Annotated in this window: 48 protein-coding genes, 6 pseudogenes and 1 other annotated feature; of the genes and pseudogenes, 27 read left to right on the plus strand and 27 right to left on the minus strand. The window is 61.9% G+C overall.

All coding sequences use genetic code 11. From position 1 onward, the window contains the following. Positions 1-76: 76 nt before the first annotated feature. Positions 77-195: a sequence feature (AL1L pseudoknot), on the minus strand. Further along, a pseudogene (locus GGR38_RS19915) lies at positions 97-476 on the minus strand (transposase); the annotation flags it as partial. Its footprint overlaps the feature before it by 99 nt. Before the next feature lie 112 nt (positions 477-588). Continuing rightward, a pseudogene (locus tag GGR38_RS19920) lies at positions 589-981 on the minus strand (IS110 family transposase); the annotation flags it as partial. Between the two features lie 282 nt (positions 982-1,263). Between GGR38_RS19920 and GGR38_RS19925 the strand changes: the two are divergent. Then, positions 1,264-1,488: pseudogene (locus GGR38_RS19925) on the plus strand (transposase); the annotation flags it as partial. A 52-nt stretch (positions 1,489-1,540) separates the two neighbouring features. Here GGR38_RS19925 and GGR38_RS19930 read toward each other — a convergent pair. Beyond that, a complete protein-coding gene (locus GGR38_RS19930) occupies positions 1,541-2,227 on the minus strand; it encodes a phytanoyl-CoA dioxygenase family protein (RefSeq protein WP_183628041.1) in 687 nt (228 codons plus the stop codon). Next, entirely contained in the window at positions 2,215-2,760 is a 546-nt protein-coding gene (locus tag GGR38_RS19935) for an HD domain-containing protein (protein WP_183628043.1), read from the minus strand. The genes GGR38_RS19930 and GGR38_RS19935 overlap by 13 nt, the downstream gene beginning before the upstream one ends. A 419-nt stretch (positions 2,761-3,179) precedes the next feature. Here GGR38_RS19935 and GGR38_RS19940 point away from each other — a divergent pair, with 419 nt between their 5' ends. Further along, positions 3,180-5,144 (plus strand): AAA family ATPase, encoded by a 1,965-nt coding sequence (locus tag GGR38_RS19940; protein ID WP_183628045.1) that lies wholly within the window; start codon positions 3,180-3,182, stop codon positions 5,142-5,144. Between the two features lie 213 nt (positions 5,145-5,357). Next, a complete protein-coding gene (locus GGR38_RS19945) occupies positions 5,358-5,594 on the plus strand; it encodes a hypothetical protein (RefSeq protein ID WP_183628047.1) in 237 nt (78 codons plus the stop codon). Here the strand turns inward: GGR38_RS19945 and GGR38_RS19950 are convergent. From GGR38_RS19950 to GGR38_RS19960, 3 genes are all read right to left on the minus strand, one after another. Beyond that, the gene (locus tag GGR38_RS19950; protein WP_183628049.1) at positions 5,544-7,592 is read right to left on the minus strand and encodes a ParB/RepB/Spo0J family partition protein; all 2,049 of its coding nucleotides are present in this window, start codon (positions 7,590-7,592) and stop codon (positions 5,544-5,546) included. The two genes, GGR38_RS19945 and GGR38_RS19950, sit on opposite strands and share 51 nt — an antisense overlap. Before the next feature lie 3 nt (positions 7,593-7,595). Then, entirely contained in the window at positions 7,596-8,471 is an 876-nt protein-coding gene (locus tag GGR38_RS19955) for a DUF7146 domain-containing protein (RefSeq protein ID WP_246405084.1), read from the minus strand. Positions 8,472-8,547: 76 nt separating this feature from the next. After that, positions 8,548-8,940, minus strand: coding sequence for a hypothetical protein (locus tag GGR38_RS19960; RefSeq protein ID WP_183628053.1), 393 nt, complete (start codon positions 8,938-8,940; stop codon positions 8,548-8,550). 357 nt (positions 8,941-9,297) lie between these two features. On the opposite strand from GGR38_RS19960, the gene GGR38_RS19965 reads away from it, so the two are divergent. The 11 genes from GGR38_RS19965 to GGR38_RS20015 all read left to right on the plus strand — a co-directional run bounded on the left by GGR38_RS19965 (position 9,298) and on the right by GGR38_RS20015 (position 22,867). Continuing rightward, a complete protein-coding gene (locus GGR38_RS19965) occupies positions 9,298-9,879 on the plus strand; it encodes a LuxR C-terminal-related transcriptional regulator (protein WP_183628055.1) in 582 nt (193 codons plus the stop codon). Positions 9,880-9,937: 58 nt separating this feature from the next. Then, on the plus strand, positions 9,938-10,282 hold the full coding sequence (locus tag GGR38_RS19970) for a hypothetical protein (protein ID WP_183628057.1): 345 nt from the start codon (positions 9,938-9,940) through the stop codon (positions 10,280-10,282). Positions 10,283-10,335: 53 nt separating this feature from the next. Then, positions 10,336-10,782, plus strand: a complete 447-nt coding sequence (locus GGR38_RS19975) for a hypothetical protein (RefSeq protein WP_183628059.1) — start codon at positions 10,336-10,338, stop codon at positions 10,780-10,782. 145 nt (positions 10,783-10,927) lie between these two features. Then, complete coding sequence (locus GGR38_RS24005; RefSeq protein ID WP_221227173.1) at positions 10,928-11,581, plus strand: AbrB/MazE/SpoVT family DNA-binding domain-containing protein; 654 nt, start codon at positions 10,928-10,930, stop codon at positions 11,579-11,581. After that, positions 11,571-11,972: a PIN domain-containing protein gene (locus GGR38_RS19985; RefSeq protein ID WP_183628061.1), complete on the plus strand. Its 402-nt coding sequence runs from the start codon at positions 11,571-11,573 to the stop codon at positions 11,970-11,972. The genes GGR38_RS24005 and GGR38_RS19985 overlap by 11 nt, the downstream gene beginning before the upstream one ends. Positions 11,973-12,012: 40 nt before the next feature. Beyond that, positions 12,013-12,180, plus strand: coding sequence for a hypothetical protein (locus GGR38_RS19990; RefSeq protein WP_183628063.1), 168 nt, complete (start codon positions 12,013-12,015; stop codon positions 12,178-12,180). Between the two features lie 520 nt (positions 12,181-12,700). Continuing rightward, a complete protein-coding gene (locus GGR38_RS19995) occupies positions 12,701-16,036 on the plus strand; it encodes a DEAD/DEAH box helicase (RefSeq protein WP_183628065.1) in 3,336 nt (1,111 codons plus the stop codon). 288 nt (positions 16,037-16,324) lie between these two features. Then, entirely contained in the window at positions 16,325-16,927 is a 603-nt protein-coding gene (locus tag GGR38_RS20000; protein WP_183628067.1) for an RNA polymerase sigma factor, read from the plus strand. Further along, complete coding sequence (locus tag GGR38_RS20005; RefSeq protein ID WP_183628069.1) at positions 16,924-17,940, plus strand: FecR family protein; 1,017 nt, start codon at positions 16,924-16,926, stop codon at positions 17,938-17,940. The genes GGR38_RS20000 and GGR38_RS20005 overlap by 4 nt, the downstream gene beginning before the upstream one ends. Before the next feature lie 104 nt (positions 17,941-18,044). Beyond that, positions 18,045-20,600, plus strand: a complete 2,556-nt coding sequence (locus GGR38_RS20010) for a TonB-dependent receptor (protein WP_183628071.1) — start codon at positions 18,045-18,047, stop codon at positions 20,598-20,600. A 71-nt stretch (positions 20,601-20,671) separates the two neighbouring features. Beyond that, positions 20,672-22,867, plus strand: coding sequence for an Atxe2 family lasso peptide isopeptidase (locus GGR38_RS20015; RefSeq protein WP_183628079.1), 2,196 nt, complete (start codon positions 20,672-20,674; stop codon positions 22,865-22,867). On the opposite strand, the gene GGR38_RS20020 is transcribed toward GGR38_RS20015, so the two are convergent. The 5 genes from GGR38_RS20020 to GGR38_RS20040 all read right to left on the minus strand — a co-directional run bounded on the left by GGR38_RS20020 (position 22,757) and on the right by GGR38_RS20040 (position 26,586). Further along, positions 22,757-24,529, minus strand: a complete 1,773-nt coding sequence (locus GGR38_RS20020; protein WP_183628080.1) for an asparagine synthase-related protein — start codon at positions 24,527-24,529, stop codon at positions 22,757-22,759. The two genes, GGR38_RS20015 and GGR38_RS20020, sit on opposite strands and share 111 nt — an antisense overlap. After that, positions 24,526-25,188, minus strand: coding sequence for a lasso peptide biosynthesis B2 protein (locus tag GGR38_RS20025; RefSeq protein WP_183628082.1), 663 nt, complete (start codon positions 25,186-25,188; stop codon positions 24,526-24,528). The genes GGR38_RS20020 and GGR38_RS20025 overlap by 4 nt, the downstream gene beginning before the upstream one ends. Positions 25,189-25,247: 59 nt before the next feature. Further along, positions 25,248-25,379, minus strand: coding sequence for a benenodin family lasso peptide (locus tag GGR38_RS20030; RefSeq protein ID WP_183628084.1), 132 nt, complete (start codon positions 25,377-25,379; stop codon positions 25,248-25,250). A 165-nt stretch (positions 25,380-25,544) separates the two neighbouring features. Then, the gene (locus GGR38_RS20035; RefSeq protein ID WP_183628086.1) at positions 25,545-26,168 is read right to left on the minus strand and encodes a GntR family transcriptional regulator; all 624 of its coding nucleotides are present in this window, start codon (positions 26,166-26,168) and stop codon (positions 25,545-25,547) included. A gap of 10 nt (positions 26,169-26,178) precedes the next feature. After that, a complete protein-coding gene (locus tag GGR38_RS20040; protein ID WP_183628088.1) occupies positions 26,179-26,586 on the minus strand; it encodes a transcriptional regulator in 408 nt (135 codons plus the stop codon). 405 nt (positions 26,587-26,991) lie between these two features. On the opposite strand from GGR38_RS20040, the gene GGR38_RS20045 reads away from it, so the two are divergent. After that, positions 26,992-27,378: a helix-turn-helix domain-containing protein gene (locus tag GGR38_RS20045; protein ID WP_246405086.1), complete on the plus strand. Its 387-nt coding sequence runs from the start codon at positions 26,992-26,994 to the stop codon at positions 27,376-27,378. 394 nt (positions 27,379-27,772) lie between these two features. Here GGR38_RS20045 and GGR38_RS20050 read toward each other — a convergent pair whose 3' ends face one another. From GGR38_RS20050 to GGR38_RS20070, 5 genes are all read right to left on the minus strand, one after another. Beyond that, positions 27,773-28,087 carry a hypothetical protein gene (locus GGR38_RS20050; RefSeq protein WP_183628090.1) on the minus strand — a complete coding sequence of 105 codons (315 nt, stop codon included), beginning with the start codon at positions 28,085-28,087 and terminating at the stop codon, positions 27,773-27,775. A gap of 529 nt (positions 28,088-28,616) precedes the next feature. Further along, positions 28,617-29,783: an acyltransferase family protein gene (locus tag GGR38_RS20055; RefSeq protein WP_183628092.1), complete on the minus strand. Its 1,167-nt coding sequence runs from the start codon at positions 29,781-29,783 to the stop codon at positions 28,617-28,619. A gap of 283 nt (positions 29,784-30,066) precedes the next feature. Continuing rightward, positions 30,067-30,228: a hypothetical protein gene (locus GGR38_RS20060; RefSeq protein ID WP_183628094.1), complete on the minus strand. Its 162-nt coding sequence runs from the start codon at positions 30,226-30,228 to the stop codon at positions 30,067-30,069. 651 nt (positions 30,229-30,879) lie between these two features. Beyond that, positions 30,880-31,371: a hypothetical protein gene (locus tag GGR38_RS20065; RefSeq protein WP_183628095.1), complete on the minus strand. Its 492-nt coding sequence runs from the start codon at positions 31,369-31,371 to the stop codon at positions 30,880-30,882. Between the two features lie 160 nt (positions 31,372-31,531). Beyond that, positions 31,532-32,011, minus strand: coding sequence for an Lrp/AsnC family transcriptional regulator (locus GGR38_RS20070; protein ID WP_183628097.1), 480 nt, complete (start codon positions 32,009-32,011; stop codon positions 31,532-31,534). A 126-nt stretch (positions 32,012-32,137) separates the two neighbouring features. On the opposite strand from GGR38_RS20070, the gene alr reads away from it, so the two are divergent. Genes alr through GGR38_RS20090 form a run of 4 tightly spaced genes read left to right on the plus strand, consistent with a single transcriptional unit; the run spans position 32,138 to position 35,471 of the window. Next, the gene (gene alr / locus GGR38_RS20075) at positions 32,138-33,241 is read left to right on the plus strand and encodes an alanine racemase (protein ID WP_183628099.1); all 1,104 of its coding nucleotides are present in this window, start codon (positions 32,138-32,140) and stop codon (positions 33,239-33,241) included. Further along, the gene (locus tag GGR38_RS20080; protein ID WP_183628101.1) at positions 33,238-34,488 is read left to right on the plus strand and encodes a D-amino acid dehydrogenase; all 1,251 of its coding nucleotides are present in this window, start codon (positions 33,238-33,240) and stop codon (positions 34,486-34,488) included. Before alr ends, GGR38_RS20080 begins: the two co-directional genes overlap by 4 nt. 14 nt (positions 34,489-34,502) lie before the next feature. Further along, entirely contained in the window at positions 34,503-34,847 is a 345-nt protein-coding gene (locus GGR38_RS20085) for a RidA family protein (protein WP_183628103.1), read from the plus strand. A gap of 60 nt (positions 34,848-34,907) precedes the next feature. Next, a complete protein-coding gene (locus GGR38_RS20090; protein ID WP_183628105.1) occupies positions 34,908-35,471 on the plus strand; it encodes a DsrE family protein in 564 nt (187 codons plus the stop codon). Between the two features lie 6 nt (positions 35,472-35,477). On the opposite strand, the gene GGR38_RS20095 is transcribed toward GGR38_RS20090, so the two are convergent. Continuing rightward, entirely contained in the window at positions 35,478-36,632 is a 1,155-nt protein-coding gene (locus GGR38_RS20095; protein ID WP_183628107.1) for an AI-2E family transporter, read from the minus strand. Between the two features lie 46 nt (positions 36,633-36,678). Next, positions 36,679-37,281, minus strand: a complete 603-nt coding sequence (locus tag GGR38_RS20100) for a GlcG/HbpS family heme-binding protein (RefSeq protein WP_183628109.1) — start codon at positions 37,279-37,281, stop codon at positions 36,679-36,681. Positions 37,282-37,467: 186 nt separating this feature from the next. On the opposite strand from GGR38_RS20100, the gene GGR38_RS20105 reads away from it, so the two are divergent. Next, complete coding sequence (locus GGR38_RS20105; protein ID WP_183628111.1) at positions 37,468-39,168, plus strand: PQQ-dependent sugar dehydrogenase; 1,701 nt, start codon at positions 37,468-37,470, stop codon at positions 39,166-39,168. Continuing rightward, positions 39,165-39,584 carry a thioesterase family protein gene (locus GGR38_RS20110; protein WP_183628113.1) on the plus strand — a complete coding sequence of 140 codons (420 nt, stop codon included), beginning with the start codon at positions 39,165-39,167 and terminating at the stop codon, positions 39,582-39,584. The genes GGR38_RS20105 and GGR38_RS20110 overlap by 4 nt, the downstream gene beginning before the upstream one ends. On the opposite strand, the gene GGR38_RS20115 is transcribed toward GGR38_RS20110, so the two are convergent. Then, the gene (locus GGR38_RS20115; RefSeq protein ID WP_183628115.1) at positions 39,547-40,458 is read right to left on the minus strand and encodes a DMT family transporter; all 912 of its coding nucleotides are present in this window, start codon (positions 40,456-40,458) and stop codon (positions 39,547-39,549) included. The genes GGR38_RS20110 and GGR38_RS20115 overlap by 38 nt on opposite strands. Before the next feature lie 63 nt (positions 40,459-40,521). Here GGR38_RS20115 and GGR38_RS20120 point away from each other — a divergent pair, with 63 nt between their 5' ends. Continuing rightward, positions 40,522-41,052, plus strand: coding sequence for a helix-turn-helix domain-containing protein (locus GGR38_RS20120; RefSeq protein ID WP_221227175.1), 531 nt, complete (start codon positions 40,522-40,524; stop codon positions 41,050-41,052). A gap of 4 nt (positions 41,053-41,056) precedes the next feature. Here the strand turns inward: GGR38_RS20120 and GGR38_RS20125 are convergent, their stop codons facing one another. From GGR38_RS20125 to GGR38_RS24670, 3 genes and pseudogenes are all read right to left on the minus strand, one after another. Next, positions 41,057-43,966, minus strand: a complete 2,910-nt coding sequence (locus GGR38_RS20125; protein WP_425497076.1) for an amidohydrolase family protein — start codon at positions 43,964-43,966, stop codon at positions 41,057-41,059. Between the two features lie 133 nt (positions 43,967-44,099). Beyond that, a complete protein-coding gene (locus tag GGR38_RS20130; protein ID WP_183628121.1) occupies positions 44,100-46,550 on the minus strand; it encodes a TonB-dependent receptor plug domain-containing protein in 2,451 nt (816 codons plus the stop codon). Positions 46,551-47,293: 743 nt separating this feature from the next. Then, positions 47,294-47,454 (minus strand): annotated as a pseudogene (locus GGR38_RS24670) (IS21 family transposase); the annotation flags it as partial. Between the two features lie 244 nt (positions 47,455-47,698). Between GGR38_RS24670 and GGR38_RS20135 the strand changes: the two are divergent. Beyond that, on the plus strand, positions 47,699-49,405 hold the full coding sequence (locus tag GGR38_RS20135; protein WP_183628123.1) for an Hsp70 family protein: 1,707 nt from the start codon (positions 47,699-47,701) through the stop codon (positions 49,403-49,405). Beyond that, positions 49,402-51,066: a hypothetical protein gene (locus tag GGR38_RS20140; RefSeq protein ID WP_183628125.1), complete on the plus strand. Its 1,665-nt coding sequence runs from the start codon at positions 49,402-49,404 to the stop codon at positions 51,064-51,066. The genes GGR38_RS20135 and GGR38_RS20140 overlap by 4 nt, the downstream gene beginning before the upstream one ends. Before the next feature lie 19 nt (positions 51,067-51,085). On the opposite strand, the pseudogene GGR38_RS20145 reads toward GGR38_RS20140, so the two are convergent. After that, a pseudogene (locus GGR38_RS20145) lies at positions 51,086-51,745 on the minus strand (transposase family protein); the annotation flags it as partial. A 453-nt stretch (positions 51,746-52,198) separates the two neighbouring features. Here GGR38_RS20145 and GGR38_RS20150 point away from each other — a divergent pair. After that, positions 52,199-53,314 carry a Fic family protein gene (locus GGR38_RS20150; RefSeq protein ID WP_183628128.1) on the plus strand — a complete coding sequence of 372 codons (1,116 nt, stop codon included), beginning with the start codon at positions 52,199-52,201 and terminating at the stop codon, positions 53,312-53,314. Between the two features lie 325 nt (positions 53,315-53,639). Here GGR38_RS20150 and GGR38_RS20155 read toward each other — a convergent pair. From GGR38_RS20155 to GGR38_RS20160, 3 genes and pseudogenes are all read right to left on the minus strand, one after another. Then, a pseudogene (locus GGR38_RS20155) lies at positions 53,640-54,386 on the minus strand (IS110 family RNA-guided transposase); the annotation flags it as partial. Positions 54,387-54,403: 17 nt separating this feature from the next. Further along, complete coding sequence (locus GGR38_RS24010; RefSeq protein ID WP_221227176.1) at positions 54,404-54,715, minus strand: hypothetical protein; 312 nt, start codon at positions 54,713-54,715, stop codon at positions 54,404-54,406. A 256-nt stretch (positions 54,716-54,971) separates the two neighbouring features. Further along, complete coding sequence (locus GGR38_RS20160; protein ID WP_183628130.1) at positions 54,972-55,385, minus strand: hypothetical protein; 414 nt, start codon at positions 55,383-55,385, stop codon at positions 54,972-54,974. Positions 55,386-55,714: 329 nt separating this feature from the next. Here GGR38_RS20160 and GGR38_RS20165 point away from each other — a divergent pair, with 329 nt between their 5' ends. After that, positions 55,715-56,038, plus strand: coding sequence for a hypothetical protein (locus GGR38_RS20165; protein WP_183628132.1), 324 nt, complete (start codon positions 55,715-55,717; stop codon positions 56,036-56,038). 44 nt (positions 56,039-56,082) lie between these two features. Further along, positions 56,083-56,856 (plus strand): DsbC family protein, encoded by a 774-nt coding sequence (locus GGR38_RS20170; protein WP_183628199.1) that lies wholly within the window; start codon positions 56,083-56,085, stop codon positions 56,854-56,856. Positions 56,857-56,976 lie beyond the last annotated feature (120 nt).

Consider the following 56,976-nt stretch of genomic DNA (forward strand, 5'->3'; position numbering starts at 1 on the left):
GCTCAGTTCGCTGTTCTCTTCGGCGATCGTTTCGTTCGGGCCATGGCGGCCTGATGTTCAACCGCCGCCCCGTACACGGAATTCCTGACACTCCCTCCGGCAGATCAGCTCGACCCCATACTCACCACGATGATCATCAATAAAAGCAGTCACTTGCGGAATGGGCGGTCGAGCTCCGCCTGGGCGAAATATGCTGAGGCCTTGCGCAAGATCTCATTGGCTTGCCGCAGCTCACGGTTCTCCCGCTCCAGCGCCTTCAGCTTCGCCGCCATCTCGCTTGGCATGCCCGTACGCTGACCGCTCTCGACTTCCGCTTTCTTGACCCATTCATTGAGGGTGTGGGCCGAGCAGCCAATCTTCTCAGCCACCGACACCATCGCCGCCCAGCGGGAAACATGCTCCTTCTCACCCTCCAAAACCAGGCGCACAGCACGCTCGCGCACTTCAGGGGCAAATTTGTTCGTCGTCTTGCTCATAGACCTGTCCTCTCAGGAGTTCAGGTCTCCGGCAATCCCGGGGCGCATCAACACCCTGCCCAGTGATGATGCCAAGCTTATGCATGTGCGCCCGTACGGCGTTGGCAGTCTAGGTTTGTTGACGCACCAAAAGCTCGCGCGTCTTCATTACCATGGTAGCACCCTGTTGATCCGCCGTTTTGATTGGTACGAAACGCATCGTCTTACGAACGACCGCTTCACAAATACCCTCGGCATCGGCCGCATCGGTTTTGCCACGCTTGATGAAAGGCTTGGCGTAAGCCGGGGGAATTAACCGGACCTCATGCCCGAGTTCGGCAATTTTGCGGGCCCAGTAATGCGAACCTCCACACGCCTCCATGCCGACCAGGCAAGGCGAGAGCTTCTCAAAGAGCCCAAGAACTTCCGCCCGTCGAAGCTTGCGCTGTAGAAGTGGTGAGCCTTCTGCGTTAGCCCCATGAACCTGAAAGACATTTTTGGCCAAATCCAACCTGATTGTAGTAATCTTTTACATGGAACGGTCCCTTTGCTTTGTGGATGCGCGTTAACGACCACTTCTAGCACTCGATGCTGTCGGAAGCGGGGCCGTTCCACCACATCAACTACGGATCCGCGCTCGCAGCGCAACCGGGTGAGTCGCAGAGGCGGCCAGCTACTAACACGAGCTCGCAGCTCATCGTATAAGATCGGCCTGCCCGCACATTCGTGCTCCCGGTGCCTCTGTCCCGGATGGTCGCACCATACGCCACAACCCGTGAGTCGCAGCAGAAACTTCGGCACCGACATCATCATACCGGTTACGAATGCCATTGAAGCACTCAATTCCAAGCTGCGCCGGGCTGTTCGCGCCAGAGGGCATTTCCCCAGCGATGAGGCCGCCAGCAAGCTGCTCTATCTGATCCTGCACAGATCCGAGAAAGAATGGGTGATGCCAGCCCGCGAATGGACTATGGCAAAAGCTCAGTTCGCCGTCATCTTCGGCGATCGCTTCGTTCGGGCCATGGCGGCCTGATGTTCAACCGCCGCCCCGTACACGGAATTCAGGACACTCCCGCTAATGCTGGCTACACGCCAAGCCATTCCAGTTCACCCGGCAAGTCATCCGCGCTGAAATCCACCTGAAGCACCCGGCGGTGCTCAGGGCTGCTGGCCCCATCGGAAGCATGAAGGATAGGCGTGGCATAGGCCCAGACATCGCCCGCCTCGGCAAGGCAAGCTATTACGCCGCATTCCGCGACCACCTGAACGACCGAAGATTCCGGCACGCGCCCGCGCCTGTGCGATCCGGGCGCGATCAGCAGCGGGGCATTGGTGGCAGGCACATCATCGAAGTGCACCCGCAGCGTCACCATGCGTGATAGCAACGCGATGGGCGGAGCAACATGATGGAGGCCAGCCTTGATCGACCAAGGCCCAAATCCCGGCACTTCAATCCGCTCGCGCACGCAGATGGTTCGGTCCTGATGCCAACCCAGTGACCAATTGGTCGCCGCGCTCTTGTCAAACAGGATGGCGCGAACGGGCTTTGCCTCTGCGCCAATTGCCTTGCTGGCGACCATGCCGATGGAGCCAGATGGCGCCAGATAGCATTGCAAGGCCGCGACACCATGAAGGCGGATCCCGGCCTGATCTGGCGGCAGCCCAGCCATGGCCGCCGCCAATTCCGGCAAATCCGCCAAGGTTGCTCCTCGAAAGAGCTGAGCGCCATGTTCCGCCAAGCGCAGGTCGTCGAGCGCCGTCATGCCAGCCATTTGGCCTCACCTCGCGCCACTTCAGCCTTTGCCCGCCGCAACAGTTCGGGATGGCCCTCGCTCAGCACCTCCAGCAGAGCGGCAATCTCGCGCAGATAGACCCGCGCAAAGCCATCACCGTGATCAACGATCGAGCGCGTATTGGAGATAACGTCGGCCAGCTTCACCGTTTTCATGTCGGCAGGCGCCTGCGCCAGATGTTCGCGGTCCATAGCCTTGCGAACGGCGCGGTTGCCATCTTCCGGGCGGCTGACATCGGTCAGCCATGCCACGCCTTGGGCGATCTCTTTCCCAAACCGGGCTTGCACATCTTCAAGGCTCGCCTCGGTATCCTCGACCACATCATGCAGGAGAGCCGCCGCGATCATCGCCGGGGAGCCGCCTACTTCCGCCACGATCCGCGCCACCTCCAGGCAATGCAGCACATAGGGCTCGCCGGTATATTTGCGCTGCTGATTGCCATGCATGCGCGTGGCATAGGCGCAGGCGTCGAGCAGGATCGTAGTGTTGGTTTGAGACTGGGGGCATGACATGATCGCAGGCTAGGCGGGATCAGGCCAGCTTACAATGGGGCGACACCTTGAACATCTATTGCGTCGAAACCTCGAGCGGGAGCTATTAAAAAATAGAGTCTCGTCATGTATTTGTTCGATGCTTGCAAATAGAGCCGCTTACAGAAAATTCCATTCGAACCCATTGCCTTGGGTATTGAATGCGAAGTATATAGCGCCCGTTGACTGGGCAAGAAGTCCGTCTTCTCGGAGAAAAACCGTGTTTGAATACGGCTGCATATTGGGTTCTGCGCCCGTGCTGTTCCAGCCTTTCTCGTAAGCGTCCCAAAGGCGCTGCGGCAGGGCTGAGGGACAGCCCACCGCGCATTTTCTAGCCTTTGAAAGAACGGGCCGATGGCTACGCAGATTTGCGCGCGCCGTCGGCGTCAACGGGACGTATCATGGACGAATTTGCGATTGTCCGCAGCCTTGCGCTGCGGATCGGGCAGGGCATCCCTGCAAAAAGCGCGCTTGCGCTGGCTCTGGCCGAATGGGCGGGGCCGAACCTGCCGTGGCTGCTGGACAAAGCGGCAGAGGAGGCCCCGGACTGGGCCGAGATCTGCACCAAGCTCGGCGCCAGCGAAACGCGCGCCAGCGAGCCTTCGCATGGGTTGGCGACGGCCCAAGAACTGGCCGATCTTCTGGGCTTTGCCGAGTTCGACGCGCACCTCTTGCAACTGACGATTGCCGCCGAGCGCATTCCTCGCGTTCAGGCCTTGGTCCAGATCGCTGCGCGCCACGGGCATGACATGCCGGTGCTGTTGGGTGAGTTGGCCGGAGCAGAAACCGCCATCGCCGAGGGCGCGGTGCGCCGCAGTCCAGTGCTGCGCATGGGGCTAGCAGCATTCGAACTGGGCCGCGATGGAGTGCTGCGCCTCGATCTGCGCTGGCAATTGAACCGGCTGCTCAACCGCGCTCCATCTTCGGGCGAGGATCTCCTCTCGCTGCTGGTCGGCGCGCGGCAAGAGGCGCGCTTGACGCTGGAGGATTTCGGCCATGTCGCCGATGCCGATGTGCTGCGCCGCTTGCTGGCAGGGGCCTTGGCCCATCGTACCGGTGGTATCAACATCCTGATCCATGGGCCGCCCGGCACGGGCAAGACTGAGCTGGCGCTGGCCTTGGCTGCTGGGGCGCAGGCGCCGCTCCACGCCATTGGCGAGGCCGACGATGATGGCGAAGAGCCAACCCGCTGGGATCGGGTTCAGGCGCTGCAATTGGCGCAGCGTGCGCTGTCGGGCCAGTCTCACCCGGCCATTTTGCTGTTTGACGAGATGGAAGACCTGATCGGCGACGCCCAGCGTAGCCATGGCGACTGGATGAACCGGCGCGAGGGCAGTAAAGTCTTTATCAACCGTATGCTGGAGACCAATCCGCTGCCAGTGATCTGGACGACCAATGCACTGGGCAATGTGGATGATGCGATCCTGCGCCGGATGAGTTTCGTGCTGCGCATGGGCCACCCGCCGCGCAGCACGGCCCTGCGCATGGCGCAGCGCATCGCCCGCGATGAAGGTGTGGCAAGCAGCGATGCGATCACGGCGCTGATCGATGCGGCCCCCGAAACGGCCAGCGTGCTGCGCGTGGCGGCGCGGGTCGCGCGTCTGGCGGGCGAGCGGGATGGTGGCGCACGGGCGGCGGGCTCCTTGGTGCAGGCCCTGCGCGGCGGCCCTTTACCGCTGGCTGCGGAAGAGATGATCGACCTCGACCTGTTCGAGACGGATCGCCCGCTGTCGCCTTTGCTGGATGCGGTTGCGGCAGGTGGAGCCAGCGATGTTTCCTTGCTGCTTTCCGGCCCGCCGGGCACGGGCAAGACGGCGCTGGCGCATCATTTCGCCCGCGCTCTGGATCGGCCCTTGCTGGTCAAGCGCGCCTCCGATCTGCTCTCCAAATGGGTGGGGGAAACGGAGAAGGCGATTGCCGAGGCTTTCGAGGAGGCCCGCCGCCGCGATGGTGTCTTGCTGTTCGACGAGGCGGACTCGCTGTTGTTCGACCGGCGTCAGGCGCGCGCCTCGTGGGAGGTGGGGCAGGTCAACGAATTGCTGACCTGCCTCGATCGGCATCCCCTGCCGGTGGTGGCCGCGACCAACCATGCCGACAAGCTTGATCCGGCCAGCCTGCGCCGGTTCGTTTTCAAGCTGAAGCTGGAGCCTTTGGGGCCGGAGCGTTTAATCCGTGCCTTTCGTCAGCGCTTCGGCATGGAGGCGCCTGAAGGTCTTGCCGCTCTGCGCAATCTGACGCCGGGGGATTTCGCGGTGGTGACCCGGCAATTGCGCCATGCGCCCGCGCGCGATGCGGCGGACATCCTCGCCCGCCTGCGTGACGAAAGCGAGGCCAAGGGTGGGACAAGTGTGCGGATGGGGTTCTGATATCGGTCAAACTGAGGCGAAAGCCGCCAATCGGCACCACATCGGGTATGACCGCAAAGTCCCAGGCCCCGACGGTTCTGGACCTCCCCGAAGGGGAGGATGAAGTCGGAATTTTTCGACTGGCCCGGCGACTGGCACCCCGTTGATTGGGGTGATGACGCTTCTATCGCACGCAGGTCCAGTTCCTGTTGACGGAACACGCGCTGCGAGATCATGATCGAGGTCTTCTCGCCGCAATTCAACGAGGTCATGCCGGTCGCCCTGGTCAAGGATCTGCTCGAAAGCTGCAACACGAAATTCAACGTGCCGGCCACCAACGGCTGGACTATGGGCGCGCACCACCGCCCTGCCCGACGTGTCATTGCAACGGGAACTGATCAGCCAGCGTCCGTCGGAGAACTACGGCTGTTCACGGCCAGCCACCTTACCAGTTTCTGCGTCGGCACCTGAGGTTTCAGTTATCGCGAAATCCCCAGAATCCTGAGCATTCACACCTGCTTCCACAGCGATTGCGCCTGGCCCGATTTCAGCATCCTGTCCAAAGCGCATGGCCTCAGGAAGCCACGCCAGCGCCCGTTCCTTGACCTCGGCCTCCACCAGAATATCGCCTTCAAACAGGCGCTCGGCCGCCGCCGCCAGATCATGCTTCTTAGAACCGGCATAACGCGATTTGAGATCGGCCCCGCCAATTTCGGCGAAGAGATCAAGGATGGCAGGTTTGGGGATCTTGTCGAAATAGGCTGCAGCCGTGGGCCGCCACCAAGCCGCAACATCGATGGCAAGTTTGCTGCCAAGGTGATCAAGAAAAGCTGCTTCGCCATGACCATACGGCACGGCTCGCAAAGTACGCGCAACTGCCCAGCCCAGCCAGGCCGCACGGACCTCCTCAGGCAGTGCACAAAAAGCTTTATAACGCTCGACCGCCGAGCCACGGCCCTGCCATCTGCGATCCAGTCCGTCCTGAAGCTTTGCCCATTCCAGCGCAGCGGGCATATCGCTGTTGAAATCATGGACAAGCCGCGCCGATGCCGGGCCGCGTAATTCGCTAGGCACGTGAGGGCCATAGGTCATGGCCGAAGCATCGGCGAGGATGAAGGTAGCCAGATCGAGCGCAAAACCTGGATCGCTCGCAACATGAAGTGCAAGCAATTCAACCTTCATCATCGCCAGGCGTTCGAGCAGGCGCTGGCTCAACACCGGCTTGTCGTCACCTGCCACATCACCATCGTGGTGCTCGCCCCCAGTGCCATCACTCTCTTCCTCGGCATCTGGTTCGACCTCCGGTTCGGGCGCGGGCATGACATAGAACTGCTCATGTATCCGTGGGACACCATCGTCACCAATGACGACATAGGCCAGCGCCTCGGCCTTGCGGCTTTCCTCGATTACCGGTGCAGGCGCGGTCAGGCTCGCCAGTTCTGTTTCCAGTGACGCGACATGGGCCTCATCCTCGTCGCTCGGTTCATACTCACCTGAGTCGTGCGCGTCGCTCCATTCGGCCAGTTCGATCTCGATTTGATCCTTCCGGGCCTGCTGCTCATCGCTGAGGTCAGGTTGTTCACCATGAAGCTGCTGCAGGCCCCAGGTCTGGCTGTATGGGATATGCGTTGCCGCGACCGCCCGGATTTCCCCAAAACCCTCGCGCAGCCTGATCGCCTCGGCAGCCTCGGCCAGCTTGCGCTCGGCCAGATCATCGACGATCTGCGTATCAAGCCAGCATACGGTGCCGGCATCGGAGAAGAGGTCTTCCTCAATCCTGCCGCCCGCGGCGACATAATCCTCGCGCCCGACCAGCATTGCTTTGGGATCGCCGGCCCGGTAGCTGTAGCACGCCAGTTGACGGCGGATCTCGCTGACATTGGCGCGGGTGTAGCTATGGCGCAGCAATTCGAAGACGGCGGCCTGGCGCGCGGTATCGCTGGTCGAAGCATAAGCCTGCGCAACATCAAGCGTGATGGCATTGGCCTCAAGCGCGTCGAAGACCGGTTCGGCAAGGCCTGCAAGACGCAGCCGCCCCAGCACAAAGCGCTCGGTCACGCCAAAGCGCCTGGCGACATCAGCGGGCGACTTGCCCTCGACCTCAATGACATCACGGAAGGCGCGGCAGGCTTCGGCGGGGTTCATCTCGAGATGGAAGAAGTTTTCCTGAAGGCTGACCTCGACCTCATCAGCCTGGTTCTTCAGCACGAGCAACGGCACGGCGTAGTCTGCAGGAAAGATGCCCTCTTCGATCAGACGGTGGACAGCTGCAAGCCGGCGCCCGCCTGCGGTGATGCGATAATGGCCCTTTTTGCGGGCGATGGGTACGCCGACCAGGTTTTGCAGCACGCCGCGCTCGGCAATATTGGCCTGCAACCGGGCATCGACATCAGGATCGCTGCTCTTGCGGACATTGGCGGGCGACTTTTCGAGGTTCGCTGCGGGAACGAGGATAGGAAGCTGGGACATGGGTCATGGTCTCCGGGCGTCGCAGCCCGTCCATTCGGGCTGCCCGTCGCCGATCTTCACCACCCCCTTTTCTCCCTTTCGAAGCGCGTCATTCCAGTCTTTACAGCCCGCCGGCGGCCACAGGACCTCAATGATTCTTCCCTGCATCCGATAGGTCTCAAGCGCCTTTGCAGCCCCGGCCTGCCCGGCATGATCATTGTCCGGAAGCAGGACAAGGCGCGATATTCCGGCGGGCAGGGCAACCCGGTGCAGCCGCCCTGCCCCCAGTGTGGCCCAGACGCCGATGCCCAGCAGGGCCATCGCCGACATGGCTGTCTCGGTTCCTTCGGCCAGTCCCAATATGTCGCCTGCCGGTGCAAGCTGTACCGCGCCTGCAAGCGGTCTGCCCAGCATGCGCCGGGGGTTGCTCAGATCGCGCGCCCGGATGGGACGGTCGGGCGCAAGGAATGTGCGCTGCACCGCAACCAGTTTGCTCCCCTGATGGACAGCCGCAATCATTGCCGGACGAAAGACGACGTCCCGTCCGCACCCAAGCGGAGTCCTGGACAGATAGCGCAGCGCCGGCGGATTGGTGCCGAGCCCCCGCCGCCGCAGATAGGCTTCAGCCCTTGTTCCTGCCAGGGGCCGGGCACAATCCCAAAGTCGACGTACTGGATCAGTTGACCCGGGCAAGGCATGCCTGAATTCCCGTTCAGGGCCGCCCCGGCCTCGCATCAGCGCATCGCGGTCCCTTAGCCGTATTGCGCGGATCACCTCCCGGCGATCGCAGCCGGCAAAACATTTGAACAGCAGCGCATATTTCCCGATCCGCACCGACAGACTCGGCTCACGGTCATCATGAGCAGGACAGAGGCACATGCCCTGCTTCCCTTGCCACATGCCGCCCAGCCCCCGGACCAGCCCTGCACCGAGAACCTCCAGGTCAGTTCCAGCCGGGCGCGGGCGTTTGGAGCCGCTATTCTCCATCGATGGCCTCGCAAAGCAGCCTCAGGGCCTTGGCCAGTTCCAGCTGGACCTGATCGATCGTGATCTCCAAGAGCGAGGCGATGGCCGGAAAATCCAGGTCATGTCGGCTATGCAGGAGATAAATTACGCAGGTCTGCCGAGGTAAAACCTCAAGGGCCTTGCAAAAGCGCAGCCGGCGATCGTCCGTTAAGGCAGACAGGGGTTTCAGCCTTTCGCACAAGCGCGACAACTGATCTAATTCTTCGGACAAAGGATCATCTTTTGCCGAGCCGACCTGTCGAGCATCAATCGCCGAACCCCGGGAAACGGGGTTTCGGGCAATATGGCGGGCAAGTTTAGCCAGCAACCAGAACAGGGTTGCGGCAAATCCAGAGGGAAGCATTGGCTCGCTCCTTGCGCGAAGGGGATATCGCCTCCTTTTCCCCACTCCGCTTCCATAAGCTCCTTGCGGACAGTCCGGTCCTCCTGCCCGATATTATTTCAATCCAGCTCATCTCAAATCCATTGTTAACCAAACCGCCTTCAGAAATGAATTTCCTCGCCGTCACTTTGATGCCGGAGCGACCCATTTTGCGAAACAGCCCGGAACCATATTATCTTCGTATAAGGCCTTGCCGAATCGTCGAAAAAACGATCCACTTACATATTCTCACCGTCCATGCAGTGCGCTTCTTGAAACCACATAGGTACAAGATCCGTTGAACGTGCTGCGTTTCACAAAAGGGGGAGATGTGTCGCCGTGAACGAGAAGTCCTCAACCCCATTGTCGGACCGGCAACTGGAGGCCCTTGCCAGTCTGTCTCCGCGCGAGTGTGAATGCCTGCGCCTCTCCGTACAAGGCTATTATCAGACCAAGGAAATCGCGCAGCGCCTCGCGATTTCCGAGGATCGGGTCAACAAGCTCGTCCAGAGCATCCGTAAAAAGCTCGGCACTTCCAGCCGCGGGGAAGCCATTCGCCAATTCATCAAGTGGGACGCGCTTCAATCAGATGGTCGACACCCCACCCATTTTATGGGCTCCCAAATAATGGGTCTTCAGGAATTGGCGGTTCTGGAGTTTTCTGAGCTCGTCGATGACAGCGCGGTAGCGCCGGATACGACTGGCGATGCTTCTGTTGCCGCTCCTGAATTTGCGACCGGGAACGGGACGACCCCATCGCTCATCGATCTGGCGCCGCTACGCAATAGCGGGAGGCAGGCCAATGACCTGAGTATCAACCACATGGTGATCGCCATAGCGGTCATTGCTGTTGGCGTCCTTGTCGCCGTCGGTTCAGCCGTATCGCTGCTCACAGGCATGAACAGCCTGTTTTCCCATTAGAGCGGCGAGTTCATCTATCCTGCAAACCTGCTTCATGAGGAAACAGGAAAGGGAAACTATGCGTGCCCAACGCCAAGCCATTGCCCAACGTGTAGCCAAACATCTTTTCGCCGCCGAGGAAGCCGTCGATCTCGCGGTTGCGCGGATCGCCGAACTCAATGCTGCCCTGCCGCTCGCCAGGCTCGACGCCAGTCTTGCCGCCGCTGTCGGTCAGGATGCGCTGATCCAGTCCGCCAACGCGCTGATGCTGCTCACAGAAACGCGCGGCAGGATCGTGGCCGCCCATGCCAGTCTCAAACAGGCCGGCGATGATATCGGACTTACCGAGCTTAGCTACGGCGATCTTATCAAGCCGGGCCGGCCGCTGCGCGAGGCGGACTCCCGCCTGCGCGCGGCCACGTAGGGCCAGAACTGGATTCCGATGGACAACAGCACCGAATTCTTCCGGCGGAGCTCATGAGACAGCAGGAATTTCTGGCACTGCTGATCTTCAGCACCCTATTTGCCCTCACACGCGGCGGCCGCCCTGAGAAGATCGGAGCCATTGCCCTGTTCGCAGGCGCGTTGATCAGTTTTCTGGTGGTTCGCCCCCGGGGGTTGCGCTTCCGTCATATCGAGACCGGTATCCTGATGACAGACATTGCGCTGCTGGGAATTTTCCTATGGCTTACCTTTCGATGCACACGTTTCTGGCCGATCTGGATCTCCGGGCTGCTCGGGGCGGAGACCCTGGTCCATCTGGGTCTGATCGTTGCCCCGCAGGTCCACTGGGAGGTCTATCTGAATGCCACAGCACTCTGGAGCTGGCTGATACAGCTCATGCTGGTCATCGGTACATGGCGCCATCAGATGAGGCTGATGCAAAACGGACGCGACCCGCCGTGGAGAGGCAATATAAACTGATGTGCCCGGCCTCTTTCTGCAGCCTGCCGTCCAACACGCGGCATGAAATTTCATGGTGCCGGCCATGACCGGTCCGGCTCCCGACGCTCATTCCGATGCTGACGGGGTGCGCGGGCTCAGGCGATTGAGAGCTTTGCATTGTAGAATGCTGCTTCAGCTGGAAGAAATGTTCTCAGGCAGGCTGGGACGTCGTTTTTCAGGGGGAACCTACCGGACATTTCTGCTCGAGCTTTATCTGGCAGAACAGGAAGGCACCGCCACTTTTCAGTCCTGCCTGGCAACGGGCGAGCCGCCGGCCAATACGCATCGCCGCTCGGCGGAACTGGCAAAATGCGGCATCCTGCAGCGCGTGCCGGACAAAGGCGATCATCGGCGCATCAACCTCAGCCTTGCTCCCAAAGTCCGGCAGGCCCTTGATGAGGTGATGGACAGGATTGTCTCCGCGCCGGCCCCACCGTCAGCCGACGGCACAGGAGAGATAGGCCAGGCAGCGCAAAGCAGGTCATCACCCTGTCTTGGCATTGATACCGTCCGTCAGGAAATGGCACCCGCAGTGCTGCGCGGCAGGGTCGTTGCCGGCGGACGAATCGCATTGCCGGCCCCTGTCCGTCATGTGCTGGGCCTGCGAAATGGCGATCATGTCAGGTTCGAACTGTCCGGCGGCGAAGTTCGGATCCAGTCTGACCGTCACGCCCTGCGCCTGATACAGGAGCAACTGCGCAGCCTCGCGCCTTTGGACAGACCGGCCTCCTGCGAGCTCATTGCCCGGCGCAGACTTGAGGCTTCCCGTGGCGGATAGCACCCCACCCCTTCACCATGTGCTCGATGCGACGGCCTTGCTATGCCTGTTGTTCGACGAGGCAGGCGCCGGGAAAGTCGAGGCCCGCCTTGATTTTGCGCGGGTCTGCGCGGTCAATTACCAGGAGGTGCTGGTTGCGCTTGTTGATCGGGGCATAGACCTGGAAGACGCGCAGACCATGCTGGGCTGGCTGGATATAGAGATCGTGCCCATGGACCGCGCGCAGGCCAATATCGCCGGCGCGCTGCGACCGCTGACCCGCGCCGCCGGCCTCTCGCTGGGCGACCTTTGCTGTCTGGCCCTAGCATGGACCGGCAGGGCCGTTGCCCTCACCACCGATCGGGCATGGGCCGATCTTGATGTCGGCATAGCGATAGAAGTGGTGGGATAGAGATGCCTGACGCCGCCGTTCCATCCCGCAAGGGTACCTGATGCGCACCGATCTCGATCATCTTCCGGCCCATAAGCAGCGCGAACTCGACCGCGTGGTGCAGCTGTTGTTCGAGGAATTCGGGGCGGCCCATAGCGACGCCGAAAGCAGCAGGCGGCAGGGCAGGATAGTCAAGGTGATCCTCTACGGCGGCCATGGTGCGCCGTGAAGGCGCCTTCGCCTTGAACTCAGCGCTGTAGCGCTTTCTCGTCGTCTTCATTCCAGTCCATTCCTCAGGTCAGGCTGAGCTTATCACCCTGTCCAGAAAAACGGCACCACCTCACGCCTTCATTCCTGACGTTCCCCTTCCGGATATGGCCCTGTCCCAGAAAATGCCTCCAGCGGGAATGAGAGGAATCTGGCAAAATTGAAGCTGATTGGAGCCCGCCGCTTACCCGCGATTTTCCTCCCAAAATTGTACCGGCAATTTGCCCCCTCAGAATGGCTGTTGGGTAGTCCAGGGCCCGCTATTCCAAGCATTACAGGATCGATGTCGAAGAACTGACGTGGCTGGCGAACGCGTCGAGGAACTGAGCCGCATCGTCCACACCATCTGCAGCGAGCGTCTGGCAGAACTGGAAGCAGCGGCACAATAGCGATAGGTTTCCACCCGAACCGTCGCCCGGCACAATAGCCACATGCATCCAAAGCGCTTATGCAAGGTCCCGTAATTCAGCGGAGCCAGCCTGATGCCCAGCCCCTTCCCGGAAATCACCGATGAACAGGTCGGTGATATGGTCCAGACCGTCGCCATGATGCGGGCCGGTCTCGACTATGCCCGGCAGGGACGGGTTACCGGTCTCGATTATGACGAGGAAATGGGCCTCGTCACCGCGATCGTTCGGGGCAGCGGGGACAACCATTATTTCACATCACTGGTCCTGTCCGAGTACGATATCGACATCGAGACCGAATGTACGTGCCCCGTCGGCTATGGTTGCAAACATGCCGCTGCCGTCGCCTTTGCCATGCGGGAGGCCGCACCGACGAAGCCGCGCCTGCGCATCGATGCAGCCCCGCCCGCAGGCACTGCTGTATCGGGCGCTGTGGGTCAATGGCTGGCGCAGATCGATACGGATGTCCTGGTTGAGCGACTACGTTTCGAACCCGTCTGCTTCGTCATTGAACCCAAACCGGCCTTCAAAAAGCCAAAGCGCTCCAAGGGACAGCCTGACGACACGCCCGCCCGCTGTCTGCTGCAGATCCGACCCTTTCGTCAGCGAGGCCGCGCCGGTGAATGGACGCCCGTCCATCTTTGGGAAATCCAGCAAAACCGTCTGCAGATCCCGCTGCCGGCCCTGCGCCTGCTCGCCCGCATGGCACCCGAAGGACTCGGCGGAGACTTTACCGGCGACAAGGTGCCGCGCGGTCACCATGGCTGGCAATGGCTGTGCGAGGCGGCCGGCCTCGGCCTGCTGCATTGGAAGGCACCTGGAGGCCCGGCGCTGACCATTGGCCCTGACAATATGAAAGCAGAATTCGTCTGGCGCCTGCTCGCCGACGGCAGCCGCTGCCTTGACCTGACCGGTCTGCCCGCACGGGTTAAGGTCGCCGCCGGCGATCCGCCCCTGGTCATTGACGAGGCCACCGCGACCATGACCCTGATCGACACCGGCATGGCCCCTGACCGCACCGGTCGCCTGCTCGCCATGCCGCCGGTTACGCCTGCCGACATCCCTCATATTACCGCGCGGTGGGCCGTATTGGCAGGCGATGCCATCCCCGCGCCCACCTTCCGCACCGCACAGGATATTGCGGTCACGCCGCGCCCCGTTCTGCGTTTTCTCGTCGATAAGCTCGATCTTCGCGATACGCAGCGCTACTGGCATCGCGAGAGCTGGCGCGCCGCGCCCTGCAAGATCACGCGTCTGGCTTTCGACTATGACGGTCATCGGGTGCAGGCTCCTGCCGCCACGCAGGATGTGATCGTTCGAGGAGCAGAGGGTCCCGTCCGCCTGATCCGTGACCTCATCGCCGAACAGGCCGCCGCCGACCGTCTTGCCGATCTGTCGGTTGCCCCCCTCTCGGTGTTCGGGGATGTGCGCCTCAGGCCGCATCAGGGCTGGGACCATTCCCTCACCAAAGAGGCCGGCGATTACCCTGAGTTCATAGCCAATGCCGCCCGGATGCTGGAGGCGGAAGGCTGGCTGATCGAATATGGCGCCGACTGGCCGCATATTCCTGCGCCTTCGACCCCTGCCGATCTTGGCCTTGCCCTGACCCCTGCGCCTCGGCCGACTTCCGATGAACCGGACGCGGCGATCGACTGGTTTGATCTCGAACTGCCGGCTCTGGTCGGCGACAGGAGGATCGACATCCTTCCTGCTTTGCGGCAGTGGCTGGCCCAGGGCGGCGAAGATCTCCTTGCCCTTGCCGACGATCACCAGATCGCGATCCCCATCGACAAGCTGCATTTCACCACGGTTGCGCTGGGCCCGCTGCGCCCGCTGCTCGCCTCGCTGCTGCGCCTGGCGCTTGCCGACAGCGCCGCCACGACTTTGCGCTTCAACCGCTATGATGCCGGCGTCGTCCATGACCTGGCAGGCGACGGCGTAACCTGGACGAGCGCCGATGCTTTGCGCAGCCTTGCAGAAGCGCTGCATGATCCCGCGCACGCCAATTATAGCCCACCTGAAACCTTGCGGGCGCAGTTGCGGCCCTATCAGCGAGCCGGTGCCGGATGGCTTCAGGCGCTTCGTTCCGCCGGTCTCGGCGGCATCCTTGCCGACGATATGGGTCTGGGCAAAACCCTGCAGGCCATCGCTCACCTGCTTCAGACCGGCAAGGGGCCGTCGCTGATCGTTGCTCCAACCTCGGTCCTGCCCAACTGGCAGGCCGAACTTGCCCGCTTTGCGCCTCATCTCAGCTGCCATCTGTGGCATGGGCAAAATCGCCGCGAGGCTGCCGGGGCCATGGCCGAGGCCGATATCATTCTGACCAGCTATCCGCTGCTCAGTCGCGACAAGGATATTTTGACCGCGCGGGTATGGGCCGTAACAGTGCTGGACGAGGCTCATGTGCTCAAAAACCCGGCCACAGCCGGATTCAAGGCCGCCGCGGCCTTGCGCGCGGGTCAGACGATTGCACTTACCGGCACCCCGCTGGAAAACCGTCTAAACGACATCTGGGCACTGGCAACGCTGACCAATCCGGGTCTGCTCGGCACTTTCGAGCATTTCCGCAAAACGTATCGCACGCCTATCGAGAAGCATGGCGACATATCGGCAAAAACCGCCCTTGTCCGCCGCCTGCGCCCGTTCCTGCTGCGCCGGACAAAGGATCAGGTCACCACCGAACTCCCGGCCAAAACACTGATCCCCGAACGTATCGAACTCACCGAAGCGCAGAACCGGCTTTACGAAAGCCAGCGCCTGCTGATGCAGACCCGCGTGCGCGATGAGATCGCCCGTGTCGGCCTGATGCGCGCGCAGATCATCGTCCTCGATGCCATGCTCAAGCTGCGGCAGATCTGCTGTGATCCGGAACTGCTTCCCGGCGGTGCGGGCACAGGGATCGCCTCGGCCAAACGTGCCCGCCTGCTCGAAATGATCCCGGAACTGATCAGCGAGGGACGGCGGGTGATCATCTTCAGCCAGTTTACTGCGATGCTCGACCGCATTTCAGGGGACCTCTCGGCTGCAGGCTTCGATCACGAGCAGCTGCGCGGGACCACGCGCGACCGCGCCCGTCCGGTCAGGCGCTTCCAGAACGGCGAGGTCGCGCTGATTCTTGTCAGCCTGAAGGCGGGCGGCGCAGGCATCAACCTGACCGCCGCCGACACGGTGATCCTCTATGATCCCTGGTGGAATCCCGCGGTCGAAGCGCAGGCCGTCGACCGGGCTCATCGCATCGGCCAGACGAAGCCGGTCTTCGTTCACCGTCTGATCGCGACCGGCACGATCGAAGACAAGATCCTCGCATTGCAGGAGAGAAAGCAGGACCTGGCCGACCTGCTTTGGAGCGAAGACGCAGGAGGTGGCAGCAGCGCGCTCAATGACGAGGACATCGCCTTTTTGCTCGGTTAGCACTGCTGCTCATTGCCGGCCTGGTGAAAAACAACAGCCGTCGATGCATGATATCGGGCGGGATCGGCAAGAAACCTCTACGCAATATAGGTCATTGCGCGCGGCCACGCGGCGCAGCATAGTCAGGTCAAGCAGGCTGGAACGCTGGCAGCCGCCTGCGGGTTTATTGTCAGGTATTACCGCGCTCGACATACGGGTCGGGCGGCCAAGATGAAGGCACACCTCTGCGATTGACTGCCCTGCTGCTTCTGGCGGGCGGTTGCTGCCGCATTGCGAGGAAGTGTCCTTATGGCGATGCCGCCCGGAGCGCGCGGACCCGGATCCGTTTCAGAACCATTGCCCACTGGACCCGAGCCGGGCAAAGACCCTGCGCCTCAGATCATCGAGACCCTGTATCGCATCGAGGCCGGCAACCTCTCCCGCTATTTCGGGCGCAATCTGCGCGGGCATGGGCCTCAGCATGATCGGGGGCATGATGAGGCCTCCGATTATGTCCATGAGGTCTTCGCCCGGCTGATACGGACCATGTCGGCCCAGCCGATCCTCCAGCCCCATCGTTATCTGCGGCGGATCGCCCGTCACCTCCTCTTCGAGCGGAATCGCCGCCTGCGGCAGCAGCCATGCCTTCTCGATGTGCCCCTGTCGGTGGATCTCGAACCCGCGTGCCCCCCCGAGCAGAGCCACCGGCTGGAGTATGACGATATGCTCAGAGCCTACCGGCGGGCGCTCGACGAACTGCCTGCAAAAACACGAGAAGTCTTTCTGCTTCACCGGATCGATGAGCTTGCCTATAGGGAGATCGGACAGCGCCTCGGGATCAGCATTCCCACGGTGCAATATCACATGGCGCGCGCGCTGGCGCATATTGACGCGGTTCTGGGGCAGGAATGAACGACAAGATCAGCCCGGCACCGGTTCCACGCAACCAACTCCGCGAAGAGGCAGCCAATTGGTTCGCGATCATGCGCGGGCCTGAGGCGGATGCGCGCCGCGATGATTTCAATCGCTGGCTGGCGCGGGGCGCGCTGCATCGCAGCGCTTACAACAGCGTTGCTGAAACCTTCAATCTGGGCAAAGCCCTCAAAGGCGAAGCGATCAGCAATATGACCGGGCGTCATCCGGCCGGACTGGTCCGCACATTGCTCGCCTGCGGTGTCTGCGCGCTCTTCCTGAGCGTTGGCTGGTACGGACTTAGCCGCCACTATCCGGGCCTGCCCTTTCCTGGTGAGACGCAGGCGAGCACGCTGGCCTTTGAGGCCCGCTTTGCCACCAACATCGGAGAAATCCGCAGCTTCACCCTTAAGGATGGTTCGAAGCTCACGCTCGACACCAGCAGCATGGTGCTGGCCTCCTACACCCAAGGCGAGCGCAGCCTGCGCCTGATCACAGGCCGCGCGCGTTTTACCCCGGCGCCCGAGGCCCGGCCGTTCGTGGTACGTGCCGATACCGCGCTGATCCGGGCCACAGGCTCGATCTTCGACGTGGCTCTCTTCGGCAACCGGCAGGTTTCGGTCTTCGCGCTGCAGGGTCCGCTCGAGGTCCAGACCCAGACCGACGGAGGATCGGGCCATGGTTTCACACCGACCGTGACCTCGCTGGCCGCCGGCCGGCAGTTCTCGGCCGGTCCTGACCGCCTGGCCTCGCCATTGCCTGCCCGGGCCGGCAACGCACAGTGGATAGAAGGAGTGCAGGCCTTCGACGATGTTCCGCTGGCCGAACTGGTGGCCGAAGCCAATCGCTATGCCCGCAGACCCATCCTGCTCGATGATCCGGCCATGGGGACGCTCCATGTGTCGGGCACCTATCGCCTCAGGGATACGGAGCAGATTGCCGACAAGCTTGCCGCCCTGCTCGATCTCGGCATCGCGATAGATGCCGACGCCTACCGTCTGCATCGAAGGTAAATAGCAAGGCGGGCGCGTTTTTTTTCGCGCCCTCTCATAAATCCCGCCTCCTGAGCATCCATCCCTTTCAGCAGCCCGCCAATCGCGCTGCAAAGGGGGCTTTCATGAGGTATTTGAAGCGTTCGCACATTCTCATCGCGGCATCGGTTCTGGCAATGGCCGTCAGCCAGCCCGCGCAATGCGGCAATGACAGCAAGAGTCCTCTGCACCTGCCCAGGCAGGATATGGCCGCCTCGCTGCTCGCAATCGGCAAGGCCACCGATACCGAAATCCTGTTCCAGCCTGCCGACGTCCGCCATCTCACCGCCCCGGCGCTGGATGGCACCTATTCGGCACAGGAAGCGGTACACGCGATCCTTGCCCACAGCGGCCTCGAAATCGAGATCCGTCAGGGCAGCATCTTCATCCGCAAGAGCCGCTCTGGCCGGGCCGAAGGCGACGACGATGGCATTATCGTGACCGGCTCGCGCATTCGCGGAGCGCCGCCGACCTCACCGGTCATCACGCTTTCGCAGAGTGAACTTCTCGCGCAGAACAAGACCACGATGGGCGAGGCGATCCGCGACATTCCGCAGAATTTCAATGGCGGCCAGAGCGCCGGTATCGGCCGCAATGTGCCGCAAGGCAGCGGCTCCTATATCGGAGCGGGCACCGGACTCAATCTGCGCGGGCTGGGCGGCGATGCCACGCTTACCCTGCTCAACGGGCAGCGCCTGTCCTACAATGCCTCGCTCCAGAGCATTGACATTTCCACGCTGCCCCTCGGCATGATCGACCGCATCGAGATCGTCGCCGACGGTGCCTCGGCGCTCTATGGTTCGGACGCCGTGGCAGGGGTTGCCAATATCGTGCTCAAGCGCGACATGAAGGGTCTGATCACGTCGGCCCATGTCGGGCTGCCGACCGGCGGCGGCGGGGTGCAGCAGCAATATAATCTGGTCACCGGCAGCCAATGGTCCTCGGGCGGCTTTATCCTGGGCTATGAATATGGCCAGAGCGACGCGATCAAAGCCTCGGACCGCTCCTATGCCGCGACAAGGTCGCCCGGCCTGACCCTCTATCCCGGCCTCAAGCATCACTCGCTGGTGCTGAGCGGCCACACCTCACTCGCCTCCAATCTCGAATTCTCTGCCGACGCGCTTTACAGCAAACGCTGGAGCTACATGGCCTATGCGCTCACAAGTGCGGGCAATGTGCTGACGAGCGGCGGCGACTTTGCCAATGACAGCGACAGTTTCACCGTGGCGCCATCGCTCAAATACCGCCTCGGCGCCTGGAAATTCACGCTGAGCGGCACTTATGGGCTCGATCAATCGCATTACCGGGGGAGCAGCTTTTCAGGAGGTGTCAACACCTATCCGACCTATGGCTGCTACTGCAATGAGGCCAATTCGGTCGAGATTTCCGCCGATGGCGCGCTGCTGAATTTGCCGGGCGGCGAAGCACGGGTCGCGCTGGGCGGGGGTCTGCGCACCAATTTCTTCCATGCCTACCGCACCCTTGGCAATGCGCAGAACATCGCTGTCTCGCAGCAGGATTACTATGCCTACGGCGAACTCAGCCTCCCGCTGGTCTCGTCCGACATGGGCGTAACGGGCATCGACCGCCTCAATTTCTCGGCTGCGCTGCGCTATGACAATTACCCCGGCGTCGGCAAAGTGGTCACACCCAGGCTCGGGCTGATCTATGCTCCCTCGCCCGATCTCGACATCAAGGGCAGTTGGGGGCGCTCTTTCAAGGCGCCGACGCTTTTCCAGCAATATAACAGTCTGGGCGTCACCGCATGGGGGGCTTCGAATGCCGGAGGAAGCGGCTACCCCGGCACCGCCTCGGTCCTGCTGCTCACCGGCGGCAATCCCAACCTAAAGCCCGAGCGCGCGGAAACCTGGAGCGCAACAGCAGCGCTGCATCCGCGCGCGCTCGAAGGCGCGCAGCTCGAAGTAAGCTTTTTCCGGGTCTTCTACCGTGATCGTATCGTCGCGCCGATCACCTATCTCACACAATCGCTAAGCAACCCGATCTATGCCGATCTGGTCGACCTCAATCCATCCGATGCGGCCAAGACTGCAGTTCTCGCCAATGCCGGGGCTTTCTCCAATGCGCTGGGCCGGACCTACGACCCGGCCGATGTCGTGGCCATCGTCCATGACAACAGCACCAATGCCTCGAGCCAGAAGATCTACGGCGTCGATGCCACGGCGCGCTACAGGCACAGTTTCGACGGAGACCGTTCGCTGACCTTCAATCTGCGGGGCAGCTATCTCCACAGTATCCAGAAACTGAGCGATTTGCAGCCGACCACCACGCTGGCGGGCACCTTGTTCAATCCGCCCCATGTCCGCGCCAATGGCGGGCTGATCTGGGCCCAGCCCGATCTCACGCTCTCGACGTCATTGAATTACACGGGCGGGCTCAACGATACCCGTACGACCCGAACTGCACGGATCGGGGCAATGATGACCTGGGATCTGGCGGCCACCTGGTCGCCGAAAAATGCCCATGGCCCTCTGCATGGCATGACCTTCGCGCTCTCGGTCACCAATGCGCTCAACGCCGAGCCGACCCCGATCAGCGGTCTCACCTATGAGACGCCTTACGATTCCACCAATTACACGCCTTTTGGCCGGGTGGTCGGTCTGACGGTGTCGCGGCAATGGTAAGGTTGCGCCCTCAAGTCCTCTTGGCCGGTTTGGGCTACGCCATGGCGATCAGCTGCGCGCATGGGGCGACCATGCCGGATGTACGGGAAAGCCCCACCTGTTCCGACATGCTGAGCATGCCGGAACAGGCAGCGGCAGGTCATCGGGATATTCGTCCCGACGACCTGCTTGGCCTGCGCGACATCGGCCCGCGCTGGCGCCCCTCGCAGGAAGTTTTCAGCGCCATCTCACCCGATGGCAGCAGGATGGCCTTCTTCCTCACCCGCGGCGATCCGCAGAACAATTCGGAATGTCGGACACTTGTCAGCATTCCGCTCGACGGCAAGGGCAAGGCGCTGATCCTCGATTCCGGCGGGGAGCCAATCTATGATCTCCTCAACATCAGAGGCATTGCCGGCGATTACGGCTACCCTTCGGTCAATCGCCCGCAATATTCGCCCGATGGAAGGTGGATCGCCTATCTGCGGCGGGAAAAGGCTTCCACTCAGCTCTGGATCGCGCGCAGCGATGGCGGCGGGGCCGAGCAGCTGACCCATATGCCTGATGACGTCGAACTGGTTGCCTGGTCGGATGATGGTGCCTCGGTCCTTTTCGCAACCCGGCCTTCGCTCAATGCGGCAAGGGACGCGATGACAAAGGAGGGGCAATCGGGCTTCCTCTATGACCGGCGCATGGTCCCTTTCAATTCCAGCACTCCTGCCCTGGCAGAAGATCCTGTCTATGCGGGCTTTGCCCTGTCCTTGCCTTCGCGCCGGCTACGTCCAGCCAGCGCGAAGGAGCGGGAAAAGCTGATCCCTCTGCCCGCTGCCGACACCACGGCCTTTCGCCTGTTGCGTGCCAAAAGCGGGAGCGGCGCCGGCGCATGGACGGTCAAGGATGACATGAAGCGCTGGATGGCGCCGATCTCGCTCTGGGCCGAGCGGGGCGGCAAGGCCTGGCGCTGCCCCGACACGCCATGCACAGGCGATGAAATGAACAGCCTGTTCGGCCTGTGGTGGTCGGCATCGGGCAAGGACGTGCTGTTCATGCGCCGCTCGGGGCAAGGCAACAGCCAGACAAGCCTGATGCGCTGGCGTCCCGGCGCGCTCCGCGCCGAGACCGTTTTCAGCACCGAGAACCTGCTTGTCGGTTGCCAGATCTCGGGGAGACTTCTCCTCTGCGCCCGCGAGACATCCACCGAACCGCGCCGAATCGTTGCTTTTGATACGCGTACCGGCAGGGAAAGGGTGATTTTCGACCCTAACCCGCAATTTGCCGGGGTCCGGCTGGGCAAGGTTGAGCGCTTGCAGTGGCGTGGGGCAGATGGGGTCGAGAGTTTCGGCGATCTGGTCCTGCCGCCCTCCTACGAACAAGGACGGCGTTTGCCGCTGATTGTCGTGCAATATCGCACGCGGGGGTTTCTACGCGGCGGGGTGGGCGATGAATATCCGATCCAGCTCTTTGCCGCGCGCGGCTATGCGGTGCTTAGCGTCGAGAACCCGCCGCCCTTTTATCTGCGTCTTGGTGACCGTGGCTGGACGACATGGAAGGAAGCTGAGCGGGACAACGTCCACGCCGCGCATGAGCGCACAAATGTCCTCTCTTCGCTCACAACCGGTGTGCAGATGGTGATTGATCGCGGCATTGCCGACCCTTCCCGCATCGGCATTACGGGTCTCAGCGATGGGGCGGCTACAGTGCAGTTCGCGCTGATCCATTCGCGGCTGTTTTCTGCTGCGGCTCTAAGTTCAATGGGCTCAGACAGCCAGATGATGGTCTATGGCGGACCGGCACTGATCGAGGAACGCGCGAGGATGGGCTTTCCGCTCTATGATCCGCCCTTTGACAATGAGGGGAAGGCCCATTGGAAAGCGACCTCGCTCGCTTTCAATCCAGACCTGCCCAAAGTCCCCCTGCTGATGCAGCTTGCCGATCACGAATATATGCTCGGTCTGGAAACCTACACGGTCTTGCGCAACCATCGCTGGCCGCTCGAACTCTACAGTTTCCCCGGCGAGTATCATCTCAAAACGCAAGCGGCTCATCGCGCCGCGATCTATCGGCGCAATCTGGCGTGGTTCGACTATTGGCTGAGGGGCCTTCATGATCCGGAGCTCGCTTCAGATGTCTATGAACGCTGGGACAAGCTGGCGCGCGAAGCTGGACGCGTGCCTGACTCAGACATCCAGCCAGCTTTGCAGCCAGACCTCCACATCGAGCAGGGTCATGATGCGCCGGTAATCGACCGAGCGAAAAGCGGCCTCCCGCGCGGGGATCATCCGCAATGACGCGATGTCCAGCAGACCATGTCCTGCCAGATGCCCGGACCGTAGAGTGTCAAGTATGGCGCTCCGGCTTGCCTGATAAGTCCGGATCAGCACCGATTCCGGCGACCCTTTGGAGCGGCGATCAAGCAAAGTGTCGGGCAAAGCGCCCCGAAAAGCCCGTCGCGCGATTGCCCGATTTTGCCCGCCCGCAATCCACATCCAGCTTGGGATGCGCAGGCACAGTTCGACCACGGGCTGGGCCAGCAAAGGCCATTCCATCGGCAGATCCTGCTCGCGCCCATAGCCTTCCATATGGTTCTGCGCATGCTGGAGCCATGCGACATGCATCGCCTTGCCGGGAGGAATCTCATGCGGCGCATCGCCCCAGCCATGCCGGGGGGCCTTCGCCACAATTCCAGCGATCTCACCGGCAAGATAGGAGACATCGGCCTCCCAACGATAGCTATTGGAAAGGCGCAGACTGCGGCGCAAAGCGGCCTGCCACACATTGGCCAAAGATACGTCGGCGCTTCTGGCAATATCAATAGAGGTGCGCAGCGCCCTCCTCCCCGGACCGTAATGCCTGAGACTATCGAGCAGCGGTGTCGAGGACTGGGTATAACAGAAGATGTGATCGCCGCCTCCGCCCGTCGCGTAGCCGCTTGCACCGAGGCGGCGAGCGAGATGCTGATGCTGACGGTCCGCCGATTGGGTAAAGGAGGAAGCGACCGGCCTTGGCAGATGAGCGGCATCAGAGCGGCGCCAGTCGACCAGCGCCTCGCTTTCCGGAGCGAGGTGAAGATCGGCTCCGGTGGCCTGCGAGGCGATTGCGGCATAGTCGCGCTCGTCACCAGTGGGATCGGAGGTGACGAGGTTGATCGCCGAAAATCTCGCCCCGCAGGCCTGGAGCCCCGCTGCCACAATCGAGGAATCAAGTCCACCCGAAAGCCCCAGCAGCAGATGGTTATGGCGCGATGCCTGAGCGGCGATAACCCCTTCGATCACGTTGCGGAGGCGGGATGCCGCTTCATCCTCGCTGGCGATCCAGACATTGGGACAAGCGAAGGTCCACGGATTCCAGCGGCGTTTTATCGCCGGCATCCGGCCCTGCTCAATCACCAGTTCGCAGCCCCCGGCCAGTTCATGAAAGCCCTCAATGCAGGTGGCATCGAGACGCAATTGCTGCCGGGCGAGGTGGTTTGCGACTTGCCCCCAGTCCACGCTCGGACGCTCGCCAATGACTGCCAGCCCATCGCGGACCAGTGAACAGACGACCAACTCACCTGATCGAGACATCCGGTAATAGCAGGGTAGATGGCCCATCGCGGATCGGTGGAGGCTGAAAGAGCCTGACTGCCGGCGATCGACGCGGATGGCGATGAAATCGCCCCACAGCTTTCTGGAAAGTCCGCTTCCGTCCCACGCTCCCAACATTCCGGTCGCCATAGCGGGCGTGACGGCATGAAAGGGCGGCTCGCCTCCATGCCGTGGTCTCCCAAGAAAGGCACCGTTCTGGTCGTTGGACAGCACGGTGTTCGTGTCGCGGCAAAACAAGGCGGCCCTCGGCCAGCGCTGGGTGAGCGACAGGCCGCTGTGCCGCTCGATCTGCTGCAGGCGACCTTCGTCAAGACCAGCCTCGTCACCTTGGCGAGAAACGAGCAAAAGGAAATCTTCCTGTCTCACAGCACGGCAATCGGCTGAAAGAAGGAAACCCGCTCAATGCTGTCGCCGATCAGCCCGTCACCTTGCTGGACCCAGCAATGAGCGCCGAACGGGCGCGTGGCGACGCCCAGCACCAAATCGACGCGGTGTCCGGCAAGCCCAAGCAGGTCGCGCATGACCAACGAGCGCTCCAGACAGCGATCCGCGCGGGAGAGAAACAGACCGGCAAGATCGAAGGCGGCTGCAAACGAAGCAATGCTTGCCATTGGGTGTGAAGAATAGAGACGAAGGCGCCGCTTACCGGCTCTGTACAGGACTGACTTGGGAAACAGGCGCAGCCGGAGCCTTGTTACCAGCAGCATGGGCAGGACAAGCGGCAGCAGCGCCAGCGCGGTCACGCCGGGCTTCCCTAAGATTTCGTGAGTGGGGCAATCATGCTGGGTAAGCAGGGAGGCAGCGTTCTCAGCCTCCCCCGAAACCTGTTCCAGCAAGCCGTCGGCCTGCAGCCGCCGCAGACAGGCAGTATGATTCTGAGCCATCGGCACGCCCTGGACCAGAGCGAGAAAGGCATGCTCCGCCTCCTCGCCCAGTTGGAAATAGCGATTGGCGGTAAGGTCGAGAAAGACGGGCGTGTCATCGCGCAGGCAGCAATGGATGCCGGGTTTTAAAGCGAACGCCATGGGATCTCCTTCATAAAACAATCCGGCAGGGGCGGCCCCGCCGGATTGCACTTTCAGGTTCAGTCGGTCAGACCGCCGCCGGCGATCTGCTGGCCGACCGAGTCCAGACCATTGCCCTGCGCGCCCCGGGTTTCGCTGGTCGCTTCACCCAGATCGATCAGATCGCTCTGCTGTTCGTTCATCCGTTCCATCATTACCTCCATCGAGATTGGCTGCCTGATTGCAGCCGTCAGCAGAATAGAGGCGGGCCGCGAAGATCGACGATCTTATAAGATCTCACTTGCGCAACCACTCCGGCGGCCAGTGCACGGTTGCGATATTCCCCAGTAACCCAAGCATATGGCAAAGCTCAGGAATCATGCCATAAGCAGGGCCACCGCGATCCGGTTCACCCGGCGCAGACGCCGCCGGTGATAGGCCCACAGCACCTCGAAACGGTCCGGACCTGAACCATGGACAGTGGTCATCATCACCGCGCTCAATTCGCCGGCAAGATTGGTGAGCACGCGCCCTTCGCGGAGTCGTACAGGGTGGAGGCGGTCATTGGCGGCATGAAGCGCGCGGGCAAATTCCAGGTTGCCGACGCTGCGCGCAAAGACATGGAACAGTTCGGTGGCGGCTTCGGCGACGTCTGTGTCGGAAGCACCTGTTGGCAGCGGATCGACCGGTGCCGAACTTCCCAGCTTCAGGAGCGCGGATTTGATCACGAGGCGAATAAGGTGGCTGTGCCAGGCATAAAGATCATGCAGCGCCTCGGCAGGCATGGGTGGAACGCAGTAACCTCCGCCCCCGGCTATTTCGAGCATCCCTTCGCCGACCAAACGCTGCGCCCCATCGCGCAGGGGTGAGACCGACACACCATATTCGCCGGCCATCACCCGCTCGATCACCGTGCTGCCGGGCATGAAACGACCGCAGATGATGTCTTTCTTGAGCAATTGATACGCCCGCTCGGCAGCAACAGGTTCGGGAGCCATCATCGCACCGGGCCTACAGCAGGCCGTCGGGGTGGCCGGATCGCCGCGTTTGCCGAGCCATGACCGCAGCATTAAACCGTTCTACCACCTCGAGCAGTTCATGCTCGAGGTCCCACAGATCGTCCTGCATCAACAATTCGCGCGGTATCATCATCTTATGCTCGCTCGCCAATATTGGAATAAACAGGTGAGGCGTCGTCATGCCCAGCGAATGGGCACAGCGCACATGATCCTCGATCATTGAATGGGGCGAGCCGCCTTCGATTTCCCGAAGCCAGCGCTCGCTGCGCTCCACCGCCTGCGCCAGATGGCGCTGGGTAACACTGTCCCTGCGGCGTCGGCGTTCGATCAGCCTGCCCGACAGCGACTTGATCTCGGAGAAAATGTCACCGTCGCTTCTATAAGACATCCGAAGCACCATCTGCAGGTCTCCCTGACAGCGGCCCAAAGTCCAGAATGCATCGCCCGACGCCAAGCTGGTGCATAAAAATTAATTGGTCAACCAGCAACTTATCGCAAGCACGAGAGTAATTTTATTGTTTCTGTTCGTGATACGCGCCGTTGCAATGCCTGCAGTCCTGCCTGCCGTCGATCACAATAGCACACTATCCGCTGCGATATTCCATGGTCACGGACCTGATCCGCTCAACCACGCCTCCACCGATGGCCAGCATCGGCAATGCCGTCTTTGCGCGTTAATGTCAGGGAAGAAGATCTCCTTCCGATTCAAAAGCCTGACCCATTGAGAATTACGCCGGCGCGTCGGCTTGCCCCAAAGTGGCGCAAAATGATGCGGAAGTAGAACCAGATCAATTATTCCAGGTGAATGACGATGTTCTGGAGGCATACCAGTACGTATAAGAACGAAGCCCTGGCAGCCATCCATGAAATGATGGAAGGGCTACGCGGGGCGGGCAGCATTGACAAGCTGACATTGCGCCGGTTTGATGAGGCGTGTCTGACTCCTGCAGCGCCGCTGCAGCCCGATGAGATCAAGGCCATCCGCGAGGCGCAGCACGTCTCTCAGACGGTATTTGCACGTTACCTCAATGTCCCGAAGAACCTCGTTTCCGATTGGGAACGTGACAAGAAGCGGCCAGGCAGGCCGGCGTTGCGGCCACTCTCGATTCTCCAGCGCAAAGGACCGAAGGCGATGACCTGGCCCGTAAAAATTCATCCGAGTTGCCAGTTTGGAGCAACCTTGATCGATTGAACCGCCAGCCGGCGCACGGGAACACGCCCGGGTATGGAACGATTTTCGTCTATCAAGGCCCGCCTCATAACCCGCCGCGATCATCATCAGCCAGAAACGGATCATGCCAGCCAGGCTGTGGGGGGATGCGGTCAGGCGCGCGCGGATCCTCTTGATGCAGGACGCGATATGATCGCCGCTGCTCGCCCTCGCGCAACAGCGCAAGGGCGTCATCGGAGGAAAGCATGACGCCATTAAACCTGGTAACAAGATGACAAACCGCTCAATGGCAGCATAGGTCATCCATTGCGGATCTGACTCTCCAAAAATGACGGTGGTCGGTGCAAGCCAGCCAAATCATATGTCAAATCCTGATGCTACGTCACATTCGCGATGCCCACGTAAATTTTACGGGCTAACCGCTGGTTTTTATAAGGGATCGCCGCAACAAAAACGTGATCACAAACGGCCAAAAAAGGGTTGCTGCCACATCACCCAATGTATCATGCCATCGCCAGGAGCCATTCGCCACCCGATCAACGTATTCGTTCGCTCCCTCAAATAGGGCCGTCACCAAGACGGGAAGCCATGATTTGAGCGACTTTCTGGTCAGAGATGCCGACAGAAGCCAGATGGTGATGCCCGCATAGGTGTGAGCGAATTTATCAGGCTCCGGGCAGAGACTGACAATCCATCCGATTGTCTCTTCATAAGATTGGGGGAAATTCATAGGCGAAGCTTGTCGCACTGCAGCATGATTGTCGACAGCTTTCCGGAATGGGGGCTATGGATTGATCTATCGGCCACTTCGGCGACGCCCCAAATGACGCTGATCATGCGCTGATTGATCCAATTTGCGGCTCGCGATCACTAATGCCCAAGCTCACCTCCAATAATTGACGGCCACCTCCCACAGGGCGCCGATGTCGTAATTATAGCGGGAGAAGGGGACCTTGGGGGAATAAGGGGCGGCTGATGACTTCCCAGAAAGAAGAGCCGCCCCGCTGAAATCGGGTAGAATTCAGCACTACCCTCCTTAAACTCGGAAGACGCAAGGTCAATAGCTTTCAAAGCTGTTCGCCACAATGAAGTCCAAATTTCCGTTACTGTCATCGCCATAATGGTGACTTCTGCAAAAATTGGACATCGAGCAGAGAAACGATCAGTATTATCGTACCGAAAAAATGGTCGCGCCCCGCAATCCCTAAGGCCGGTGCGGCGGAGACATCAGCTACCGGACGACCGCAAGAGCTCAAGTATCAATGCACCGTTACAGCCGGCTCACGGTGATATAAACGCCCGGCAAGCCTCCTGCGTACAGGTTCCTCAATGAAGCGAGCTGTTATCGCGCCCAGAGCCAGCGAAAGCACGATCGCCGATGCGAATGCGATCCACACCGATAAGCCAAGCCGATTGCAAATCAGCCAGGCAATTTGCCCCACCGGATAATGAACGCAGTAAAGCGGGAATGAAATCCAACCCAACGCTGCGGAAATGTCTCTGCCCAGCCCCGGTCGGAACCGGATATTGGCTCCCCACACCAGGAATACAGGGCCAACAAACGTCAGAAAGGCGAGAGGCCATGCTCCCTTCAGCGTGCTGGGAAGCGCGAAACTGGCCATCAGCATTGTGTAGGCGGTGACCGGCCTTATGCGCCATGTGAAAGGCGCGAATTGAAGCTTGTTTGCCGATCGAAGGCGCCACAGCAGCACCCCTGTTACAAAACCTGTGACCACGCGCGAAAGCCCCAACCAGAGATCAGGACGAGCGCCCCCTGAGAAAAAAAATGTATGCCCCCGCTGATGGAAGACAATCGCCGTGAACGGGGTCGCGGCCAGCATCACGAACAAGGAGCCCGCCACCATCCCCACGAGAACCCGGTCGGACTTCCTGACCAAGGCCACCAGCATAAGGCTGGCAATAAGTTCGTAAAACAAGGTCCACCCCGGAGGATTCAGAGGGAAAGCCGCCCCCTCCAGAGATGTGGATCCTAAAATCAGTCCATAATGGCCGATGTAATCGGGGACCATTGCAAGGCTCAGCGCGAGGCTTGCTGCAACATCGCCCCAGCCAGACACGGGACCGGCATCGACCGGGCGGAGATGAAGCGAAAGGATCAGCGCGATCATTCCAAACGCCATCCCGATGGCATACATGGGATAAAGGCGGAGCAGCCTTTTGCGGAAAAAACCGCCCCATTTCGCATCTCGCAGCAAGCCGGGAGTATAGGCCGCAGACAGAACGAAGCCGCTGAGCATGAAGAAGAAGTCGACTGCCAAGGGCGCGCATTTGAAAGGCGTAGCCAAGGAATCCGGCCGCGACCATCCCAGCATGGAAAAATCGGACATGTAATGGAAGACCATTACCGCAATCGCGGCAATGCCGCGCATGCCATCCAATGCAATGAAATGATCTTTTTGGTCCATGTCGCCCCTGCTGCCACGCCAGTCGAACATTCTTTCAAGCGGACTGAGGCCGGAAGCCCGGCGCTCAGGAATTCACGTGCATGAGGAAAGACAAGCCGGCCCGCTTGGGTCTGTCAGCGAATGACCTTCCGATTGGTCAGCATCCAACAGGTTGCGACCCTCCGTCAACTTGGATCCTGCCAGCCGTCAAAAATGTGGGATTTCGCCGAGGGTATCAGCCATTTCCAGCAAAGCCTGAAAACGGCGAAGAACCAATATTCCTTGGAAAATCGCGACAGAGAGTTTAGCCGATGTGGAAAGCATTTAAGATGCCCGCGATGCCCGATTTCGGATCACCCGGCAACAGGCTGAACAGCGCCAGACCGACCGTTGCAACAACGGTCATACACAGGGCAACGACACAAAAAGCGATCACATATTGCCCGGCAATTCGCAGTCGGTTCATGGCGGTTCCTTCCGCTCAATGTCAGAATCACAATAAGGGATGGCAATAAGGGGCAGTGACAAGTTCAGGACATGGCCACCGCCCCGCCAAGTTGGGGCCTAACCTGACACCAGGAGGGTTGCATAAACCTCTTCAATGTCAACGATAATATCAGCACCTGTGCTCTGTTTCAGCGCGGTGCGGCGATCAGCATGGCAAGAGTCAAAACCCCGACCGTAAGCCATGCCCCAAGAACCATGCGTGCGGGACCGGAAATCTTCACCGAGACTGCATGATGATCCGGATGGCAGCACACGCCATGGCCTCAAGTTCAGTATACGGACTATCACGCCTATTTAGCCGCGCGGCCTCCCGCATCGCGACAACCACCTGCTCCATCAATTCTGCATCGACCATCTGCTTCATAAGGATCGAATAGCCGATGGGAGGTCTCCAAGATAGCTCCTACCTGCCGCTTCCCGTTCCAAAAGCTTCGGTCAGCGCCTCTTCAATCTCATATCGCAGCATTTCGACGGGTTCCTCGGGATATCCGCCAGGGCGGGGACGCCGACGTTTACGGCAAATCCCGGCCTTTGATGCCAGCCCCGCACCCGAGGCAACGCAGAACGAGCCACTGCACCACAAACTATGTCAGGACCGCTTGCCCGCCCGTCAGTTTACCGGAACGTCAATCATAAGCGTCACATCATGGGCTTCACTATCCCCATTATGGGCCATCGCGGTAAAAGAGATCTGGTTGTTGCCATCAATGGAGCGAATGCTTTCCCAGGTCGGCCCCTTTCCGTTCTTGCCGATGAAATCGACCGGCGGCTTGCCGGCGCAGGATGTGCCGACACAAGCGTGACCATCAACGGTGCAATATGCATAAATTCGCGCAGGATTGAGCGATTCCGGCAGGCCAGGCGGCCCTTGTACCGTAATCTGTGCCGTTGCACCTGGAGCAACATTTACAGACTGCGTGATCTGGGCCTCATGCGAAGGCTTGCCCGCATGGCAGGAAAAATTTCCTGTGGTATTATAACTGCTTTCCGCGCCCGCCTCGGTGGCCGACGGCGCCGGAATATCATCCGATCCGCAGCCTGCGACGAGCGCAAAAAGTGAGCCTGAAGCAACGGCACGAAACAGCTTTGTTGAGCGGATCATTTCTGAGTCCCAAATCAATTTCCATGCTTTATATGAATTTTTTACATCTGCCTGCAAGCTGTGATTTTCGGTTCTCCCGCAATGATCCGCCTGGCTGATGCTTCGCTGTAGAGGCATGTCGCGTATGATCGCCAGGCACGTCAATTGCATCGGCCGGCGGTCACACCCGCCTGCCCGGTTTTGACCGGCGCGGGCGCATGGCATCGCGCATCGAAATGCTCGAACTGATACGCCGCACTCCCGGCAGCCGCGAGAGAATTTCGCCATGGATCGCCTCATAGGCCCGCACACTCTCGGTGCGGATGCGCAGCCAGTAGTCAACATCGCCGGTCATCAGGAAGCATTCGCGCACTTCCGGGCATTGGCGCACGGCGGCCTCAAAGCGCATCAGATAATCCTCGCTCTGGCGGTCCAGCGTCACCTGCACGACGACATCGACCGCCTGTTCGCCATCGCCCTCGCCGCCGGTGATGACCGTATAACCCTGAATGACGCCATTGCTCTCCATCAACCGGATGCGGCGCAGACAGGCCGAGGGCGACAGGCCGACCGTTTGGGCAATCTCGGAATTGGGCTTGCGGGCGTCCTGGCGCAGGATGCGCAGGATGGCGCGGTCGATAGCGTCCATGATAAATGACATGCTTGCACGCCTTTGTCGTCAAATCTTGCGTATTAAGACCATGGTTAGCACAATCGTCGAATGATCGAGCGTAAATTCCACACATAATGCGATAGCATCGGCCCACGCAATTTCGTGGAGGCGCAGATGGGCGCAGGAGCAAAGCTGACAATCGACTGGGGTGCGCTGGCGGCCAATTATCGGCTGCTGCGCCATACCGTGGCCCCCGCGCAAGTGGGGGGCGTGGTCAAGGCCGATGGCTATGGACTGGGTTCGGCGCTCGTGGCCGATGTGCTGCTGGCGCAGGGTTGCCGCCATCTCTTCGTCGCACTGCTGTGCGAAGCGCAGCCGCTGATGGCCAAGGGCGTGCCGGTCTATGTCCTCAACGGTCTGCTGCCGGGTCAGGAGGCCGAATGCGAGGCGCTCGGGGCGATCCCTGTGCTCAATTCACTCGATCAGGCGCGGCGCTGGGCCGATCTGGCGCGGGCGCTGGGCCGCCCCCTGCCCGCGATCCTTCAGATCGACACCGGCATGTCGCGCATGGGGATGGAGGCCGCCGAGATCGACGCATATCTGGCCGACCCCGCCATGGCGCAATGGCTCGACCTGGGCTTCCTCATCAGCCATCTGGCCTGCGCCGATGAGCCGGAGCACCCCGCCAACGCCGATCAGGCGGCCCGCTTCCGCACCATAGCCGAGCGTTTCCCCGGCCTCCCCCGCGCGCTCGACAACAGCGGCGGATGCTTTCTGGAGCGCGGTCATTTCGACCTCGTGCGCGGCGGCATCGCGCTTTATGGCGGCGCGCCCAAGGTTGGCCCCAACCCGATGCGCCCGGTGGTCGCGCTGGAAAGTGCGATTGCCCAATTGCGCAAGGTGCCCAAGGGCGCGGGCGTCGGCTATGGCATGAGCTTTCACACCGCGCGCGAGAGCACTATTGCCACGATCCCGGTCGGCTATGCCGATGGCTGGCCCCGCTCGCTGAGCAATCGCGGCGCGGCGTGGATCGCTGGCCATCGCGCGCCTATCATCGGCCGCGTTTCGATGGACAGCTTCACGCTCGATGTCACCGATGTGCCGGGCGAACATCTCTACCCCGGCGCCCCGGTCGAACTGATCGGCCCGCACCAGACCATCGATGATGTGGCGGCTGACGCCGGCACCATCTCCTATGAAATCCTGACCCAATTGAGCCGCCGTCACGAGCGCCAATACATCGGCGCGGCAGCCCTGAGCGAAAGCCTTGTTCCATGAAAATCGCAGTCCTTGGCAGCGGCGTCATCGGTGTCACGTCGGCATGGTATCTGCGCCAGGCGGGCCATGAAGTGGTGGTGATCGACCGGCAGGACGGGCCTGCGCTGGAAACCAGTTTCGGCAATGCAGGCGAGATTTCACCCGGCTATGCCTCGCCATGGGCCGCGCCCGGCATTCCGATGAAGGCGGTCAAATGGCTGATGATGCAGCATGCGCCGCTGATCCTGCGCCCGCGCCCGGATATGGCGATGCTCAAATGGCTGGTGGCGATGCTGGGCAATTGCAACGCGCGCGATTATGCCATCAACAAGAGCCGCATGGTGCGCCTTGCCGAATTCAGCCGCGATTGCCTGATCGAATTGCGCGCCCAGACTGGCATCACCTATGATGAGCGGATGCAGGGCACGCTCCAGCTTTTCCGCGAAGAAAGCCAGTTGGCAGGCATTGCCAAGGATGTCGCCGTGCTCAAAGCCGATGGCGTGCCGTTCGAGGTGCTGGACAAGGCGGGCTGCATCGCCGCCGAACCGGGCCTTGCGGGCAGCGCCGCGCCGATCGCGGGGGGCCTGCGCCTGCCCAATGACGAGACGGGCGATTGCTTCAAATTCACCAATGCGCTGGCCGAGATGGCGCGCGCGGCGGGCGTCGAATTCATGACCGGCACGCGCATCGCCCGCATCGTCGAGGAAGGCGGACGCATCACAAGCGTCGATACTGATCGCGGCCCCGTCACCGCCGATGCCTATCTAGTGGCCATGGGCAGCTTTTCGCCCCATCTGGTCCGGCCGCTGGGCCTGAAAGTCCCGGTCTATCCGGTCAAGGGCTATTCGCTGACCGTGCCGATTGTCGATGAACCGCTGGCCCCCGTCTCGACCCTGCTGGACGAAAGCTACAAGGTGGCGATCACCCGGCTTGGCGACCGTATCCGCATCGGCGGCATGGCGGAAATTTCCGGTTTCAACATGGATCTGCCCGAGGCCCGCCGCGCCACGCTCGAACATTCCGCCGGAACGCTCTTTTCCGGAGCGGGCGATTTTTCCGCCGCGTCCTTCTGGTGCGGGTTGCGCCCGATGACGCCCGACAGCACGCCCGTCATCGGCGCCACGCGCATCGGCAATCTGTTCCTCAACACCGGCCACGGCACGCTGGGCTGGACGATGGCCTGCGGTTCGGCCCATGTCATCGCCGACATCATCAGCGCGCGCACTCCGGCCATCGAAACCGCCGACCTCGCGCTCTCGCGCTATTAAAAGGACCCGACCCCATGACCATTACCCGTATCGAACCCGGCAAGCGCATGAGCCAGGCCGTGATCCATGGCGACACGATCTATCTTTCGGGCCAATGCGAAGAAGGCGAGACCGTCACCGAGCAGACGCAGGCCGTGCTGGCCGAAATCGAGCGGCTGCTGGCCGAGGCGGGCAGTTCGAAGGCGCATATGCTGATGGCGCAGATCTGGCTGGCCGATATGGCCGACTTTGCCGCGATGAATGCGGTGTGGGATGCATGGGTGGCCGATATTGCCCCCCCGGCCCGCGCGACCGGCGAATCGAAACTGGCCACGCCCGATTACAAGGTCGAGATCATCGTCACCGCCGCCAAGGCGTAAGAAATGGCGGCTTGAGTATAGGCCGCCCATGCCCCATCATGGTCTTGGGAGATCAAGACCATGATGGATATCACATTGCGTTTTATCACTATTCTGGCCGCGCTGGGCGCTCCGCTGGCGGCTCATGCGGCAGACGCCAGAGTATGGCCCGCACCCACCCCGCCCGCCATCGCTGGCAGCAGCGGCTATGTCGAAATTCCCGGCGCCGCCGTCACCCGCGACCCCAAGCGCAGCTATAAGGCGCTGTTCAGCGCGTCGACCGGCGCGCCCGTTCCGGCCCGGCCCCTGCCCGCGTTTGGGCGGGTGGCCTTGCAGCTTAACGGGCTGATCGCGGCCAAAGTGCCGGCCTCACATATTTCCTTTGCGATGATCCTCTATGGAGCGGCGGCCGAAGCGGTGCTGACCGACGCGGAATATCGCAGGAAATACAATATCGACAATCCAAACAAGGCGATCTTCAACGCGCTGCGTCAGGCGGGCGTGCGGATGATGGTCTGCGGCCAGTGGGCGGCGGGGCGCAACATTGCCCGCGATCAGCTCCTGCCCGGCATCGAGGTGGCCGAGGCGGCAACCTTGGTGCAGATCACCTATGCCAATGACGGATACGCCGTGCTGAACAACTGATCCGCCTCAGCTCTCGGCCCGCTCCGCCGCCGCGCTTTCGCCGCGCACGGGGTTGAGCGGGCCTTTCACCGCGCCGATCCATTCGCGCCAGAGCAGCATCAGCACTGCCATCACCGCAGGCCCCATCACCAGCCCGATCAGCCCCCAGCCCTCAACCCCGCCCAGAATGCCCAGCAGCACCCAGATGAAGGGCAGGCGGGTCGATCCGCCGATAAACACCGGGCGCACGAAATGATCGGCAATAAAGACCAGCGCCAGCCCGATCACCGCAACAATGGCAGCCGCCCACAGCTTGCCCCCCGCCACCAGAATGGCCGCGGCCACCACCACCGCCACCGTCGCCCCGAACGGGATCGCCGAGAGCAGGCCCGTCAGCAGCCCCAGAAGCGCAGCATGGCTTGCCCCGGCAAGGCCATAGATCACGCCCAGTATCAGCCCTTCGCCAAAGCCGACGATGACCAGCCCGTTGACCGTGCCGCGAATGGCCAGCACCGCCTGATCGGCCACATTCTCGCCCGGCAGGCCAAAGGCGCGGCGGGTGGCCACGCGCATCGCCTGCGCCACGCTCTGCCCATCGCGCAGCAGGAAGAAGAGCGTCATCAGCATGAAGCCCACCAGCAGCAGCCGATGCGCCAATCCGCCAAGGATCTTTTCCCCCGTGCCCAGCGACAGGCCCGAGGAAGGCCCGGCATGTTGCGACAGGCGGCTGATCCCTTCGGGCGTGCCCAGCGCCGATTGCCACCATGCCGCCGCCTGCTCGCCATAGGGCAGATGGTGCAGCACTTCGGGCACAGGCACCCCCTGCACCCGCGCAACGGCCAGCCATTGCGCCAGCGAGATCGTGTCGTGAAACACCGCATTGGCCACCATCACCAGCGGGATGACGAAGATCAGCAGGATGAACAGCGTAAAAGCGGCGGGCAGCGCCACCGATTGCCCCCTTGGCCAGCGGCGCACACAGCGCTGATAAAGCGGCCAGAGCGAGACGGCAAAAATCCCACCCCAGCCCAGCGCATGCAGAAAGGGCCGCAGCGTCCACCACCCCGCCAGCGCCAGAAGCGCAATGGCCACCAGCGCCGCGATCCTCTGCTCCCGCCGCCACGCGTGGGGCTTGGGCGAAATCCAGGTTCCGGGGCGCGCAGCGTGGGGTTCGTCATGCATGGCCACAGGCTAACCCAAGCCCGCGCCTTGCGCCAGATATTGCAGATTACAACTGTGACGCGATGCCCGCGATGCCGTCGGCGGCGCATTTTTCCTCGATATGGGCGCTGGCCCCGCTGGTGGCGATGGCGCCCAGAAATGCGCCATGGCCAAAGATCGGCACCCCGCCGGGCAGCAGCGACATATTGGGCTTCACCTGATCGAGCAGCGCCGGGTCCTTCTCGATCCTTTGCCGCAATTCCAGCGTTGAGATGCGAAAGCCGACCACGGTCAAGGTCTTGTGCATGGCCATGTAAATGCCATTCTCGCGCGTGCCGTCGGCGGCCAGCGCGGCCTTCAGATGGCCCTGCGCATCGGTGACGGCCACGGTGATCGCATAGCCATCGGCAGCGCAGGAGGCCAGCGCCGCCTGCGCCGCCATCGTCGCCAGGGCCTGGCTGAGCGAGGAGGCGGGGCGCGAGGCCTGCTGCCCCCTGCCCCCGGCGGGCGGGCCCAGGGGGACCTTCAACTGGGCGCTTTGAGGAATGTCGAAATAGTCGCCGGGCATGGATTGCGGGCTGGGGGGCGTGGTGTTGCGCGCCTCGGTCTGGGCATGGCCCGGTTGCGCCATTATCACCAGCGCCAGCGCCGCAAAGGACTTTGCCCGCATGATCTGTTCTCCTCGCCATCCAGTTGTCTGTTCGCCAAATAGGGGGCGCAGAAGCAATCCCGGCGATCACAAGCGCGGCAACGCCAATTCAAAACAAGCAGCCCGGCACGGGCGCGCAGCAGGACCTTTCGCGCCAAGCCGCAGGCTGATATGCGAAGCACACCCTGATACCCGGAGAATGGATCCATGCGTCTTGCTTTCCGCGCCGCCCTGCTGGCTGCCCCGCTGTTGCTGTGTGGCACCTATGCTCTGACCGCCGCCGGAAAAGCGCCGGGGACCGGATGCGCAAAGGACAATGGCGGCCTGTCGCTGCCGCCCGGTTTCTGCGCCACGGTCTTTGCCGACAAACTGGGGCATACCCGCCACCTGACCGTGGCGGGGGATGGCACGGTCTATGTCAATTCATGGTCGGGCCGCTATTTCAGCAATGCGCCGGCGGCGCCCGGCGGCGGCTTTGTCATCGCCCTGCGCGACAGCAATGGCGACGGCGTGGCCGACCGCACCGCGCGCTTTGGCGCCAGCGAGGATAAGGGCGGCCATGGCGGAACCGGCATCGCCCTGTGGCATGGCGCGCTGTTTGTCGAGGAGCATGACACGATCATGCGCTATCCGATGAAGCCGGGCGCGCTGGCCCCGGCGGGCGCGGGTTCGACTGTCGTGAGCGCACTGCCGCTCTCGGGCGATCACCCGATGCACCCCTTTGCCATTCAGGCCGACGGCACGCTGCTGGTCAATTCCGGTTCGGCCAGCAATGCCTGCGAAAGCCCCAACCGCCAACCCGGCGCCAAGGGCCTTGCCCCCTGCACCGAGGCGCTGACGCGCGCGGGGATCTGGGCCTATCGCGCGGACAAGACCGGGCAGACCTTCGGCCCCGAGGCGCGCTGGGCCACCGGCATCCGCAACACCGGCGGGATCACCTTTGACAGCGCGGGCCGGATATTCGCCACCCAGCATGGCCGCGACCAGTTGGGTCAGAACTGGAGCCAGTATTACACGCAGCAGCAGGGCGTCGAACTGCCCGCCGAAATCCTGTTCTCGCCCCACAAGGGCGCCGATTTCGGATGGCCGACCTGTTATTTCGACGGGTTTGAAAACCGCCACAAGCTGGCCCCCGAATATGGCGGCGACGGCAAGGCGCAGGGCGCCTGCGCAGGCAAGGATAGGCCTGTGGCGGCCTTCCCCGCGCATTGGGCGCCCAATGATGTGGCGATCTACACCGGGCGGGCTTTTCCCGCCGCCTATCAGCAGGGCGCCTTCATCGCCTTTCACGGTTCATGGAACCGCGCGCCCGCGCCGCAGGATGGCTATCTCGTGGCTTTCCAGCCCCTGCGCGAGGGCAAGGCGAGCGGGAAATGGATCCGCTTTGCCGATGGTTTTGCCGGGGGATTCAAAGAGCCGGGCCGCGCGCAGCATCGCCCCGCCGGGCTGGCGGTAGGGCCGGATGGCGCGCTCTATATTGCCGATGATGTGCGCGGGCGGATCTGGCGCGTCACCTATCGCGGGGCGGCCAATGCGCCGCTGACGCCTGCGCGCAAGGTCGAGGCGAAGGCGGCAGAGGCCAGCGCCGCCGGGCGCAGCCTGCCCGCCGGAATCACCGCGCAGCAGATCGCGCAGGGCCGCGCCATCTATCTGGGTCAGGCCAAGGGCGGGACCTGCGTGGGATGCCATGGCAGCGACGGGCGCGGGTCGATGGCGGGCGGATCGCTGATCGGGCCGGAGTTCCTGTGGAGCGACGGTTCGCCCGAAGGGCTGGCCGCGACGATCACCAAGGGCGTGGACAAGCCCAAGAAGGCCAGCGGCGCCATGCCCGCGCTGGGCGGGGCGGCGCTCTCGGCGGCGGATGTAAAGGCGGTGGCGGCCTATGTCTGGACGCTGGCGCATCCATGACACGGGGCATGATACCGGGCCTCACGCATCAGGAAAGCATGGTCGTGGCCGAGCGCCACACCGTGCCCCATGTCACGCCCGACTGGGCCGGTTTTGCCGATATGCCCCCGGTGCTGGCCACGGCGATGATGGTGGGCTTTATCGAAAACACCTGCATTCTGGCGCTGCGCCCCCATCTGCCGCCCGGCCAGTGCAGCGTGGGCACGCATGTCGATATCAGCCATATCGCCGCCACGCTGGCGGGCGCGACCATCACCGCGCAGGTCGAGCTGATCGCGGCAGAGGGGCGCAGGCTGGAGTTTCGCGTGGCCTGTTATGACGAATCCGGCCTGATCGGCGAAGGCAGGCACCGCCGCGCGATCATCGACACCGAGCACTTTATGGAGCGTCTTGAGCAGAACCGCGCAACTCGCTGACCAGCACGCCGACAAGGATCAGCACCCCGCCCAGCATGGCCAGCGCGGGCAGCCTGTCGCCCGCGATGCGCCCGACGATCCCGCCCCACACCGGCTCGCCCGCATAGATCACCGTGGCGCGCGTGGGCGACACCGTCTTTTGCGCCCAGTTCATCGCCAGTTGGATCAAGGTGCTGGCAAGGCCAAGGCCGACACCGGCCACCAGCCAGACCGGCGAGAAGGCAGGAACCCCCTCGCCCGCCAGCGGCATGGCGGCCAGGGAAAACAATCCGGCGGCCAGCAATTGCACCACCGTAACGCGGCGGCTGTCCACGCCATGGGCAAAGCGGCTGATCAGGATAATCTCGGCGGCAATGGCGACGGCGCTGAGCAAAGTGGCCATCTCGCCGGTGCTGAGGCCAATATGCCCCGCCTTTGGCCCGGCCAGCAGGATCAGTCCGGCAAAGGCCAGCGCGATCCCGATCCAGCTCATGATATGCGGCATCCGGCGCAGCACCACCAGTTGCAGCAGCGGCACCATCGGCACATAAAGCGCGGTGATAAAGGCCGACTGGCTGCTGGTGATCGTGCGCAGGCCGTAGGTTTGCAGGCCATAGCCAAGGAAGATCGCAAAGCCGATCAACGCCCCCGCGCCCAGTTCGCGGCGGTTGAGATCGCGCATCGTGCGGGCAAACAGCAGCCAGCCCCCCGCCCCCGCCACCATGAAGCGCAGGCCCACAAAGAACAGCGCCCCGCTGTACTGCATCGCGGTGTGGACGATCAGAAAGGTTGTGCCCCACAGCATGGTGATGCCGATAAGGACCATTTCCTCGCGGCTGATCGACCATGATGCGGGCTTGCGCTGGGGCTTGTCTTGGGCGGCGATGTGCAACATAATGCACAACTAGCAATGAGCAATATACTGCACAACCCTAAATCGCACGGATCTCAATCCGATGTGCTCGTCCACGTCAGCCAGAACCTGCGCCGTTTCCGCCATGCTGCGGGGATGAGCCAGCAGGCGCTGGCCGATGCCTCGGGCATCAGCCGCCGGATGATCGTGGGCGTTGAAAATGGCGAGGCCAATGTCAGCCTTGCCAGTCTCGACAGGCTGGCCATCGCGCTGGGGGTCGATTTCACGGCCATGGTCAAAGGCCCCGGCGCCGAGATGCGCAACGTCAACGAAGCCATGTGGCGCGGCGCCGATCCGGCCGATTTCGCCCTGTTGCTGGGCAGCGCGCCCGCGCAAAAAGAGGCCCAGCTCTGGGTCTGGTCGCTGGCGCCGGGGCATCGCTATCAGGCCGAACCCGACCCGGCCGGTTGGCACGAAATCATCTATGTCACGCAGGGCCGCCTCGCCCTTGAACTGGAGAGCGAGACGGTCCTGCTGAACCCCGGCGAGTTCCGCGTCTTTGCCAGCGATCAGCACTATGCCTATGCCAATGCGGGCGAGGACGTGACGCATTTCCTGCGCAACAGCGTGTTGTAACCTCTCACGGCTTGCGCTGCGCCTTGGCGATCAGCTCCTCGACGGTAAAGGGGCGGCCATTGGTGATGACCTGTTTCACCCGGAAGGTCGCGGCAATATCCTTGCGCGGATCGCCCTCGACCAGCGCAATGTCGGCCAGCTTGCCCGGCTCGATCGTGCCCGCGTCCAGATTGAGCGCGCGGGCCGAATTGACCGTAGCGGTCTGCAGCGCCTCAAACGGGGTGAACCCACCATCGACATAAGAGGAGATTTCCGCCTGAAGATTGGGGGCGATCATCGTGTCGGTGCCTGCGGTAACCAGAGTGCCTGCCGCCTTCATGGCCTTCAGCCCCTCCAACTGCCCCGCCTGCATCGACAGCAAGGCAGGCGGCAAAGCCTCGCCCTCGCTGACCGTCTTGCGCGCCCATTCGGGATAGAGCGACAGGCGCGGATCGCGGCGAAATTCGGGATGCTTGGCAAGGAAAATGTTGATCGAGCCGAAATTGGTCGGCGTCAGCGTGCGGCCCGAACGGCCGAACAACTGGATTACATCCTCATAGACCTTGCCCTGCGGCCCCTGCTTGGGCGAAAAACCACGCCGGCTGGTTGCGCCCAGATGCTCGGTATTATCGACGCCCGTATAGGCGGCGGGGAAGATCTCATGCGTGGCCACCGGCACGCCCATGTCATGCGCCGCCTCGACCAGACGCCGCTGACCGAAATCGGGCATGCGGACATAGGATTTGATGAGGTCATATTTCAGCGCCCGCGCGCGCACGATTTCCCGCTCCAGATGCGCCGGGCCGGACACCGCCACACCCATCCGGTAAAACACCCGCCGCCATTCCAGCAGCGGCCCGGTGGTATAGATGCGCGGCCCGATCCGCACGCCCGCCTCGGATGCCTCGCGGTCCTCGATCCCGTCATAGGGCTGGTTGCCCGGATCGCGCACCGTGGTGATGCCATAGGACAGCCACGCCAGATGCAGATTGGCCCCGAAATCCTTCTGCGCATGGGCATGATGGTCGATCAGGCCGGGAATCGCGGTCAGGGTCGGCGCCTCGATCACCTTGTCGGCGCCCGCGTAGTTCCTGGGGTCATGATCCAGCACCGCGGCAATGCGGTTGCCCTCGATCACGATATCCTTGTTGGCCTGCGTGGCATCCTTCACCGCATCGACCAGACCGCCTGCGTGGATGACGATTTTCGTCTTGGGAATGGCCAGCGTATAGGTGAAGTCGAGCGGCACCTCGCGGATCGCGCCGGTCTCGACGCTCACGATCTTCAGCTTGTCCGCCGCCTGAAACAGCACGGATTTCGCGTCGCTGCTCCATGTCGGATAATGTGAGATTTCGGACGTATAGGCGCGCGGAGAGCCAAGCGCCGTGCCATCGGGCGCGACCGGCCAGATTTTGAGCACGCCATCCTGAATGCCCGCCATCTTCTGCCCATCGGGCGACCACACCGGCCCGCCACCGCCACGCGAATCGAGCGAAGCCTTGTCCGCATCGCGCCAGAAGGGCGCGCCTTTTCCGTCGCTCGGCACCATCCAGATCTGGTTGTTGCCCTCGCGGAAACTGGTGGAATAGGGTTTGGACAGCGCGACCGCGACATAGCGGCCATCCGGGCTCCACGTCGGCTTGCCCGGCTGCGGCAGGCTGGGTTGCAGGCGGGTCATCACCCCGCTCTCCACATCCACCACCTGCAGCCCCGCCACGCCCCAGCGGCCGTCGGTATCGAGGAAGGCGATGCGCCGCCCATCGGGCGACCATGCCGCGCCCAAAGGCTGGTTGCGGCTGCTCGTCACCTGCCGGTCCTTGCCGGTGGCCAGATCGCGCACCCAGATTTGAGGCAAGCCGCCGCCCTTGTCGGACGTATAGGCAAGGCTGCGCCCATCGGGCGACCATGCGGCATCGGCCTCCAGCGCCTCGTCATGGGTCAGGGCTTGCGGCTTGCCGCCCGTCGAGGGGACGACATAGAGATCGCCCAGCGCGATGAAGGCAATCTGCGCCCCATCAGGCGAAAGCGCGGGATGCTGAATGCCCAGCACACGGCGCGGGGCGGTGCTGGTGAAATCACGTTTGGCGCGGGTGTAAACCGGCTTCACCACCTCCAGCCGCGCGGTAAAGGGGATGGTGGCCAGTTTCGCGCCATTGCGGCGGCGGATCAGCCCGTCGGAAATGTAATAGGCATCGCCCCCCACCCATGTCGCGCGGAACGGAAAGACATTCTCCTTGCCTGACACCGCCTTGCCGTCGATTTCCAGATGGCTGCCCGCGCCATCGGCCACGACATAGGCCAACTCGCCCTTGGGCGACAGCGAGGGGCTGTCATAGCGGGCGCCCGTTGGGGCAGTGCGAAGGGGGGTCACTTCCCCGCCATGCGCGGGGACGGAATAGAGACTGCCTGCGCCGGAAAAGACGATGGTGGCGCTGTCGGCGGACCATGCGGGTGCGCGGTCCTCTCGCGGGCCTTTGGTCAGTTGGGTCAGCGCCCCGTTGGCAATGTCGATGGTCCAGATGTCATAGCCGCCGCCCCGCTCGCTGGCAAAGGCGATGGTCTTGCCGTCAGGCGACCAGCTGGGTTCGCGGTCGTCGAATTCGCCATGGGTCAATTGGCGCGCGTCGCTGCCATCGGCGCGCGCGGTCCACAGGTCATAATCGCCGTCGCGATAGGCGTAATAGGCAATCCGCGATCCGTCCGGCGACCATGTGGGCAGATGCGCATCGTTGAAATAGTCGGTGATGCGTTTGGCCTCGCCGCCCTTGGCCGGGATGGTCCAGAGGCTGCCCTGAAGGTCGAAGGCCAGCCATTGCCCATCGGGCGAGGCGGCGACGGCATAGGATGTGCCCGCGTGGACATCGAAGGCTTGCGGAGTTTCGCCTCCCGGTGGTGGAAAATTGGCGGGCGGCGGCAGATTGGCGGGCGCGGCCATCGCGGGCGCCCCGAACAGCGCAAGGGCCAGCGCGACAGGCGAGGCCCAAAGGAGGGGGCGCTTGGCGAAATTCATGGGATACTCCACGCAAGAAGACGCGGGGCCGCCATGATAGGCGGCCCCGCAAATATCATCAGAAACCGAAGCTGAGACGGGCGTAATAGAAGCCGCCGCTGACCCCATAGGGCGAATAGGCGTTGTAAAGCGAGAAGCCGTTGCCCTGAAGCGAGGTGGGCAAGGTGTTGGGATAGATGTTGAACATATTGTTCGCCCCCACGCCGATCTTGATGCCGCTGGTCAGCTTATAACTGGCATCGAGATCGAAGATAACCTTGGGGTCGATCCGCGCATCAGGCCCGGCCGCGCTGGCGTTCACCTGGGTCACGCTGCCATAGCGGGTGGCGCGCAGGTTGATCGCCGCCGGGCCTTTTTCCCAGGCGACATTGGCGATGAATTTGTTGCGCGGGGTGCCCACGGTAAAGTCGCCCTGACGGTCGCGCCCGATCAGCACCAACCCCGCCGAGGACAGCACCGCCGGGACGGAATCGACACGGGTAAACACCGTCTCGGTGAAATTGGCCGAGAGGCTGAGATTGGCATTGCCCAGATCGCCAAGGTCGGCGCGATAGGTGCCCACAACGTCAATGCCGCGCGTGCGCGTGTCGGTGGAATTGCCGAAATAGAAGCCGCCCGCCGAAGAGGTGATCCCCGCCGCCGCCAGCACCGAGCGCACCACCGCGCCTTGCAGCGTGGAGGACAGCAGGATGCGGTCCTTCAGCTTGATCTGATAGGCGTCCACCGTCAGGTTGAAGCGGGGGATGGCATTGAAAACGAAGCCCAGCGAGTAGTTGGTGGACCGTTCAGGCTTGAGCGGCTTGGCCCCCAGCGCGATGCCCGCCGCCGAATCCACCGGCAGGGCCGAGACGGGCAGCAGCACGCCGCTGACATTGATCGTGCTGGCCGAGGAATAATGCTGCTGTTGCAGCGTGGGCGCGCGAAAACCGGTGCTGAGCGTGCCGCGCAGGGCAAAGCCCTTGGCCGGTTCGATACGGGCCGAGATCTTGCCCGTGTCGGTTTTGCCAAAGTCGGAATAATCCTCATGGCGTCCGGCCAGCGCGACTTCGACGCCGGGCAGAATTTTCTGTTCGAGGTTGACATAGGCGCTCCACGCCTTGCGCTTCCAGCTTCCCGCCATGCTGGGGGCAAAACCGGTCACACCCTGCGAACCGCTGGTACGCAAGACGCCCGTATTGGCCCCGGTGGTCGATTTATAGCCGCCATCGATATAGGAGGCCGCCTCGCCCGCCTCGATGCCATAGGTGCTCTGCCGATATTCCGCGCCGATCGCCACCGAGAGCGGCTGATAAAGGCCCAGATTGACGTCTTTTTGCAGATCGAGATTGTTGGTCCATTCGGTGCTCTTGGTGCGCCCGATATAGAAGGTAGTCGGGCTGTTTGGCCCCATCGAGGCATTGAGCGCGGTGCTTTCCACCAGCGAAACGAGGCTGACGCCATAGGAGGAGGAGAAGTCGAAATTGATCGCGGCGCCCTTCTGGCTCTTGATGCCCGCCGTCACCTGATAGTCATGGTCGCTGATATGCAGATGGGGCGAATAGCCGTTGGGGTAAATCTCGGGGATGTTGTTCGAGGCGTCGGGGAAGCGATAGGTCAGCCATGCGTCATTGTTGCGGTGGCTGAACGTGCCGAAGCTGTAAAATTTGACCGCGCCGACCGGGATATTGAGGTCATAGCCAAGGTTGAAGCCCTCGCTGGCCGGTTGGCCCGCCTTGTTGACATTGCGGTCGACGGTGGCCTCGCGCGGGTCGAGCGCGCCGGTGGTGGCGCTGTAGAGCTGGCCCACGCGGGCGTAGAACTGGCCCGGATTGGAGGCCGAGCGGATCGTACGCGCCTGAAGCCAGCTCTCGGCCGACAGATGCAGGCTCGCCTCGCCCAGCTTGAAGCCCTTGTCGACCGAGATGCGCCCGGTCTCTCCCCCGCCGTCCTTGGTTGTGCCGCCCAGCATCGTGGCCGTGCCGGAAGTGTCTTCCTTCAGGATGACATTGACCACGCCCGCGATCGCGTCCGAACCATATTGCGCCGAGGCGCCATCGCGCAGCACCTCGACACGGGCAATGGAATTGGACGGGATCAGGTCAAGGTCGGCGGGCGACTGGCCGTTCTGCGTGGTGCCGTTGATGAACATCGTGGCGGTGTTGTGGCGGCGCTTGCCGTTGACCAGGATCAGCACATGATCGCCCGCAAGCCCGCGCAGCGACAGGGTTTTGACCGCGAAACTGGCGCCCGCACCGCTGTTCGACACGTTGATCGAGGGGACCAGCGTGCCGAGTAGGTCGCGCACCGATTGCTTGCCGCTGGCCTGAAGATCCTTGGTGGACAGCACGTCAATCGGCGCCAAACTTTCGGTGGCGCTGCGGGCGACCTGGCGGGTGCCGGTGACGATGATCGTGCCCGCATCCGGCTCCCCATCGGCAGCCAGCGCAGGACCGGCCAAAGCGGCCAGCGCGCAGGAGGCGGTTAGGGCAAGATTGCGCCCATGGCGGATGTCTTTGGCGCGGATGTTCATGGCTATGTCCCCTGTTGCCGCAGGCAGGCGCGGCGCATTTCATTGTCGGATGAGAACCGAATGGCTGGCGGGCGAAATAAGCGCGCAGACGCGAACGCCTCTAATGCGTAATCGGCGCGGTTTTATTGGAAGTATTCATACCGGCCGCGCAAAGGGCCCGATGTTGCGATGGGGCGCCTTGCGGAAGGTCGCGGCCGGTCGATGCTTGCTCCATATTTCCCCCTGTCTGGTTGGCTTGGCCTGCCTTGCGGGGGCATCCTCCCTGCCGTGAGAAGGGGATCGAGCGGTTTGACAAATGCTCAATCCTTCACACTTGTCCAAAAAGTTTCACACTGGCCGCAGGGTGTCAAACAAGAGGGCAGCGCAGATTGACGTATTGCCTGAAAGGCTACCTCACCAAGCAACAGGCGCGGCACGACACGCGTTTGTGAAAACAGCGCAAAGGGGCAACATTGGGGGGTGTGGCAGCACAATTCGCGCAGGCAGGCGACTTGGTTGAAGCAATCAACCTTTTATACCGGCAAGAGCAATATCATCACGCCAATGCAGTGATTGCAAATTTGCGGGGTGCAAACTGCCATGGTTTGCATATAGGGCATCCGCCCTGGGCGCCGACGAGGGTTGATCACAGAACCGTCTGCCCTTCCCAAAGCCATTGAACAATGCCCGCCGGTTCTGCAGGTTTGAGCGCAACAGGTTTCAGCTTCCAGGCCATTACAGTCCCCGGCCACCCTCCCGCTTCCTGCCATCAGGTTCAACCTGCCTGGCCGGTCGGGAACCTTGAACACCGGTTTCACAGCGACGGCACGAAGGTATTTGCGGATCGCGTTTCGCGATAAGCCGGTCGCTGCCTGATCTCGCGAACGGGGATGCCTCGGCGAAAGTGCTGGCGGCGGATCACCACCGGGAAGTTCCATAGATATTATCCGTCAATCACGCAGGGCCTCAAGAGCTGATATGCCTGCACCCGACGCCGGGAGCGCAAAACGCTCTTTTATCAAGCCCTACGGACGCGTGAACTCTGAGTGGTTCAGCATATCCTCAAAAAACTGGATAAATCGCCTAATTTGTCAACTCAATGCCGGCTTTACACCTTGCCTTTTCCCGTTACGCATAAATCCAATAGCGACACGGGAATGCAGCTTCACATGTTGATTGGAATAGACCTTGGAACCACCAATAGCGCCGTAGCAATCTGGCGTAATGGAGCAAGTGAACTGGTTCCCAATGCCCGCGGCGATTTCCTCACCCCGTCGGCGGTGCATATCGGCAAGGATGGCATAGTTTCCGTCGGTACAGCCGCTCTGGACCGGATGGCCGATGATCCGCTCAACACCGCCACCAGTTTCAAACGTCATATGGGCGTGCAGCGCCATCAAGTGCTGGGCGGCAAGGCCTATACCGCCGAAGAGCTCTCAGCGCTGGTGCTGCGTTCACTGCGCGAGGATGTGATCGCCTATACAGGCGAGACCCCCACCGAGGCAGTCATCACCGTGCCCGCCTATTTCAATGATCGCCAGCGCAAGGCCACCCGCCGGGCCGGCGAACTGGCCGGCCTGACTGCGCGCCGCCTGATCAATGAGCCCACCGCCGCGGCGCTGGCCTTTGGCTTGCAGGATAAGGCGGATCGCGAACCCTTTCTGGTCTTCGATCTGGGTGGCGGCACATTTGACGTTTCGATCGTCGAGATGTTCGAAGGCATTGTCGAGGTGCGCGCATCGGCGGGCGACAATCGACTGGGCGGGGACGATTTCAACATCGCGCTGGCCGCCATGGCCCGCCGCACCGCCGATCCGGAGGGCGCGCTCGACAACCTGCCTCAGGCCAGACGCGAAGCCGTGTTGCTGCGCGCTGCGGAAAAGGCCCGGCGACAATTGAGCCATGGCCCGGAGGCCAGCTTTTCCTTCACCCTTGGCGATCGCAGCTTTGCGGCCACCGTGTCCGAAGCCGAATTTGAGAAGGCCGCTGAGGATCTGCTGCGCAGGCTGCGCGATCCTGTGGTACGCAGCCTGCGCGATTGCGGGATTGACCCCAAGGATCTGAGCGAGATCGTGCTGGTGGGCGGGGCCACGCGGATGCCGGTCGTAAGGCGCGCAATCACCCGTATGTTTGGCCGTTTCCCCAACAGCACGGTGCATCCCGATCATGCCGTCGCGCTGGGTGCGGCCGCGCAGGCAGGCCTTCTGGCACGCGATGCTGCGCTGGATGAGATCCGCATCACCGATGTCTGCCCCTTCACCCTGGGAATCGACGTTGTTGAACGCGATACGCATGGTGTGCTGGTGCAAGGACTGTTCTCCCCGATCATCGAGCGCAACACCGCTGTGCCCGCAAGCCGGGCGGCTCATTATCACACGATGTCGGACAATCAGAAGAAAATCGAAATGGGGATCTATCAGGGCGAGGCGCGGCTGGTGGCTGACAATATTCAGCTGGGGAAATTGTCAGTGTCGGTACCGCCTCGTCCGGCTGGTGAGATCGGCATCGAGGTGCGCTTCAGCTATGACAGTTCAGGTCTGCTGGAGGTCGATGTTTGCGTGCCAGAGACCGGGCTAACCCGTAACCTGGTGATCGTGGATGAGGAGGATCGCCGCGATGCCGGAGAAATGGCCAGGCGACGCGAAGCATTGGCCATGCTCAAGTTTCACCCGCGCGAGGATGCCGAAAATGTCGCGCTGATGGCGCGGGCAGGCCGGATCTATGAGGACCACATTGGCGAACTGCGTCAGATGGTGGGACAATGGATGACCTCCTTTGCCGCCGCGCTGGAATCGCAGGACCCACGCCGGATCGTCGATTCGCGGGCTTTGCTGACAGTCCGGCTCGACAAAATTGAAGGGCAGTCCCTGCTGTGAGCAGCGGTTTTCCCTGGAACGAACTTGGCTTGGCCAAGGGCAGCGATGCCGGCGCCATCCGCCGCGCCTATGCAGCAAGGCTCAAGGCAATGGATCCTGATGCCGATCCCGATGGCTATGCCCGGCTTCGGCAGGCGCGCGACACCGCTCTGCGGCTCGCGCGGGCATCCGGCTCGGCTCCGGATGCGGTCGTCGAGACGATTTCGGATGATGCACCGGAGCGTCCTTTGCCTTTCTGGTCGCTGAGCGGATCTGTTTTCCTCTGCGATGGGCATGGCGATCTCAAGGTCGCGATCCCGGTTCAGATCACTCCCTGCCCGCCGCTTGCTGACGGCTTTGCCGAGGCCATTGCTGCTCCCGTCGGCAATGCAATGCCTTTCCCTTTTGCTCCGCCGGTCCTTAATCTCGAAATGGCGGATGTGCGCCCGGTGCAGCGGCCCGATGCCCGTCTTTACCGGCTGCTGCTGGAAATGGCACAGGACCTTGAGCCGTTAAGCGAAGAGGAAGAGGCCGAAGCGCGCACCTGTCTGCGCTGCCTGCTGCATGACGCCACCACGGGCAGCCTGGCACGCCACGATGCCATCGAAGACTGGCTTGCCGATACACTGGCCCGCAGCTGGCCGCGCTGCGCGCCCCTGCTGGAAGAGGCAGCCATCGCGCTCGACTGGCAACGTCATGCGGGCAGACTGGGAGAAAGCCGACAGATCGCCTTTCTGACCGCCCGTCTTGCCGGCTATCACTTTCAGCGCGATGTGCAATCGCCGCTCCACCCGCATCATGCCGCATGGAAGGAATTGAGCCGGGAGGGTGAAGCCGGTCTGCTGCGGCGGATAACCTTTCGCCCGAAGCGCATCTCCGCCCTGCTTCAGCATCTGCGCCAAAATCATCCCGAGCTTGAGGATACTCTCAACCATTTCCGGATTCAGTCCTGGATGAAATCTGATGGCAGAAACTGGAGCTTCAGCTGGTATGTTCCCGCCGCCATCATGGCCTTCCGGCTGCTCGCCAGCCTGACCCAACCCGACGCCGCTCCCTCGCAAGTGGCTGCACTCAGCGACCCCGAGTTCGCCCCTCGGATGGAGCAGGTGGTGAAGGCCACTTTCGGCCCGGATCATTCATCAGAATGGCTCAAGACCCATCAGGAAGAATTGGCGCGCACGCTGGCGGCCAATCTCAGCCTGAGTCAATCGGATCAGAAGGTCGAACACATCGCGGCCGATATTGCGCGCGTACGCAGTTATGCCGCGGCGCGGCTTGCGGGCGGCAAAGAACTGGATCAGGCGATGCAGGTGCGTCTGGCGGTTGCCGATGCCTTGAAGGAAGATGGGCGGATCTGCACACAATTCCTCACAAAAGGCGTAACGCCCGATGACTTTCCGCCGGACGCGGCGCTGAGCGCTGCGGCCCGCAAGCTGTTTGCCGCTCAGGCGGAAGCCGGTCGTCTGGTTTCAGTCTCGGCGATTGGCCCTGCCAATGCCAAGGTACCCGGCGAACTGGTGACGAAAGTGATGAAGGAGACCGGCCTGAAGATGGATGATGTGCGCGACGCCATGCAGAACAAGGGCGACCCGACCAACCGCTGCAACGTCAACCGGGCGCTCATCCGCGCGACATTGAAATGGCAGGGCAAGGAGCATGCGCCCATTCTGCTCACGCTGTAAGGACGGGGCAAGCCGCAGCCCTGGAGCAGTTGCGTTCAAAATCATCGTCGGTGAAACAGGATCCCCGGTCCGTCAGGACATGAGTGATGCGGAACGGGAAGGCCTTTCGGGCAGCCTTGATGAAGGAGATGGCGTTGGCGGCATTCTCGGCGTCGCAGACGTCGAGATGGACGAACCGCGAGCAGCGATCGATGGCCACTTAGAGGAAGCGCTTCCGGATCTCGCCATCTGCGGTACGCAGCTGGGGCAGATGCTTTACATCAATGTGCACGAAGCCCAGATCATAGTCTTTGAAACTGCCTTGTCCTTTGCGCGGCTGCACCTCAGGCTTGGGCGGACGACGGTTGAGCCCCTCGGCCTTAAGCACCTGGCAGATGCTGTCGCGATTGAGGTGTGGCAGGAAGTGCGGGAGCACGAAGGTGAGATCATCCAGGGCAAAGCCAGTCGACCTACGCACAGCGCAGATGATGGCTCGCTCTTCCTCGGTCATGCACCAAGCCAGGCGCTTGGGCCGGCCTGAACGATCCTGGACCGCCTGCTCGCCGCGTCTGCGCCACTTGCGGACCGTCTCGTCGCTGATGCCATAGCGCTTGGCCACGACACTGGCGGGCTCAGTGGAACGAGCAATTTCCGCCCGCACAACAGGCGTGGTCCGAGCCCGGGGATGTATCTGCACCATCACGAAACCTCATCAGCAAGAGCGGTAATCGGCCATCATGGCCGCGACGTGGCGTGTTTCCAGGTCGGCCACGCGTCCGCTCCATATTTGGCGCGCCAGCGTTCGATCACACCGCGATAGACTTCCTGCGTTCGGGGGCAGGGATCGAGAAATTCGGGTGACCGATAATAGCAGATGATCAGTTCATCGAACGTACCGGGTTTGACGCGGTCCGCACCCGGCTGAATCTTAGGCGCTTCCGCACCCGTCAAGCACGCCTGATATCTTGTTCTACCAAGCTCTCCTTGCCCCATCTCTCTTTCCTTTTTGATGATCGTCTGTGAAAATCAAAGCGGCTTGATGTAAGTGAAACTCTATTTTACGATCATCAAATGGTGTAGCTGTCGATAGACGATCATCAAATCGACAGGCGACCCGAGGCAAATCTCACGAGGCGCCCGACGGAGACGCCAATTGTCTGTTGCCTACCATGAAGGACGTTTTCCTCCTGCTGCGCTCGATCTGGGCGCGCTGTTCCCGCTGGTGGGACCAGCCAACGCGGCCATTGCGCGGTATGAGGGCGTCCTCTCCGGCATTCCCAATCCGGATATCCTGCTCTCCCCGCTGACCGCGCGCGAAGCCGTGCTGTCCAGCAAGATCGAAGGCACGCAGGTCACGTTGGGCGAAGTGCTGGAGTTCGAAGCGCAGGGCCATCTGTTCGATGAAAGCACGCCGAAGAAGGCCGACGCACGCGAGGTCTTGAACTATCGCGCCGCCCTGCGCGAGGCAGACCGGCTGATGACCGAACTCCCGCTATCGCAACGCCTGATCAAGGCGACACACCGCGTGCTTATGGACGGGGTGCGCGGCCGTCACAAGGATCCGGGCGAATACCGCCGCATCCCAAACTGGATCGGCCCGGAAGGCTGCACCATTGAGCAAGCCCGTTTCGTGCCACCCGGTGCCGACCGTATCGAAAGCGCGATGGCTGGCTGGGAGGCCTACATCCACGCCGATGCGCCGGACAGGCTCGTTCAATTGGCCATCGTTCACGCCGAGTTTGAATCGATCCACCCGTTTCTGGATTGTAATGGGCGCATCGGACGGCTGATCATCCCGTTGTTCCTCTATGCCCACGGAATGCTATCGCGCCCGAATTTCTATCTCTCGGAATATCTCGAGGCCAACCGCGACGAGTATTATGACCGGATGCTGGCCGTGTCGCGTGACGATGACTGGAGCGGGTGGGTAGCCTTCTTCCTTCGCGGGATCATCGCCCAAGCCGAAGCCAACACGCAAAAGGCGCAGGCGATCTTGGCCCTGCATCAAGACAAACGCGATTGGGTCGTGGAAATCACCCATTCCCAATATGCGGTGCGCGCGCTCGACTGGATCTTTCAGCGCCCGATCTTCCAGACGCCGGACTTCATCGCCTCGGCCCAGATTCCACCGGCAACCGCACGCAAGATCATCCGTGACCTGCGCGACAACGGCTTGCTGCGGGAATTGGTGCCGTCATCGGGGCGGGCGCCCGCAACCTTCGTGTTTCCGGAATTGTTGAATATCGCGGAGGGAAGAGATGCGTTTTGAAGGGGAAAATGCGTTCGGTGGTAAACCTTCGCGATCTGTCTGCAATGATGGCGCGTGTGTGGATGCCCCCAGGATTGCAAAGGGATTTTCAGAGATTATCGACGCAGCGCTTCATCGGTCGTGTGTCAGGCCTCTTGATGTGGCTTTGACGCCACGGGCCGGTATGCAGTCCGAAGAACGGGGGCCACATCGGTTCAGCGAGCTCGATCGCTCGGGTCCCGGGACTGGTTTGCCTCGTTCTGGACTTGAAGTCCTTGCCGCATAATCCTCAGTCGATCTCCCTTGCTGTGGCCGCAGCCCCTGGCGCTGACGGCTCTGATGTCGGCTACGCCAAACGATAGCTTTCCTCCCGTGCCATCATAGCCCAGAAAATGCGCGCCATCTTGTTGGCCAATGCGACAGCGGCCACCATTCTCGACTTGCGGGCAAGCAACCTGCCCAGCCAATTGTCCGGCAGCACGCCCTTGCGCACAATCCATCTTATCCTGCTCATCGCTCCGACGGTCAAAAGTTTGCGGATGTCGCCTTGCCCCATCTTGCTCATGCCGCCGAGCCGGGCTTTGCCGCCCGTGGAGCGCAGTCGCGGCACCAAATCCAGCCACGTCGCGAAGTTCCTGCCACTGGCAAAGCTACGTAGGTATGGCGCGAAGGCCATGATCGCCCCGGCCGTCACTGGCCCAACGCCAGGAACCGTGCAGAGCCGTTGCATCTCGCAGTTGACCCACGTGGCTTCGCACAGCTTGAAACTCAGGAAGTCGATTTTTTCCGACAAGGTGCTGATCTGCTCGAGATAGAGGTGGGCGACTTCGCGCACGCCATCCGGCAATTCCAGCGCCTTATTTTCGATCGCGACGCGGATATCTTTCACATGGGCCGCGCCTTTAGCAAAGACATGGCCAAATTCGGCAAGATGGCTGCGCAACGCGCTGACGATCTGTGTGCGCTGGCCGACAAAACATTGATGTGTTCGATAGGCAATCGCGCGCGCCTGATGCTCGGGGCTCTTCACCGCCATGTAATGCATGTTCGGGCGGACAGCTGCCTCTGCGATTACCGCTGCATCTGCTGCGTCATTCTTTTGCCGTTTGACTAATCATGAGGTCGCCATAATGCGTAACGCTCTTCATTATGCTCACCTGCACATAACTTGACGAACGGCTTGACATAAATGGACGAGATCAGGCGAGCCTCGTGCCCCAGAGCCTGCGCAAATCGTCCCCTGAAGTGGCTGGTCGCACAGGCCTCCATAGCCACAATGCAGGGCGCCTGCGATTCCAGCAGCTGTTCAAGCTTTGCTCGGGAAACTGCCCGGTTGTACAGAACCGACCCTGCGCGATCCGTAGCGCAGACCTGAAAGCTGCGCTTTGCAAGGTCGATTGCCAGCATATATGCTTCTGCCATCTGATCCTCCTTTGTGCGCCACGCTGGCGCCGATCAGCATCATACGATGCCGGACAAAAAGGGGGCATCCACCTCATCAATCCATGTCCTCATTCCATGGAATTTAATGATCAGACCCGAGCTGGCGCGCGCCTCTGCAAAATTAGCGATCCTGCCGACGGACTGAACAGTTTACTCCCTCAGATCAACCTCTCAACGCACCAATTGAGAAGTTCAATGCCATTCCTGCCGCAAATAAGGCGGTGCTCTGCAAATTTCATACCGTCAGATCGAGCCTCTCCCTCCAACATCCCGCCAGCCTTTCCGGCCTTGCGCTTTCCATGTGGACCAGGGCTGCCAGAAACAGCTTCCACACCGGCGGAATTGGATAAATTCTGCCAGTCTGCTCAATATTACCCCCAATCGCGCCGACCAGACCGGAGAGCGCAGACGTGGTCCCCACATAGCGAATGATCCTCCCCCCATATCTTTCAAGCTCCGGATCAAGCACCTCGTCCGCCTGCACCTCAGCATCGCATTCGTGCAGCAGCGCAACTGCAACCAGCAAGGTCATCCCGTAGGGCAGAAGATCACCTGCGAGACGGCACAGCCTGCAATGGCAGCGCAAAAAGAGCTGGATGCCTTCCTCGGACAGTTGAAGCTTGTAGGCCCGCGATTTCGTCGCCCGCATGACGTTTCCCCTTTCCGCTTCTCACACCGCAGCGTGACCACGAATCCACCCTGCCCAAAGACCATTTCCACCGCGAGATCCCGACTCACCGCGCGAAAAGAACAAACCAGGAAACCGGAACTTTACTTCCGGTTTGAGGCAATGAACTTCCGATAGTCGGCACTTCATTTCCCCAAACCGGCAAGACATTTCCTCCGCCGTTGCCCCTTCGAGCTGTCTGGGCGCATCCCCTGGCTCATCCCGACGAGGAGCGAGCCGACCATTTCGGCAAAACTCGCTTTCCTGTCCCCGATGCGTTCCGCCGATGGCGACGCAGCATGAGGAGGTGAATGATGCTCATGCCTTGCAAGATGATCGCCGCTCTCCTGGCCCTCGCGCTGCCCGCCCCCTTCGCACAGGCCTGCCAGCCCCCGGAGCAAGCAGAAACACAAGGTGCAAGCTGCACAGAGCCGCTCACCATCATCAACCGGGCCGACAGCTTTATCATCACCCGGCGTTCCGCCCCGGTTATCCAGCCAATGCCCCGACCGGCCTCATTCCTGAGGCTCCCCCCGCAACAGCTTGGCAGCAACATCTGGCTCGACAGCGAGATGCTTGATGCAAGCAGGCCGTTGCCTGCCCTCCCCTCAGAGCGTCAGGAGCAGGGCAAGTGAGGCGGGCCAGTACGCTGACGGCAACGCTGCTCGTCCTTCCCGCCATGCTGGCCATGAGCGGCGCTATGGCGCAAACTCCTGAGCCTTCCGCCACAATCGCCGGTGCCGCTGCGCAGGCCGAACGCCAGCTCCATCAGAGCTTCACCAATCTCGCCTTCGAGGACTTCGGCCCGGCGCCTGTCAAAGGTCCGATCTATCAGGCGAGCGCCGGCAACCGCATCCTCTATTACGCACCGGAGAGCGGCCATATCCTCTTTGCCACGGTCTATGACACCAATGGCGTCAATGTGACCGCGCTGGCCGAAGGCGCCCGCGTACAAAAGCGCCTGTCCGCCATCGACCCGGCCAGAGCGCTCGTCCTTGGCCCGCCCGATGCCCCGACCATCATCGAGTTCACCGATCCCGATTGCCCCTATTGCCGCGCGCTCGACCGCTTCTGGGCGAGCAAACAGGCCGAAGGCAAACAGGTTCGGCGCCTCATCTATTTTGTTTCCGGGATCCATCCTGAGGCCGCGGCCAAGGCCGAGCATATCCTGTGCTCTCCTGACCCTGCGGCCGGCTTCAAGGCGCTTTACAGCGGCGCGGCGCCCTCGCCGCTCGCCACCTGTGCCAAAGGCCACGCCAAGGTTGCCGATGATGCCGCGCTGGTTGTCAAAGTGGGCATCACCGGCACGCCGACCCTGATCCTTGATGGCAAACTCGTCTCCGGGTTTCAGCAAGGCGAACTCGAAGCCTTTCTGGCCGGCCATGTCAAAGCCGCTCCGAAAGGCGAACCGGCCAAACCTCCGGCACTCCCGGCAAAACCGGATACAGGCTGATCCATCCTCTCAATTTCTGGCGGCCGCTGCGTGGCCTGCGGGATCGCCCGCAAGCCCGGCGGATCGAAATGCCGACGCACGCGGCTCCATGAAGCCGTCCGACACGCGCGCCGGCAGCCA

The organism is Novosphingobium sediminicola, assembly GCF_014196525.1.
Taxonomy (GTDB): domain Bacteria; phylum Pseudomonadota; class Alphaproteobacteria; order Sphingomonadales; family Sphingomonadaceae; genus Novosphingobium; species Novosphingobium sediminicola.

Excerpts from the sequence above, each read along its gene's own strand:
- GGR38_RS19930 (WP_183628041.1), bottom strand. The coding sequence starts at position 2,227 with ATGGCTGGCATGACGGCGCTCGACGACCTGCGCTTGGCGGAACATGGC.
- GGR38_RS19935 (WP_183628043.1), bottom strand. The coding sequence starts at position 2,760 with ATGTCATGCCCCCAGTCTCAAACCAACACTACGATCCTGCTCGACGCC.
- GGR38_RS19940 (WP_183628045.1), top strand. The coding sequence starts at position 3,180 with ATGGACGAATTTGCGATTGTCCGCAGCCTTGCGCTGCGGATCGGGCAG.
- GGR38_RS19945 (WP_183628047.1), top strand. The coding sequence starts at position 5,358 with ATGATCGAGGTCTTCTCGCCGCAATTCAACGAGGTCATGCCGGTCGCC.
- GGR38_RS19950 (WP_183628049.1), bottom strand. The coding sequence starts at position 7,592 with ATGTCCCAGCTTCCTATCCTCGTTCCCGCAGCGAACCTCGAAAAGTCG.
- GGR38_RS19955 (WP_246405084.1), bottom strand. The coding sequence starts at position 8,471 with ATGTGGCAAGGGAAGCAGGGCATGTGCCTCTGTCCTGCTCATGATGAC.
- GGR38_RS19960 (WP_183628053.1), bottom strand. The coding sequence starts at position 8,940 with ATGCTTCCCTCTGGATTTGCCGCAACCCTGTTCTGGTTGCTGGCTAAA.
- GGR38_RS19970 (WP_183628057.1), top strand. The coding sequence starts at position 9,938 with ATGCGTGCCCAACGCCAAGCCATTGCCCAACGTGTAGCCAAACATCTT.
- GGR38_RS19975 (WP_183628059.1), top strand. The coding sequence starts at position 10,336 with ATGAGACAGCAGGAATTTCTGGCACTGCTGATCTTCAGCACCCTATTT.
- GGR38_RS24005 (WP_221227173.1), top strand. The coding sequence starts at position 10,928 with ATGCTGCTTCAGCTGGAAGAAATGTTCTCAGGCAGGCTGGGACGTCGT.
- GGR38_RS19990 (WP_183628063.1), top strand. The coding sequence starts at position 12,013 with ATGCGCACCGATCTCGATCATCTTCCGGCCCATAAGCAGCGCGAACTC.
- GGR38_RS19995 (WP_183628065.1), top strand. The coding sequence starts at position 12,701 with ATGCCCAGCCCCTTCCCGGAAATCACCGATGAACAGGTCGGTGATATG.
- GGR38_RS20000 (WP_183628067.1), top strand. The coding sequence starts at position 16,325 with ATGGCGATGCCGCCCGGAGCGCGCGGACCCGGATCCGTTTCAGAACCA.
- GGR38_RS20005 (WP_183628069.1), top strand. The coding sequence starts at position 16,924 with ATGAACGACAAGATCAGCCCGGCACCGGTTCCACGCAACCAACTCCGC.
- GGR38_RS20010 (WP_183628071.1), top strand. The coding sequence starts at position 18,045 with ATGAGGTATTTGAAGCGTTCGCACATTCTCATCGCGGCATCGGTTCTG.
- GGR38_RS20015 (WP_183628079.1), top strand. The coding sequence starts at position 20,672 with ATGCCGGATGTACGGGAAAGCCCCACCTGTTCCGACATGCTGAGCATG.
- GGR38_RS20025 (WP_183628082.1), bottom strand. The coding sequence starts at position 25,188 with ATGGCGTTCGCTTTAAAACCCGGCATCCATTGCTGCCTGCGCGATGAC.
- GGR38_RS20030 (WP_183628084.1), bottom strand. The coding sequence starts at position 25,379 with ATGGAACGGATGAACGAACAGCAGAGCGATCTGATCGATCTGGGTGAA.
- GGR38_RS20035 (WP_183628086.1), bottom strand. The coding sequence starts at position 26,168 with ATGATGGCTCCCGAACCTGTTGCTGCCGAGCGGGCGTATCAATTGCTC.
- GGR38_RS20040 (WP_183628088.1), bottom strand. The coding sequence starts at position 26,586 with ATGGTGCTTCGGATGTCTTATAGAAGCGACGGTGACATTTTCTCCGAG.
- GGR38_RS20045 (WP_246405086.1), top strand. The coding sequence starts at position 26,992 with ATGACGATGTTCTGGAGGCATACCAGTACGTATAAGAACGAAGCCCTG.
- GGR38_RS20050 (WP_183628090.1), bottom strand. The coding sequence starts at position 28,087 with ATGAATTTCCCCCAATCTTATGAAGAGACAATCGGATGGATTGTCAGT.
- GGR38_RS20055 (WP_183628092.1), bottom strand. The coding sequence starts at position 29,783 with ATGGACCAAAAAGATCATTTCATTGCATTGGATGGCATGCGCGGCATT.
- GGR38_RS20060 (WP_183628094.1), bottom strand. The coding sequence starts at position 30,228 with ATGAACCGACTGCGAATTGCCGGGCAATATGTGATCGCTTTTTGTGTC.
- GGR38_RS20065 (WP_183628095.1), bottom strand. The coding sequence starts at position 31,371 with ATGATCCGCTCAACAAAGCTGTTTCGTGCCGTTGCTTCAGGCTCACTT.
- GGR38_RS20070 (WP_183628097.1), bottom strand. The coding sequence starts at position 32,011 with ATGTCATTTATCATGGACGCTATCGACCGCGCCATCCTGCGCATCCTG.
- alr (WP_183628099.1), top strand. The coding sequence starts at position 32,138 with ATGGGCGCAGGAGCAAAGCTGACAATCGACTGGGGTGCGCTGGCGGCC.
- GGR38_RS20080 (WP_183628101.1), top strand. The coding sequence starts at position 33,238 with ATGAAAATCGCAGTCCTTGGCAGCGGCGTCATCGGTGTCACGTCGGCA.
- GGR38_RS20085 (WP_183628103.1), top strand. The coding sequence starts at position 34,503 with ATGACCATTACCCGTATCGAACCCGGCAAGCGCATGAGCCAGGCCGTG.
- GGR38_RS20090 (WP_183628105.1), top strand. The coding sequence starts at position 34,908 with ATGATGGATATCACATTGCGTTTTATCACTATTCTGGCCGCGCTGGGC.
- GGR38_RS20095 (WP_183628107.1), bottom strand. The coding sequence starts at position 36,632 with ATGCATGACGAACCCCACGCTGCGCGCCCCGGAACCTGGATTTCGCCC.
- GGR38_RS20100 (WP_183628109.1), bottom strand. The coding sequence starts at position 37,281 with ATGCGGGCAAAGTCCTTTGCGGCGCTGGCGCTGGTGATAATGGCGCAA.
- GGR38_RS20105 (WP_183628111.1), top strand. The coding sequence starts at position 37,468 with ATGCGTCTTGCTTTCCGCGCCGCCCTGCTGGCTGCCCCGCTGTTGCTG.
- GGR38_RS20110 (WP_183628113.1), top strand. The coding sequence starts at position 39,165 with ATGACACGGGGCATGATACCGGGCCTCACGCATCAGGAAAGCATGGTC.
- GGR38_RS20115 (WP_183628115.1), bottom strand. The coding sequence starts at position 40,458 with ATGTTGCACATCGCCGCCCAAGACAAGCCCCAGCGCAAGCCCGCATCA.
- GGR38_RS20125 (WP_425497076.1), bottom strand. The coding sequence starts at position 43,966 with ATGGCCGCGCCCGCCAATCTGCCGCCGCCCGCCAATTTTCCACCACCG.
- GGR38_RS20130 (WP_183628121.1), bottom strand. The coding sequence starts at position 46,550 with ATGAACATCCGCGCCAAAGACATCCGCCATGGGCGCAATCTTGCCCTA.
- GGR38_RS20135 (WP_183628123.1), top strand. The coding sequence starts at position 47,699 with ATGTTGATTGGAATAGACCTTGGAACCACCAATAGCGCCGTAGCAATC.
- GGR38_RS24010 (WP_221227176.1), bottom strand. The coding sequence starts at position 54,715 with ATGGCAGAAGCATATATGCTGGCAATCGACCTTGCAAAGCGCAGCTTT.
- GGR38_RS20160 (WP_183628130.1), bottom strand. The coding sequence starts at position 55,385 with ATGCGGGCGACGAAATCGCGGGCCTACAAGCTTCAACTGTCCGAGGAA.
- GGR38_RS20165 (WP_183628132.1), top strand. The coding sequence starts at position 55,715 with ATGATGCTCATGCCTTGCAAGATGATCGCCGCTCTCCTGGCCCTCGCG.
- GGR38_RS20170 (WP_183628199.1), top strand. The coding sequence starts at position 56,083 with ATGCTGGCCATGAGCGGCGCTATGGCGCAAACTCCTGAGCCTTCCGCC.